The organism is Mesorhizobium sp. WSM4871 (genome assembly GCF_055811295.1).
The window spans coordinates 1-56716 of sequence record NZ_JBVVPU010000013.1 but is presented as its reverse complement, the minus strand read 5'-3'; the positions used below and the strand labels follow the sequence as shown (position 1 = coordinate 56716).

The window sequence follows — 56716 nt, the reverse complement described above, 5'->3', positions numbered from 1 at the left end:
CGCGTCTCAGGTCGCGCCACCGCCAAACCCGGCGACCAGTTGCGCGTCGTGGCCAAGTCCGAAAAGCTGCACTGGTTCGATCGGGCTGGTAAACGGGTCGATTGAAGCCAGCCTATCGTCCTGACCAGCGAGCTGCGAGAGACGCAAGAGCGTTCAGGCGAATACATGCGCCTTGCCGGACACGGTCAGCCGCACGATCTCGCCGACGACAGGCGTGTCCATGCCTGGCTTGCGCAGGATCAACGGCGTGTTGCCGATCGCGGCGGCGTCGGGCGGATCGGGACTGTTCAGCAGCCGCACAGCGATAGTGCACATGGAGCCGGCGAATTCGGATTCCGTCACCTCGCCGAACAGCATCTCCGGCGTGCCCGACATGCCTTCGCGCGACGTTCGTTTCAACAGCACCTGTTCCGGCCGCAGCATGATGCGGGCGACGTCGCGCCGTTCCCTGGTGTCGACGGCGATGCGGCCGAGCGGCGAGCTGGCGAAGCCATCGGCGATCTTCGCCGGCAAGATGATGGCGTCGCCAAGGAATTCGGCAATCATGCGGTCTTTCGGCTGGAGATAGAGCTCGCGTGGTGTGCCGACCTGCGAGAACAGGCCGTCGCGCATCACAGCGACCTGGCTGGCGAAGGACAGCGCTTCGGCCTGGTCGTGGGTGACCAGGATGGTGGTGATGCCGGCCGCCTCCAGAAGCTCGGCGACCGCCTTGCGCATCGAGGCGCGCAGGCCGGTGTCAAGCGCCGAGAACGGCTCGTCGAGCAGCATCAGCCGTGGCTTCATCGCCATGGCGCGGGCCAGCGCCACGCGCTGCTGCTGACCGCCGGAGAGCTCGTGCGGCCGTCGCTTCAGGATCGCCTTGTCCAGGCCGACGATATAGGCGAGTTCGACGATGCGTTCGCTGCGCTTGTCCTCGCCGCGCGCCATGCCGAAGCCGATATTGTCGGCGATGCTCAGATGCGGAAACAGGGCGCCGTCCTGCGCCACCACGCCGATGCCGCGGCGATATGCCGGCACGGCAGCGCCGCCATTGGCCAGCACCTCGCCGTCGAGCACGATGCGGCCTTGGTCTGGCGCCTCGAAACCGGCGATCAGACGGAGCAAGGTCGTCTTGCCGCAGCCGGACGGCCCGACGATCGCCGTGCGGCTGCCGCTGGCCACGCTGAGGTCGACGCCGGCCAGTGCCGCTACCGAACCGTAGCGCTTGTGCACGTCGGTGAGTTCGAGAAAGCTCATCGTCCGGCCATTCGCTTCGACTGGACATAGAGCAGCCAGGTCAGCGGCAGCGACATCGCCACCATGATGAAGGCATAGGGTGCGGCCGCCGCATAGTCGATCTCGCCGCTGTAGGACCAGAACGCCATCGCCAGCGTGCGGGTGCCGTTCGGCGCCAGCATCTGCGTGGCGGTCAGTTCGTTCATGATGCCGAGCGCCACCAGCGCCATGCCCGCCGCCGCGCCCGGCGCCGACAGGCGGATCGTCGTCGACCACAGCGCCTTGAGCGGCGGCCGGCCGAGGCTGGAGGCGGCGCGTTCGAGCTCGACCGGCGCCTGCGCGATCGACGCCCTGAGGCTGATCAGGGCGCGCGGCAGGAACATCAGCGCATAGGCGACAAGGATGGTGAACAAGGTCTGGTAGAGCGGCAGGGCGATGCGCACGGTGATGGTGACCAGCGCCAGCGCCACGACCACGCCGGGTAGCGAACCGACGATGTAGTTGCAGCCCTCCAATAGACGCTGCAGCGGTCCCGGCGCGCGGATCGAGATCCAGGCCATCGGCATGGCGGCGAGGGTGGCAAGCAAGGCGCCGGCGAGCGCCAGGAACAGGGTCTGGCCGAGCGCCAGGCCGATCTCGTCGAGGCGCCAGACATCGGCGCCGCCGGCGATCAGCCAGCGACCGATGGTGATAAACGGCACGCCAAGCGCCAGCAGCGCGGTGACGGCAGGCAGAGCCAGGCAAGGGAGCGTGGCACGGCCGAGCCCGGTGCGCTGCTGCTGGCGTGCGGCGCCGGAGCCGACGCGGGCGTAGCGCTCCTCGCCGCGCACCAGCACTTCCAGCCCAAGCAGGACGAAGCAGCAGGTCACCAGCACGGCGGCCAGCATGTTGGCGGCGGGACCGTTGAAGGTCGACTGGAACTGGTCGACGATCGCCGTGGTGAAGGTGTCGAAGCGGATGAAGACGTAGAGGCCGTATTCGGCAAGCAGATGCAGGCCGACCAGCAGCGAACCGCCGCAGATGGCAAGCCTGAGCTGCGGCAGCACCACGCGGGCGAACACGCGCCACGGACCGAGACCGAGCGCCGCGGCGGCGTCTTCGAGGGCGGGGTCGAGCCGGCGCAGCGCCGCCGCCACCGGCAGATAGAGGAACGGGAAATAGGCGATGACCGAAACCAGAACGCCGGCCCACAGGCCGTGCAGTCCAGGCACCAGGGTGATCCAGGCATAGGAGTGGACGAAGGCTGGAATGGCCAGCGGCGCCACCGATAGCCAGGCCCAGAGGCGGGCGCCGGGCAGGTCCGAGCGTTCGGTCAGCCAGGCCAGCGCCACCGAAAGCACGATCGAGATCGGAATGGCCAGCACCACCAAAAGCACGGTGTTGACCAGAAGCTCGCCAACACGCGGCCGGAAGACCAGCGTCGATACGGTTTCCCAGCCGGTCTGCACCGCGACCCATAAGATGAAGGCAAGCGGCAGCAGCGCAAACAGCGAGACGAGGATTGCGGCGAGCAAGATCCAGGATGGGGACCGAAGCCGGGCCGACCGGCCGGCAGCCAGGCCTGGGCGGGCAAGATCGGCCGCTGACTGCATCAGGCCGGACGCCATGCCGCCGCCCGCCGGCGGCAACGGTTGAAGGAACCGCGAACGCGGCCGGAAATGCAGTCTGCCGTCATGCTGGTCGTCATGGGGACGAATGCCATCTCGAAAACAGAGCGCTCCCGCGGAAAGCGAATTCCCGCAGGAGCGCAGTCGGTTGCTCTTTTAGGACGAATGCGGGCTAAAGCAAGCCGGCTGCCGTCATCAGATCGGTCACCTTCCTGGAATTCAGCGTCGCCGGATCGACCTTCGGCGCTTGCAGATCGGCCAGCGGCACCAGCTTGGGGTTGGACTCCGCGCCCTTGCCGACAGCGTACTCATAGGAAGTGCCGGTCTTCAGCACCTCCTGGCCGCCCTTGCCGGTCACCCATTTCAGGAACGCCTGGGCTTCCTTCGGGTGCTTGCTGGAGGCCAGCACGCCACCCCCCGAAATCGAGACGAAAGCGCCGGGGTCCTGGCTCTTGAAATAGTGCAGCGCGACGTTCTTGCTGTTCTCGCCGGTCTTGGCCTGATCGCCGAAATAGTAATAGTGGTAGATCACGCCGCCTTCGATCTCGCCGGCATTGACCGCCTTCATCACCGTGCCATTGCCCTTGTAGGCGGTGAAATTCTCTTTCATCGCCTTCAGCCAGTCGGTCGTGGCGGCCTCGCCCTTGAGCTGCAAGAGCGCGCTGACGATCGCCTGGAAGTCGGCGCCGGAGGGGGATGCGGCCCAACGGCCCTTCCAGCTCGGATCGGCAAGATCGAGCAGCGACTTGGGCAACTGGTCGGCGCTGAGCTTGGTCTTGTTGTAGGCAAAGACGGTGCTGCGCGCGGCAACGCCGACCCATTTGCCGGTGGTCGGCTGGTATTCCTTGGGAACCTGCGCCAGCGTGTCGGCATCGACGGGCGCGAACAGGCCCGATGCCTCGACCAGAGCCATGGCCGGGGAATTTTCGGTCAGGAACACATCGGCCGGCGAGGCGGCGCCTTCGGCAACGATCTGGTTGGAGAAATCGCTGTCGCCGCCATTGCGTAGCGTGACCTTGATGCCGGTTTCCTTGGTGAAGCCCTCGGCCCATTCCTTGGCCAGGCTTTCATGCTGGGCGTTGTAGACGACGATGCCGTCTTCCTCGGCCACTGCCGCGCCTATGATCAGGCCGATTGCCAGCGCGGCGCCGGCAAGGGTGGAAAGGGCAGATTTCATGGGCGTCGTCCTCGCTCTCGATGGTCTCTGAATTGGCACAGCTGCACCTAGCAATACCTGAATACAATAGTCAACATTGAGAGGCTGCTTCAATCGGTCGCCGGCTGCAAAGGCCCCGCCTTCGAAGGACAACTCTGTGTGAAAGGAATGAGCGGCTAAAGGTGCGCTGGCAGCTGGGGCGCTTATGCGGTGTTAGGCAAAATCACAGGAGCCGTTTGCAGGCCGTAGAGCAGCACCGATTGCCGCCTTCCAACCCTTGGAAGATCAAGGCGCCAGCCCTCGGCATGGGTGAACAAGGCTTCCAGCAGGGCGGCAAGTTCCAGCCGGGCGAGATGCTGACCGAGGCAGACATGCAGGCCGGTGCCGAAAGTAAGAGTGGAAGGAACGCTGGACTGCAAATCCAATCGGTCGCCGGCAACGAAAACCGAAGCGTCGCGATTGGCGCTGGCAAGCACCGGGACGATAGCCTGTCCGGCCTGAATGACGATGCCCCCAAACTCCAGGTCCTCCGCGGCGATGCGCGCGCCGGCGTAGTGAACCGGGGCGCAATAGCGCAGCAGTTCTTCCGCGGCGGACAACCAGCTGACGCGTCCGTCGTCAAGCAGTCTTCGCTGTTCGGGGAAACGCTCCAGCGCCATCAGCGCATTGCCGAACGTATCGACGACCGTCGCCTGCCCCGCAAAAAGGAGAAACACGACGTTGGCAACGGCGTCTTCACGCCGCCAGCGACCGGCGTCGACTTCCGCCAGCATCTGCGCCGTCATGCCATTCGGCACCACTGACCCATTGTCTATCGCCGAGGACACCCAATCCTGCAGCCGCCGGCAGGCATCATTGGCCTGCGGATCGATGCCACCAAGCCTCATTTCCAATGCGGTGGCCATGCGTTGCGCATCGCCACCGATCAACCATGGGTCCTCGATGTTCAGCCCGAGGATCTGTTCCAGCCCGGAGAACGACAGCGGGACAGCCAGATCGCCAATCGCGTCGAATTCCGGCTTGCTTGCGGATCTCCGCGTCAACTCCGATGCAGTTGCCAGGAGCCTATCGAACAGGCCGGCAATAGAGGACGACGCCAGCAACCCGCCGAGCGGACGGCGCAGCCGCATATGTTCCGGCGGGTCGGAAAGCAGCATGGATTTGGTCAAGAGATCGAGCGCGAAATCAAGGGTGATCTTTTGCCGAACCGATTCATAAGCACCGGGAGGCGCCTGCAAAAGCGACGGATGTTTCAGTGCCTTCGAAACCAGTGCATGGCTGAAGACATAGTAGGCTTGGCCAGCCTCGGGATAGGGCGGTTTGCCCCGGGCGGCTGCGCCATTCGCCCGGCGGCGAGCGAACTCCGGGAACGGATCGTCGCCAAGAACGAAAGGATCGAAAAGCTCAACGTCGCCGATCATCGGGTGACATCCACCGCGAAGATGACCCGGTAGCCTCCAGAGCTTGCATCCTCCGGCAGGAAATCGGGGGCCAGATGCAGAAATTTGCAATTTAGGGTTCTGTGGTAGAACCGCAGCAATGGGTCCCTGACTATGGAATCTACCGAAGGCATCACACCGGTCCGGTGCCATTCACCGATGGTTTCGCGGAACCCTGGATCCATAACGACCTTGTCTGGACTATCTTCCTGCGCGCCCGCATAGGATGGGCATCGCCCATCGCCCACGGCCCAGCGGGCTCCTACCCGGCGACCATGCTCAAGCATCTCCGAAAGCAGCCGACGCACCAGATCGGTCCCGCGAAACTCCGGTCGCAGGCCGAGATTGTAAACGTATAGCGAAAGCGGTGGCTGGCTTCTTTCCATCGAAGAGTAGTCTGCAAAGGTCTTGGGAAAAGTTGCCGTATCGTGAGGGTCCTGGTTCGTTTCGACGAAACAAATAGCGCCGGCGACGAGAGAGCCTGCAGAGCCGGCGATCATCGTGTGCCCAAGCGACAGGCGGCGACGAATGACGTCCGGGCCGGCCCCGAGCGGGCCCCAGGCTGCGGTTTCCAGCTCAGCCATCAGCGGTACCGCATCTTCGGAAACCAGTTGAAGCTGGATCTTCTTCGTCATCGCAAGTCTCCGCCCTACAGTCCGGTATGGAACAAGCCGCCTTTATTTGCTAGTCGTGCTCTTTCGCACGGGGTGGGCAGCTAATCCTTATGATTTTTTATGTCTGCCATAGCCGGCACGCCTATACCCAGGCAACTATGCTTCTCTATTTTCGCACAGATCTCCAAGCAGTTTTTCGGCTGGTTCCCTACGAAAACAAGGCTCTTTTAAGCGCCCTTTCCAAGGGGACGGTGATCTGGAGCGATATGGATCGGCTGACTGTCGCCGAAATTGAAACGGCGTCCGCTCTCAGCCACAAGATGCGGCTGGAGCAGCCGGACGTCGCTCAACTCAATCATCCCCGTGAAAGCCTCCAACGTTTCGACCTGCTGCGCGAATTGTTCGCGAACGGTATCAATGATTTCCGAGTTTATCGGCCGGAGGCATTGCCGGACGACACGCGCTTTCCCGTCTTCCTCCGCGATGAGACGGGTGCGGCCTACGAAAGGCCGCGACTGCTGCAGAACTATAGAGAACTGGACAACGCCCTTGCAGGCTTGCCTGGCATGGGATTTGTCCGGCCGATGATCGTCGAGTTCGGCTCGAAGCCTGGATTCGATGGCTACTATCGAAAATACTCCGCCTACCGGATCGGCGGCCGCATCTATGCCCAACATTGTTTTGCCAAGCAGAACTGGTTCATCAAGGATCCGGGACGAGGTGTTCCGGAGCAGCATGTCGAGGAGCATCGCGCTTATGTCCGCGACAATCCGCACAGATTGAGCCTGATGCCGATTTTCGACAAAGCATCGATCACATATGGCCGAATTGACTACACGGTCGTGGATGGCCGTATCCAGGTCTTCGAGATCAATACAAATCCGACTGTGCTGAGCTATCCGCCGACACCTTTCGATTCATATGATTCAACGCCTTATGCCAGCATGCACGCCGATGCCCTTTTGGCCCTGCGGTATGCATATGACCTTTCGTGCCCTGCCGGGATCAATGAGAAGCATTCCGAGATTTTAGCGGGTCTGCGGCGAGAGTATGGGAAGAGACGTAGGAAGCTCATCGTTAAGAAGGGCCTGAGATTTGTCAGGAATGCCGTGCTTGGTGAGAAAGTCTGATCCGTTGACTGTCGAACACTGAGCAGGCTGCAAACTTTCGTGACGCTCCCTACTTTGGCTTGGACATTATTTCGCCGGCCACGTAACAAATCAGCGCCGAGGCGCGAACATCGGGGAGTGAACTCTTGTGACCGGCAAGGACGAAGCCGAACTCTCCCGGCTATTGCGAGCTGCGATAGGAGGAGATGAAAGGGCCTATGCCGACTTTCTGCACCGGACGGCCGCTCTCGTTCGCGGCTTTGTCAGGCGCAAGATCGTAAAGGGCGGGGTCGACCCCGAGGATGTCGTGCAGGAAACCTTGCTGGCCATTCATGTGAAACGGCACACCTGGCGTCAGGATGCGCCTGTCTTGCCATGGATCTATGCAATCGCGCGTTTCAAGCTGATCGACGCTTTCCGGCGGCGCGGGCGGCGCATCGAGATCGAAATCGACGAGATCGCAGAGACATTCGCCGAACCGGAGGCCGAGACGGTCAGCGAGCGCGACATCAACCGGGCCCTGGACGGCCTGCCGCCGGCGCAGCGTTCAGTGGTTTCGTCGGTGTCGGTCGAAGGCCGCTCCATCGGCGAGACGGCAGCGAAGTTCGGTATCAGCGAGACGGCCGTGCGGGTGTCGCTGCACCGCGGGCTTGCCGCAATAGCCAAGCGGTTCGGAGCCGGGTGACATGAGGACCGAGGATCTCATCAAGGCATTGGACGCTGACGCCGGCAGCAAGGCGATGCCGCTGCGCTCGGCCTGGTGGCTGGCCACGGCTGCCGCAGCGGCGATCGCCGCGGCGGTTTTCTGGCTCTCCATCGGTCCACGTCTCGACATCATGATAGCCATGCACACGATGCGCTTCCTTTCGAAATTCGTCTTTACCATCGTGCTTGCCGTCACCGCTTTTGGCCTGATCCGGGCGCTGTCGACGCCCGGCGCGTCGACCGGCAAGGCGGCGGCATGGATGATCGCTGCGCCGCTGCTTGTGCTGGTTGCGGTGGTTCTGGAGCTTTTCGCCGTGCCCGAGGCCGATTGGGGCACGCGGCTGGTCGGCACCAACATGATGGTCTGCATGACGTTCATCCCGCTGATCGGCATCGGCCCGCTCGCCATCTTTCTATGGATGCTGCGTTACGGCGCGCCGACGCGGCCGGTGCTTGCCGGCGCGGTCGCGGGCCTGCTCGCCGGCGGGCTGGCCGCGACTTTCTACGCGGCGCATTGCTTCGACGATTCGCCGCTTTTCGTCGCCACCTGGTACTCGATCGCGATCACCGCCCTTGCCGCGCTCGGCGCGCTCGGCGGACGGCTTTTCGTGCGCTGGTAGCGACAGTCGCGCAATCGGAACAAGAAAACGCGCGGTAAGTGCTTCGACGAGAAATCGAATTCGACTTCTGGAAAGCACGACGCTTGGATACTCGTATACACAGAAGCGCGTGCTTGTGCGCCCAAATGGACGCTCTAGCGGGTCGGAACGGGGTGCTCGCCGCGATAGTCGTAGAAGCCGCGCCCGGTCTTGCGGCCGAGCCAGCCGGCCTCGACATATTTCACCAGCAGCGGGCAGGGGCGGTATTTCGAATCCGACAAGCCGTCATGCAGCACCTGCATGATCGACAGGCAGGTGTCCAGCCCGATGAAATCGGCAAGCTGCAGCGGCCCCATCGGATGGTTGGCGCCGAGTTTCATGGCGGTGTCGATGGCGTCGACCGAGCCGACACCTTCATAAAGCGTGTAGATCGCCTCGTTGATCATCGGCAGTAGGATGCGGTTGACGATGAAGGCCGGAAAATCCTCGGAGACGGTGATGGTCTTGTCGAGCTGCTTCACATAGGCCTTGGCCGCCTCGAAGGTCTGGTCCTCGGTGGCGATGCCGCGCACCAGCTCGACCAGCTTCATCACCGGAACCGGATTCATGAAATGGATGCCGATGAAACGCTCAGGCCTGTCGGTCTGCGCGGCGAGACGCGTGATGGAGATCGACGAGGTGTTCGTCGCCAGGATGGCTTCGGGATTGAGCTGCGGACAGAGCTGGGCATAGATCTTGCGCTTGACCGTCTCGTCCTCGGTCGCTGCTTCGATCACCAGATCGGCGCCGGCAAGGTCGGCCATGGTGGGCGCTGCCGAAATGCGCGCCATGGCGTCGTTGCGCAGCTTCTCTTCCAGTTTGCCGGAACCGACCTGGCGGGCCATGTTGCCGCTGACGGTGGCGATGCCTTTTTCGATGCGGTCGGGCGAAATATCGTAGATCAGCACCTTGTAGCCAGAAAGCGCGGACACATGCGCTATGCCGCCGCCCATCTGGCCCGCCCCGATGACGCCGATCGTCTCGATCTTGCTCATTACACCGATCCCGTCGAAAAGGCCTTTGCGGCCTGCTTTTTGTGCGGTGCAAACTAAAAGGGTGGGGCAGCTTCGTCTACCCCACCCTTCACAATTTAATACGCTTTGGCAGAATGCGTCAAAGCGCCTTTTGCAGTTCCGGCAGGATGACGAAGAGATCGCCGACGAGGCCGTAGTCGGCAACCTGGAAGATCGGAGCTTCCTCGTCCTTGTTGATGGCGACGATGACCTTGGAATCCTTCATGCCGGCAAGGTGCTGGATGGCGCCGGAGATGCCGACGGCGATGTAGAGATCGGGAGCGACGACCTTGCCTGTCTGGCCGACCTGCCAGTCGTTGGGCGCATAGCCGGCGTCAACCGCCGCGCGGGAAGCGCCGACGGCGGCGCCGAGCTTGTCGGCCACCGGCAGGATGACCTCCTGGAATTTTTCCGAGGAACCCAGCGCGCGGCCGCCCGAGATGATGATCTTGGCCGAGGTCAGTTCCGGACGGTCGGTCTCCGACAGCTTGTTCTCGACAAAGGAAGACAGGCCGGGATTGCTTGCCGCCTTGACGGTCTCGACCGCGGCCGAGCCGCCTTCGGGCGCTGCCTGGAAGGAGGCGGTACGCACGGTGATCACCTTCTTGGCGTCGCTCGTCTGCACCGTCTGGATGGCGTTGCCGGCATAGATCGGCCGCTTGAAGGTGTCGGGCGAGACCACTTCGATGATCTCGGACACTTGCGCGACGTCGAGCAGTGCGGCCACGCGCGGCGCGACATTCTTGCCCGACGAGGTCGCCGGCGCGATGATGGTGTCATAGGAACCAGCGAGAGAAACAACCAGCGCCGCCATCGGCTCGGCGAGGCGCTCGCTCAACTCGTCAGCCTCGGCGAGCAGCACCTTGCTGACGCCCTTGAGCTTGGCGGCGGCATCGGCGGCACCCTTGGCGCCCTTGCCGGCCACCAGCACATGCACGTCCGAACCGATCTGAAGCGCCGCCGACAGCGCCTTGGCCGTCTGGTCGGAAAGCGTCGCATTGTCGTGCTCGGCGATGAGGAGAATTGTCATTTTATCTGTTCCTTCCGATCTCAGAGCACGCCGGCTTCGTTCTTCAGCTTGTCGACCAGTTCGGCGACGCTCTTGACCTTGACGCCGGCCTTGCGGCCACTCGGCTCCTCGGTCTTGATCACCTTCAGGCGCGGCTTGACGTCGGCGCCGTAATCGGCGGGCGATTTCTCGTCGAGCGGCTTTTTCTTGGCCTTCATGATGTTGGGCAGCGAGGCATAGCGCGGCTGGTTGAGGCGCAGGTCGGCGGTGACGATCGCGGGCATCTTCAATTCCACCGTCTGCAGTCCGCCATCGACCTCGCGCGTAACCTTGGCCTTGTCGCCATCGAGCACGACCTTGGAGGCGAATGTCCCTTGAGCCCAGCCGAGCAGTGCGGCCAGCATCTGGCCGGTCTGGTTCGAGTCATCGTCGATCGCCTGCTTGCCAAGAATGACGAGGCCGGGCTGTTCCGCTTCGACGACGCCCTTCAGCACCTTGGCGACGCCGAGCGGCTCGGTCTGCTCGTCGGTCTTGACCAGGATGGCGCGGTCGGCGCCCATGGCGAGTGCGGTGCGTAGTGTCTCCTGCGCCTGCTGCGGTCCGATCGAGACGACGATGATCTCTTCGGCCTTGCCGGCTTCCTTCAGCCGGATCGCTTCCTCGACCGCGATCTCGTCGAACGGGTTCATCGCCATCTTGACGTTGGCGAGCTCCACCGCCGAACCGTCAGCCTTGACGCGAACCTTCACATTCGCATCCACAACCCGCTTCACGGGCACAAGGATCTTCATTTGCCTGTCACCTCTCTAGAGATAATTGCGCGCTATAACAGCCTGCGCCTGCGCAGAGTTGTCGAAAGCCGACATTCGGGACGGAATTCTGCTCTCCAAACGCCTGACAATGGCGCTTCCGTAGTTGCGGCAAACCTGCACGTCAATATGCGCTAGAGCAGGATGAGTTGAAGTCGGACCAGTCATCCTGCTCTAGGTCTTTGTTTTTTCGCATGATCTTGTCCGAAAAGCCTGCAACTTTTCGGGATCATGCTCTAGCCACTCAAATCGGTTCAGTCCGGAGCCGACGCACGGCCCCAGCGAACCGCTGGCGGCTCGCTGGCGGCAGGCTCTGGAGCAATGATCGCCGGATCGGTCGCCGCCGCAGGCGCTTCATCCGCCGCGGCAAGCAGCGGCACGCCGCGTCTGCGCAAGATCAGCACCAGCACGGCCCCAGTGATGATGCCGCCGACATGGCAGGCCCAGGAAATCTGGTCCTCGCCACCGGCGGCGAACATCACGATCTGGAAGAGGATCCACAAGATGAGCGGGATGAAGGCCGGGATCCGCAATGGAATACGGGCAAAGGCCAGCACCCAGACTTTCACCCTGGGATAGAGGATCAGGTAGGCGGCGACCACGCCGGCGATGGCGCCCGAGGCGCCGATCAGCGGCACCTGCGAGTCCCACGCGACCAGGCCCTGGAAGAAGGCGCCGCCGACGGCGCAAAGGAGGTAGAAGATGAGGTACCTGACATGGCCGAGCGCGTCCTCGACATTGTCGCCGAACACCCACAGGAACAGCATGTTGCCACCGAGGTGGAAAATATCGGCATGCAGGAAGGAATAGGTCAGGTAGCTCAGGCTCTCGGGGATGACGACAAACTGCGGCGCCAGTTCCACCTTGTCGTGAACGACGGAAGGAATGAAGCCCAGGCCCAGCACCGCGGCATTGGCGAAATTCTCGCCCGCAAGCGCGGTGGCAAGGTAGATGAGCGTGTTGAGCGCGATCAGGCCGATCGTCACGTATTGCAGCTTGATGTGCCGCAGCTTGTTGGTGTCATAGAGCGGGATAAACATCGAGCCCCTCCCGCCTCAGGCGAAATTCAGCGGTTCTTGCCGGGAACCCATAACACGTCGGCATTTCCGTTGTCATTCACCGCCCTCGCGGCGACGAACAGAAAGTCCGAGACACGGTTGATGTACTTGATGGCCTCGCGGTTGACGTGCTCACGCGGATTCTGGGCCAACGCCACCATGCTGCGCTCGGCACGCCGCGCCACCGTGCGGGCGAGATGAAGGGCGGCTGCGGCCGGCGTGCCGCCGTTGAGCACGAAGGATTTGAGCGGCTCAAGATCCTTGTTGAGAAGATCGATGTCCTTTTCGACACGGTCGGTCTGCGCGGCCGTGATGCGCAGCGGCTCATAATCGAGCGGCTTGCCGCTGTCAGGCACCGCCAGATCGGCGCCGAGGTCGAAAAGGTCGTTCTGGATGCGGGAAAGCATCGCATCGATCGACGGATGCGTCGTTGCGGTATGGAGGCGGGCCATGCCGATGCAGGCATTGGCCTCGTCGACGGTACCATAGGCATCGACACGCAGATCGGATTTCAGCCGCCGTTCGCCGGTGCCGAGGCCGGTGGTGCCGTCGTCGCCGGTACGGGTGTAGATCTTGTTGAGCTTGACCACGCTCTGCCTCCCGAACTCGCTGGTCGCCTTATTTGCGGGTGAACCAGACGGCCAGCATGATCAGCACCAATGCCACGAACTGCAACAGAACGCGCGCCTGCATCAGCTTGTTGGAGGTCACGCCGTCGCCGCCGCGCATCATATTGATGAGGCCGCGAACCAGCACGATCACCACGGCGACCATGACGAGAACGGCGAGGACATTGAAGACGGTTGCCATGTGGAGTTCCAGTTCGATTGCGTTCAGGCGCGTTTGGCAAGCAGGCGGTAGAGCATCGATGCCGGCAGGATGCGTTTGAGGATGACGCCGATTCTGGCCGGCACTGTTACCACATAGTGCGGGCGGGGGCGCCGCGACAGAAGCGCATGGCGCAAGGCCACATAAACCACTTCCGGACCGGGCTTCAGGCGCGACGTGCTGCCGCCGGCCCGCAGCCGCTCCAGTTGCGCCTTGTAGGCGAGGCGGTGGACGGAATTCTCATAGTCGATATTCCTGAGGAACCACACGAGCCCATTGCTGGCGATCTTCGATGTCACGGGCCCCGGCTCGATCAGCGAGACATGAATGCCGCTGCCCTGCAACTCCTGATGCATGCACAACATCAATCCTTCGATCGCGTGCTTGGATGCCGCATAGGCGCCCCGGAAGGGAACCGGCGTCAGGCCGAGGATCGAGGAGCAATGAACGAGACGGCCATGTCCCTGACGGCGCATTGCCGGCATGACACGGCGGGTGAGGTCATGCCAGCCGAAGACATTGGCCTCGAATTGCTCCCTGAGCGCTGCAACCGGCAGGTCCTCGACGGCGCCAGGCTGTCCATAGGCGCCATTGTTGAACAGGGCATCGAGCTGTCCGCCGGTGCGCTCCAGCACCGACGCCACCAGGGCCTCGATGGACCCGGCTTCGCGGTAGTCGAGGTAGAAGGCCTCGATGCCGTCGGTCTCGAGGGCGGCGATGTCTTCAGGCTTGCGCGCCGTCGCGAACACCCGCCAGCCGTCCGCCTTCAGCGCCCGGGCGCAATAAGCGCCTATCCCGGAAGAGGCGCCGGTGACGATGATGGTGCGCAACGCTTCCGCTGTGGAGTTCGTGGTTCGACCAAGGGTTGCCATTTGCCGCAATCCCTTCCCATATTCGCGGCGTCGAGACAATCGAGGGGGTGTGGTTCTTGTTGCGGAAGATTGTCGCCCTGCGCCGCGTGCTCTATGACGCGCTTGGCCATTTCAACACCGACGACGGCTGGGCGATGGCCAGCCATCTGGCGATCACGGCGCTTATGGCGCTGTTTCCGTTCCTGATCTTCGCCACGACGCTGGCCAGTTTTTTCGGGGCGCAGGCTTTCGCCGACACGGCCGTGCATATCGTCTTCGACACCTGGCCGGAGCAGATCGCCAAGCCGATCGCGCGCGAGGTGCTCAACGTGCTTACCGTCCGGCGCACCGATCTGTTGACCTATGGCGTCGTGCTCGCCGCTTTCTTCGCCTCCAACGGCATCGAGGCGCTGCGCACCTCACTCAACCGCGCCTACCGCGTCTCCGAAACGCGCGGCATCATCTACCGCCGGGTGCAGAGCATCGCCTTCGTGCTGATCGCCACGGCAGGGTTCCTGGCGATCAGCGTGCTCCTGGTCTTCGCGCCCTTGCTGGCGCGGCTGGCCGAGGCCAATTTCGAATGGATAAAGCCCTATATGGGGACGATCACGCTGTGGCGTTACGTCATCGCTTCCGCCGTCATCGTCGGTGGGCTGTTCGCGGTGCATTTCTGGCTACCGGCGGGCAAGCGCCGCTTCGTCTCGATCGTGCCGGGCATCCTCTTCACACTGGCCGCATGGCTGGTCGGCTCAACCATCTTCGCCACTTATCTCGACCATTTCTCGTCCTATGTGACGACCTATGCCGGCCTTGCCTCGATCATGATCGCTGTCGTCTTTCTCTACATCGTCTCGGCGATCTTCATCCTGGGTGGCGAACTCAACGCCGCGATCAGCCGCTATCTCGAGGCGCGCGCGCGGGTCGGCTGAGCGGTTGGCCTGGCGGTGGCTAGGCCGACGCCGAAGGTCGTGATCGCCATGCCGACGATCTGGACAAGGTTCAGATGCTCGCCGAACAGCGCCCAGGCCATGAGCGCGGTGACGGCCGGCACCAGGTAGAACAGCGAGGCGACTTTCGACATCTCGCCGTCGCGGATCATCAGCATCAAAAGGAAGATGGCGCCGATCGACAGCACCAGCACCAGCCATGCCATGGCAAAGATCAGCTCGCCATTGACGGTGACCGTGCGCGTCTCGAAGGCCAGCGAGGCCAGGACCATCAGCGAGGCGCCGCCGACATATTGCCACATGGTGGCCGCCACGAGATCGCCGCCGGAGGCAAAGCGCTTCTGCCAGATCGTGCCGGCGCTCATGCCAAGCACCGAGACCAGCGAGGCAGCCAATGTTTCAGGCGTTACTCCGCCGCCAATCGCGCCAAGCTTCGGCCACAACACAATGATCACCCCGACCAGGCCGATGCCGAGACCGAGCCAATGGCGCGGCAAGATGGCCTCGCCAAGGAACTTGCCGGCGAGCACGGCGGTGATCAGCGGCTGCAGGCCGACGATCAAGGCCGACAGCCCGGCGGGCATGCCCCTGTGGATCGCCCAGAAAACGCCGCCGAGATAGACGCCATGCATCAGGATGCCGGCGCCGGTGGCGTGCAGTGCCTCCGTACGGCTGGCGCGCTTCGAACCAAGTGCCGCCATCAAGGCTACCAGCAGGATGGCTGCCAGGACGAAGCGCGCGGCGAGAAAGGTGAAGGGTTCCGCCCATGGCATGGCGTAGCGCGCACCGATGAAGCCTGTCGCCCACAGGACGACAAAAGAGGCGGGGATGAACCGCTTGATACTGTGCATTGTCCGGAGGCTGCCGCGTGGTGAGGTTTGACCGTGGCGATGCTGTAATGCGGTTCGACCCAACGCGCAAAATGAAACGATTGATCCATACGTCATTCGAATTGAGCTCAGGGCGAACTCACACGTCCCTTCGGAGATCAGAGCCCGACCAATCTTCTGATATCGTCCGGCGATGCGCCGGCCTCCCGCAGGGCGGCAAGGCCGTTGTCGCCAAGGCTCTTCGACAGTTTTCGTCCATCCGGACCAAGGACGAGACGATGGTGGAAATAGGCCGGCGGCGGCAGGCCGAGCACTTCCTGAAGCAGGCGCTGCATGCTGGTCGCGGCATAAAGGTCCTGGCCGCGCACGACATGGCTGACGTCTTGCAGCGCGTCGTCGACGACGACGGCGAGATGATAGCTGGTCGGGATGTCGCGGCGCGCCACGATCACGTCACCCCAATCCCGCGGCCTGGCCTCGATTTGTCGCTTCGCGGAAAGCGTCTCGTCGACAAATTCGGCCCATGACAGGTCCTTGCCGACATGCGCCATTGCGGCATCGACGTCCAGCCGCCAGGCGAAAGGTGCATTCTCGGCAATTCGCCGCTTACGCTCCTTCATAGACAGCGCCTTGTCGGCGGCGGGGTAGAGCGGCACGCCATCCGGGTCGCGCGGCCAGTTGCGGCCGCGCTTTTCACTATCGGCAATAAAAGCCCTGATCTCGCCTCTGCTCATGAAGGCGGGATAGACGAGCTCTTGCCCGATCAGCCGGTCCAGTACCGCCCGATAGTCCGCGAAATGCCCGGATTGGCGGCGCGCCGGCTCTTCCCAGCCAAGCCCGAGCCATTTCAGGTCGCGGTAGATGCCGGCCTCGAATTCAGGGGTGCAGCGTGTCGTGTCGATGTCCTCGATGCGCAGCAACAGGCGCCCGCCGGCCGCTTTTGCCATTTGCTGGTTGAGCAGCGCCGTATAGGCGTGGCCGAGATGCAGTTCGCCATTCGGGCTCGGCGCGAAGCGGAATGTCAGGAGTGTCATCTCTCAAGGCGGCTTGTCGGTTGTCAGGCACTTTCGCCGGTTGCTAGCGTGTGCCTGGCTACATCAACCACTTTGCCCCGGGAACAAGCATTGATGCAACGCATCGCCAATCTTGACGACATTGCGCGAGGACTCGATGCGCTTTGCCTGATCGATCCGCGCCTGCAAAGAGTGCGCGGCATGGCCGGCGAGGTGCCGCTTCGGCTGTCGCAGCCCGGATTTCGAAGCCTAGCCTCGATCATCGTCTCGCAGCAGGTGTCGCGCGCCAGCGCCGACGCCATTTTCGGGCGGCTGACAAAGCTCGTCGATCCGCTGACGCCGCAGGCCATACTCGCCGCCGGCGAGGACGTCTTTCGCGAGGCCGGGCTGTCGCGACCGAAGCAGCGTGGCCTGCTCGCGGTTGCCCAGGCCGTGGCCGACGGGCTCGACCTCAACCATCTCTGTTCGCTCGACGTCCCCGAAGCGATCGCGGCGATGACGGCCGTGCCGGGAATCGGGCCATGGACGGCGGAGGTCTATCTGCTGTTCGCCGCCGGCCATCCCGATGTTTTCCCCGCGCGTGACGTCGCGCTGCAAACGGCAGTCGGCCACGCGCTCGGCATCGACCCGCGTCCGCCGGAGAAAACGCTGATCCAGATCGCCGAATCATGGAGCCCGTGGCGAGGTGTCGCATCACGGCTTTTCTGGGCTTACTATCGCGAAACCAGGGGCAGGGAGGCCGCGCCTCCGGCCTGAAATCGCAAAAAAGCATTGAAATCATGCATTTTTGACGCTTTGGGCGAGCGACAATCCGCTTCACATCCCTGTCATGTCGGGCTTACAGTATCCGCGCCGTTCGGCTACAGCGCCGCGCATCCGATTGGATGCGCAAAGGACGCTGTAGGGCTTTTGAAGTTGCGCATGATCCTTTCCGAAAATCGTTCGATTTTCGGGGTCATGCGCGGAACCAAGGAGGATCAACACGTGACGGTTGCCGTATCTCCGGATGGGCTTCCAGCACTGGTGCTGAATGCGGATTACCGTCCGCTCAGCTATTACCCCCTGTCGCTCTGGTCGTGGCAGGACGCCATCAAGGCGGTGTTCCTCGACCGGGTGAACATCGTCGCCGAATACGAGCATGCCGTGTCGTCGCCGACCTTCTCGATGAAGCTGCCGAGCGTCGTCAGCCTGAAGGCCTATGTGAAGCCTTCGCGGCATCCCGCCTTCACCCGCTTCAACGTCTTCCTGCGCGACCGTTTCCAGTGCCAGTATTGCGGCACGCCGGAGGACCTGACCTTCGATCATGTCATTCCCCGCCATCGCGGCGGTGCGACGACGTGGGAGAATGTCGTCGCCGCCTGCTCGCCCTGCAACCTCAGGAAGGGCGGCATGATGCCGGCGCATGCCAAGATGTGGCCGCTGCAGAAGCCCTTCCAGCCGACGGTGCACGATTTGCACAATAACGGCCGCCTGTTCCCGCCCAACCATCTGCATGAGAGCTGGATGGATTATCTATACTGGGATGTCGAACTGGAACCTTAGAGTTCGGCAGAAATCCGCCATGCTGGCCGGCTGACGCAGCTTTCTGCGCTTCCGGCCTTCGCCGGCCGAAGCATTCATGAGTGGTCGTGGTGTGGTAGTTAAGGCTACGGCCGGCGTAGGCCGGTGCTCACGTACTTAAGTACGCTCCGCTCCGGTTCTCGAAAGCCGCGCCATCCGACTCAGCCTGCCGAATTTCTGGACGAACTCTGCGTCGGCTCTGCAGCTTAGTCGCGGGCAAGCGCACTGCGGAAAGCGACCACTGCAAGGACAAAACTGGCGATGGCGTTCCAGCCGGCCAATGACAGGCCGAGGATGCGAAGTGCTGCCTTGTCGCAGGAGGGCGGGACAAATTTGTCGAGCGCGTCGAGCACGCCCTTGCCGCCGGTGTCGACAGGGCCGGCGCCCGCGGTGCAGTCGGCCGGTCCCTGCCACCATGCCCATTCGACGCCCGAGTGGTAGACGCCGAGATAAATGCCGTAGACCATCAGCAGGCCGCCGACGGCCAGCAGGCCGCGCGTCAACCACGCCGGGGCGCTGAGCACCGAGGCCAGCACCGCCAGCAGCATCAGCGGCACGCCGACATAGTAGGGCGTGCGCTGCTCCAGGCAGAGATGGCAGGGGATGTAGCCGCCTATGTACTGGAAGGCCAACGCCGAGCCGACCGTGGCGGCCATGGCGACGGCGAGAAACAAGGCCGCTCGCATACGTTGACGTCCGGTATCGGGATTGACGGTCGCTGTCATCGATCTTGTGTCCTGGTTCGCGCCCGCGCCGCCGCCTGCCTATGCATGTCGTTGTCCAGGCCGCTGCTCAATTTGGGCGACATGCATCAGAATGCGTATTTGACCACGATATAGAGCAAAATCAGGGCGGCGGCGCCGGCGCCCGCGATCATGCCAAGTCGCTTTTCGATGAACTCGCGGATCGGCTCGCCATAACGGCGCAACAGCCAGGCAAGAAATAGAAAACGGGCGCCGCGGGCGACGATCGCGAGGGCGATGAACAGCAGCAGATTGACGCCGATGACGCCGGACAGGATGGTCACAACCTTGATCGGCGGCAGATGGGCAAGGCCGGAGGTAACCAGCATCAGGATGATGAAGCCGATGCCCGACGAGACGCGTAATTGCTCGAACTCGTCATATTTGCCGTAGAATTCGAGGATCGGTTTTGCCACGGCGTCGTAGGCGTAATGGCCGATGAACCAGCCGGCGATGCCGCCCAGCACCGATGCCACTGTCGCGACCAGCGCGTAGCGATAGGCGCGATCCGGCCGCGACAGCGCCATCGGCAGATACAGCACGTCGGCCGGCACCAGGAACACCGAGCTTTCGACGAAAGCGATGAAGGCCAGCCACCATTCGGCGGATTTCCTTGCCGCCAGCGACAAGGTCCAGTCGTAAAGTCCGCGAAGCATCGGCACTCCTAATGCCCAAGGTGCACAAAACCCAAAGGTGCATAGAACAAAACCCAAAGCGCGCCGCATCATCTCTTCGGACGCGGCGCGCTCCAATGCGCCGTCTGTCTAGAAAGATTTTCCGCGCCGCACAATGGCTGGAGCTTCACGAAGTCGAAAGATGGTATCGGGCCCGCCGCCCAAACGCGAAAGCGGCATCGCCATCCGGCGATACCGCTCGCAACCTTCGTCTGGCGCGCGCTTTGCCTATTCTACTGGGCCTATTCCGCTGGGGCCTACTCGGCCGGAACCGGGCTGAGGCCGACGTCGCCCAGCGGACGCGGCTTGTCTTCCTTGCGTGCCGACGCACGGGCGACCACGCTTGCGCGGTTGACGGACCTGCGCTCGGCGTCGATGCGGCGGATCAGGATTTCCGCTCGCTCGATCGAACCGAGCAGGGCCAGGATCGTACCGCGTTCACCCGCACCTGCATTCGGTCCCAGCGCCAGCGTGCGGGCGCGCAGCTCCTCGACCTCGGGGAAGCTGACATGGCCGGCCGGCATTTTCGGGTTGGCAATGCCGTAGTCGGGCAATATCTCACGCAGCGAGGCGTCGAGCTTGTTCAGCGCGACTTCGACGATGGCTTGCGCCGGATTGCTGAACTTCTCGCGTTTGACGCGCCGGGCCACCTGGTGCATCGATTCCGTCAAGGCAGCCGTGAAGTCGGCTTCCTCGATCAGGCTGGCAATCAGGTCGAGTTGTTCGTAAGGCAGGTCCTCCTTCATCAGCGCGGCGGTGTAGGCACGGATGTCGCGGCTGAGGATGTCGGTTGCAAGATAGTGCTCGCCCGGGTCGGCCGGTGCTTTCTTCGACCCGCGTGCGATGTCGAGGAACATCGCGCCGGCTTCGAGGTGACGGGCCGTCTCCTGCTGCACGGCGGGAACGGCCTTGGCAAAGTCGCTGGCCAGCTTGCGGTCGAGGAATTTCGGCGTCGAGAAATCCTCCGCGTCCTCGGCGTCGGTGTGGCCGACACGCGACAGGACCCGCTCGAACACACCAATGAAGGGAAACAGCAACAGCGTGTTGAAGACGTTGAAGAAGGTCGAGTAGAGGCCGACCGCGACCGGCACCAGAGGAAAGGTCTCCTTGCCGTCGACGATCACCGGAACGGCCGGATCGCCGCCGAAGAACTGCATGGCCCATTCCAGGACCTGGATGGAGACGAAGAACAGCGGAATGGTGATGCACACGCCTATGATGTTGAACGATATGTGCGCGTACGCGGTCCGCTTGGCGTTCTTCGAAAGATTGAGGGAGGCCATCCACGACGTGATCGTGGTGCCGAGATCGGCGCCGAGCGAGAAGGCGACGGCGGTCGTCCAGTCGAGAATGCCGGCGGCGCCAAGGCCCATGACAATGCCGATCGTCGCCGAAGACGAGTGGATCATGGCGGTGACGCCGGCGGCAATGAACACGCATTTGAGAAGGTTGAGGAAGGAATCAGCCTTGAGGGTTTGCAGCAGCGACATGACTTCGGGCAGGTTGCGCAGCGGGCGCAGGCCACCGGTCATCAGGTTCAGGCCGTAGAAGATCAGCGCGAAACCCATGCAGGCGAGCGCTATGTTCTTGACCTTTTCGCTCTTGGCGAAGCAATAGACCAGCGAGAACACGCCGGCCAGGATCAATCCAAGCGGGCCGAGCGGCAGGGCGATCAGTCCGTTGCCAAGCGTGGTGCCGATGTTGGCGCCCATGATGACGCTGATCGCCGGCCGCAGCGCGATGACGCCGGCATTGACCAGCCCGACGACCATGACGCTCATCGCGGTCGACGACTGGATGACGCCAGTGATCAGCGTTCCCGCCAGCACGCCCTTGATCGGCGTTCCCGCCGCCTTGGCGAGAAAAGCGCGCATCCGGTTGACCGAGAGCGCCTGGATGCCATTTGCCATGAAGTCCAGACCGAGCATGAAAATGCCCAATCCGCCGATCACCGGCACGAGGATGTCCTTGAAGATATCTATGTCCATTTCACGCTATCCCCAACAAGTCGCCATTGCGACACCGACACGAAGTTTTCCGTTGCTGTCCGAAGTGGTCGGGCGCCGAGCTTCGGCCCTCGTTTCCCCTCAGTTCGCGAGAGGGGCCTGTCCCGACCAGTACTGCTCGATCTGGCCGACGAGCGCGCTCGGCAACGGCACGTAGCCGAGTGCAGCGGCGTCGCCCGCGCCTTGCGTGAAGGCCAGCCTGAAAAGGTCATGCACGCGGCGATAGCGATGCTCTGAACGCCCCGAAACCTGGACCACCGCAAACACCGCCGTGGAGATCGGATAGGCGGCATCGCCGCTGCGATCGGTCAGGGAAGCGAAGAAATCGGTCGTTTCCCCCCAAGCGATGGAGGTGGCTGCCGCTTGCACGCCTGCGGGATCGGGCTTGACGAAATTGCCGGCCTTGTTGCGGACCGCGGCAAAGGGCAGGCCCGCGCGAAGCACCTGGCCGTATTCGGCATAGGCGATCGCCCCCTTGGTCGCGGCCACGGCGCGGATAAGGGCCTGCGTACCTTCGGCGCCGGTTCCAAGCGGCCATTCGATCAGTGTGTCGGCGCCGAGCCTGGTCTTCCACTCCTCGCTGCTCACCGACAGGAACTCGGTGAAGATATGGGTCGAGCCCGAACCGTCCTGGCGATGGAAAACGCTGATGACGAGATCGGCAAGGGCAACGCCGGGATTGAGCGCCTGAATGGCGGGATCGGACCAGGACTTGATCTTTCCCAGATAGATGTCGGCCAGAACCGGACCGGAAAGGCGCAAGCCGCCCTCCGGCAGGCCCTCCAGATTGGTGACCACCGCGATACCGCCCATGACGATCGGGAATTGTTTCTGGCCGTTGCCGGCAAGATTGGCCGGCGGCACCGGAACGTCGGTGGCGGCGAAATCCAGTTCGGGCTGCTTGAGCCGCATCAGGCCCGCGAGCGAACCGACCGGCTCATAGTCGACGGTCCAGTCCAGCGTGAAGAAGTCGCCGCCATCGGCGCGCGCATTCTTGTAGGCGGTTGCCCATTTGGCGATGACCGGCGCGGCCAAAGTCGATCCGGCGCCGCGGATGGGCTCGGCCCGGGCAGAGGGGCCGGTCAAGGCAGCGGCCAAAGCGACGGCAAGGGCGATGACGCCACCAACGAGTTTCGGCCATATGCCGTGCGACGGTGCAATACTTGTCGGGCTTCCGGAAAACATCGTTTCGACCCCGCTTATACTACCGAAAATACGTGAATAACTGAGGCTTTCAGTCAAAAATCAGTAGATCATATCCCTGGCGGCAAGCCTCAGCCAAAGAGGACAAGATCGCTCCTATTTCCTATTAACTTTTCTTAACGATTGGATGACAGGGATCGCTGCCGCCGGACATTTCGGCGCCAGGGTCTTTCAGTCGGAGGCGCTTGGCCGCCCATTGCGCCCAGTGCTGCCGCGAAATCTTTCAGATCGAATGAAACAGCAGCGTTGCAAAAGCCGGGCCTGACCTGGAGATCGTACGCCAGCTTCGCGGCGGTCGCGAATTGGCCAGTTGACGAACAGGCCTCCAACCGTATAGTCCGCGCCCATCCAGGCCGCCCGGCCTGAGCCCCTATGGCGGAATTGGTAGACGCGCTCGACTCAAAATCGAGTTCCGCAAGGAGTGCTGGTTCGATCCCGGCTAGGGGCACCACCCTTCGCTCTTCGAGCTTCGGGTGGCAGGCCACCCAGGCTCATCAGTTTCGGGTGGCAGGCCACCCAGGCTCATCAGTTTCGAGTGGCAGGCTACCCGGGCTCATCAGCCTCGGGATGCAGGCCACCGGGCTCATTGGCCGAAGGAAGTGTCCTCCGAAGCCTTGGCGAAGGAGGATCGGATGATCAGCCGGGTTCAGCCCATAGTGCGGTCAATAGCCAGAAAACGCCCATCAACATCGCGCCAACAGCCGGCACGACCAGAGTGTATCCCAGCAGGGCGAAACCCGCCTTCGGGCTGCGGGCGAGGAACGCGCCCGCCAGCCAGCCAATCGCCGCCAGGGCGAATATGCCGTAGATGAAGGCTGTCCAGATTTCGTTGCTCATGGCTTATCTTTGCCTGAGATCGTCATCCGGGTCTAGCGCCGTCCCAGCAAGCTCTTCATCCGGTTGCGCAGGATGCGCGCCATGTTGCGGGTCTCGCGGTAGAGATGCAGCTGCGAGGCCGCCTGGCGGGCGAGGCGGTCGGCGTCGGGCGAAAGCCCGATGACCAGCGTGCCCATCGGCTTACGCTCCGTCCACAACCGGCTCATGACGGGGTGGTCGGGCACGGCGCAGGAATCGGTCATCATGATGTTGGGGTCGTCGAGATGCTGCCTGGTCACCTCGATCATCAGCAGCGTGCCCGGCGAATAGGTGGCAAGGGTCTCGTCATAGGCCGTCTTCCAGGTGTAGGCGACGCCGGCCTCGACGAAGACGATCAGGCTGGCGATGGTGCGTTCGTCCAGCGTCAGCGAATGGATGCGGCACAAATCCTGTTCGGCCAGCCGGTGCACGGCCTCGCGGGCGAAGGCGGCGCGGTAGCGGTCGATGGCCATGGCGGTGCGTTCGCGGCCTTTCCAGCCCGCCACCTCCAGCGTCAGGAAGCTTTCGATGGCATGGCGGATGTTTTCCGGTCCGCGCGCCACCTGGTGCTCCAGCCTGCCGAGGTCGCCGAGGCGACGCTTCAGGCGGCGGAATTCGCGATAGTGATGCGAGCGCAAGGAGGCCTTTAGGTAGGCTTCGGCGTCGAACTTGCTTTCAAGCACCGGGCGCTCGGCCTTGCCGGTGATGACCAGCGTCAGGCCATGCGTTTCGGCGACGGTGGCAAAGAGGCTCGCAACCGGGCCGTCGAGCCGGATGTCGGGCAGGACGAAGACTTTCGGCAATTTGAGATGCGGCCGCGACAGCATCGCGAAGAAATCCTCGATGACGCCGACCGGGTCGTCGCGGTCGACCAGCGGCGTGCCGATCGGGCCGAACGGGCTCGACCAGGTGCGCATGACCGGGACGCCGAGCGGCACGCCCGGCCGCTCCACCGAGAACGGCACCAGCAGGCGCAGCCGGTTGCGGTATTCGTCGCCGTCGCGGATCACCGCCAGCCGCACCTCGCGGTCTTCCAGCCTCGGCATGGCCGGCGCCAGGAAGCGCGGGTTGAAGAAGATGTTGGGCTCGATCGTGCGGGCGCAGAGATAATCCAGTTCCTCGACCAGGTCGAAGCCGGCGGAGGCCGGATAGATCGCCAGCTTGCGCTCGGGACGGTTGTTGGCGAGGATCTCGACATGGGCGGGGTCGGCTTCGCGGGCGAGCCCGGCGAGGCCGGACACCATGGCGCCGGCCGGGCCGCCGCTGGTTTCCTCGAGCAAGGGGATGGCAGCCATTACGCGGCTCCTTTTGCGGGCATGAAAATGGCCATGACGATGCCGAGCTTGCGCCAGACCGTGAAGGACAATGCGGCCGCCTCGAAGATCATGGCGAAGGCGGTGGCCATGGCGGCGCCCCACAGGCCGAAAAGCGGGATCAGCACCACATTGAGGCCGATGTTGAAGGCCAGCGTCATGGCGTAGACGGCGGCGCAGATGTTCTGGTTGCCGCTCATGGTGAGCAGGCTTTCGCAGGGGCCGACGGCGGCGCGCGCGACGACGCCGAAGACCAGCAGGAACAGCAGCGGATAGCCCGATGTGAATTCAGGGCCGAACAGCATCAGCATCGGCTCGCCCAGCACCAGCACCACCAGCGCCATGATGAGCGACGGCCAGAAGGTCCACGACACCGTCTCGCGGGCGAAGGCGGCGAGCTTTTCCGGTTCGCCATGGGTGAACTGCGCATAGCGCTGGGCAACGCCGGCCTTGACCGCGAAATAGACGAAATGCACCAGCGCCAGCGTCTTGACCGTCGCGAAATAGACGGCGACGTCGTCGGGATCCATATAGGCGCCGACCATCAGCACATCGGCATTGGTGAGCAGGAAAAAGAAGCTTTCGACCAGGAAGATCGGCAGCGACACGATGAACCATTGCGCGAAATGCACCTTCACCGGGCCGGCTGGGATCTTCTTGTCGATGCGCGACGTCACGCTAAGCAGCTGGCCGATCGTGGTGGCGTAGGTGGCGGCGATGGCGGCGAAGATCGCGGTCCTGGCGTCGGGCGCGTAGCCCAGCAAAAGCATCAGCGCCATGAAGGCCAGGATCAGCACCGGCCGGATCAGGAAGGTCGGCGACAGCGCGAACAGCGCCCAGGAATTCGCCCGCGCCAGCCCCTGCACCAGGTCGGACATGGCGATCATCGGCAGCAGGATGAGGCCGAGGATGAAGGGCGCGACATAGTAGTTTTCGATAAAGGGCGAGAGCAGCCAGACGCCGAGCGCGCCGAGGGCGGCGATCGCGGTGGAGGCAATCAGCACGAACAGGCGGCTGGTCATGACGATGCCGCGCAACTCGGCCAGCATGCCGCGCTCGCTGTATTCGGGAATGAAGCGGATGACAGAGGTGTGGAAACCGAGGCAGGCGAGGTTGCCGACGATGACCATCGTCACCCAGACGAGGACGAAGATGCCGTATTCGAACGAGCCCATCCAGCGCGCCATCAGCACCTGGCTGACGAAGGCGATGACGGCGCTGACGATGCGCACGGAGAAGGCAATCAGCGACATGCGCCCGGCCTCGCCGCGCTCGTCGGCGGTGAACAGCACGGCGTCGATGCGGCCAAGCAACGGCTTTACGCGCAGCGCAAGGCGCTGCGGCAGGAACCGCCCGGCTGTCGTCGCCGCGGAAAAGCGCACCCAATACTCTCCGTTTTCCGCCTCTTTTTCAGGCTTTGGGTGTAGCGAAGACAGATTAAGAAACGGTTGGGTGGCGGTGGAGGGATTGCTCCCTTCTCCCCGTTCACGGGGAGAAGGTGCCGGCAGGCGGATGAGGGGCGGCGCCGGCTTTTTTAGGTTACGCCACGCCCGGCGAACTTAAAACCTCGGCAGCAGCTTTTGCTGTGCGTTTCTTTGTTACCTTTGCTTTCGCGGCGGCCTCCATAGGAGCAACCATCTTCTCGTACAGGCCAAAGAGATGCTCGACCCGTTCACGCTCAGAAGTGAAAGCCATACGGCGGTAGAGGCGGTCAACAGCGAGATCGAGCGCCTGATGCGCCTTCCGAAGCTTTGGTGGCATGAAGTCCGGATCGTACATGTCCGCTAGCGTGGAGTTTGGAAAATTTGCGCGGGCATCTATCACATTCTGTGCCAAGGCGGCGATCATTTTCTTCTGTGTCTCATTCATCTCCGGCCAAGGGAAGGTATTGTAAACTACGTCAATTGAATAGCGCGGATCATTTTTCATACGCCCGCCGATTTGACGCAACCAAGCCATATGAATTGCGGATTGGAGAATGCCAAAATGTACATGACTGGCGTTCTCAAGTATAAATATAAGATCACTCGGGACGTACGGAGGGTCCAAAAAACCCAAAGGGTAATACTCCCGCCTCTCCGATCCGTATTTAGGAATAACCAAGAAAGAGCTATCTGGAAATATCTCTACGTTGAAACGCCGCGGGTTTTCTGCAATTGCAAGTGTTCCCTTTCTGGTGCTTTTCTTCCGAAAAGCGCGGACATTGCGCATCAGTGAAACTACGTTCGGTAGTGCTCTTAGTTCGTTCGGCGATACATTTTGCAAACACAGAATCCAGCGGCAATATCCGGAAAGGAACTCGGTGGTTCCAACATACGGGCGAAGATATTGCAATGCGTTTGGTTCGTCGTCTTCTAGCTGCTCTCTACGCGCTTGATCGAAAATGTATTCGCTGTTGTCGATCGGCTGTGTTCCACTCTTTAGTAACGGAGCGCCGTTGATTGCGTGCCGAGACCCCTTCACAAGCAAATGCCTATTTGTCACTACACCGGCATCGAAGAGATAAGGCGACAGCACCTTATGCCGGCTCTCAACCGGATCAGCCTTGATATCGGCGTACGAAAACAAGCGCTTCGTCTCCGGCTCCATGTCTGCGCGCGTCAGGCCTATAATGACCACGTGGACATGCGCAGCGCCGCGGGCTTCCGAACCCCACACGAAGGTTCTATGAGCGAACGCAATCTCGAGTTTGTGGCGATCGAATATCAGCGGCCAAAATTGTGCTACCTGCTCGCCCTGAGTGATGGAATTGGTGGAGACGAAAGCTATTTTGCCTTTACCGTCTTGGACGTAAGCGCCGGCCTTCAGGAACCACGAGGCGACATAGTCCAGTGTGCCACCAGCGCCCCCGAGCTTTGCTATTTTACGGACCTGCGAGCGTTGCAAGATTGACTGATATTTTGCGCCGATAAACGGCGGATTGCCTAAGACATAAGAGCAGAGATGCGCAGGTAGAAGATCATTCCAGTCGAATTCAAGTGCGTCTGCATGGCGAATATGGGGGGATTTCCTCAGTGGAATGCGAGCATACGGCGTATTGAACGCAAGCCCGAAACGATTATTCATAATGTGGTCCATCATCCACATAGCGACTTCGGCTATGCGTGCTGGAAATTCTTCAAACTCGATTCCGTAGAACTGATCAACGTCAAGAACGGACACGCCGGACGCACCACTTTTGAGCAGCTGCTCAATTCTACTGTCCCCGGTTAGCTTTATTGTGCCTTGCAAAAAAGCTTCGATTACTTCCATCTCTAATTGCCGCAACTCCCGATATGCAATAATTAGGAAATTGCCGCAGCCGCATGCGGGATCTAGAAAAGTCAGACTGCCGAGACGGCGACGGAAAGCTTCAAGTTCACCTTTGCGCCGGTTGTCCTTGCGGGCGTTGATGCGCTTGAATTCGGCCCTCAAGTCGTCAAGAAAGAGGGGCCCGATTACTTTCATGATGTTCTTTTCGGTGGTGTAGTGGGCGCCCTTCTTCCGGCGCTCCGTCTTGTTCATGACTGATTGGAACAATGAGCCAAAGATCGCCGGCGAAACAGAAGACCAGTTGAAGCGGCAGGCCTCTATGAATGTGTCACGCATGGCTGAGTTGAAATCGGCGATCGGCAAATGCGTGGCGAAAAGGTCGCCGTTGACATAAGGGAATTTCTTCAAATCTTCGTCGAGATTCTTCTGACGTGCATCCTCGGGTGTGTTCAACACCTCGAATAGCCGATGGAGCCACAGCCCAATGTCTGATCCGTCGTCGCTTGTACGCGACTCCATCAGGTCGAGCAGGATATCGCGCGGCTCGAAGATACCAGTGTCGTCGGCAAACAGTATGAAAACGAGGCGGACCAAATACCGCTCAAGGTTGTGGCCCGCATAGCCAGACTCCTCCAGCGAGTCATGGATGGCTCCCATAAGTTCCGACGCCTTGATGTTGACCGGGTCTTGGTCCTTAAAGGTGCGCTTCTCGATACCGAGGATGAAGCCGAAATGCTCGACGTTCTGATGCAGGTCGGCGAGCTTGAACACCGCTTGCTCGCGCGAATCTCGGTCGAGAAGTTCGAAATTCTGGAAATCGCACAGAAGCTGATGGCGCGGTTTTTCTGAATCTTTGATGGCGTCGAAATATTCTCCGGCCTGCGTTGCCGCCTTCAAAAGATCGCGACCGGCACTCTTCTGCTCGACGAGCAGCACCTTGGGCCAAAACAGATCAATGAAGCCGTGGCGGTTATCGAGCTTCTTGATCAGTTCCTCGTAACGCGCGACCCGGCGACGCTCGACGCCGAATATCTCGAAGAACTCGTTGTAGAAGGTCTGGGTCTCACCCTTCTCGTAGTGAGCGTCTTGCCATTTCTTGGCGAATTTCTTCGCTCGCACCCGTATTTCATTCCATGAAAGGCGCATCCATCCCCCCCCGCGAATCTTTCGGGCAATGGACACTGTTCAAAAGACGATGGCAAGGGTTCGCGCGGGCGCCTCCCTCTGGCCTACTCGGCTAATCCCACCGGCAATAAAAAACCCGCCTCGGGGGGGCGGGTCGCTGGCGCAAATCAGCACCGTATTGAAATCAATAGCATAACTGCCGTCACAAAGCAAGCCTGGCGCGTTAACCAAGGCAATCACTTGAGGTTCGCGCCGCCTCTCATCCGCCCTTCGCTATCGCTCCGGGCGTTCGTTGTTCGAAAAGCCAAGCAATTGGCTTTTCGTCCGCTGCGCGGACCACGCCTCACCCCCGTGAACGGGGAGAAGGAAAGGCGCGCCTTACGCGAACGCCCCGTGGCAGTGCTTGTACTTCTTGCCCGAGCCGCAGGGGCAGGCTTCGTTGCGGCCGACCTTGCCCCAGGTCGCAGGGTTGTTGGGGTCGCGGTTTTCGGGGGCTACGACGGCGCTGGTTTCCTGGCGCACCAGAAGTGCCGTCTCGCCGCCGTCGAAATCGTCTTCGCCGGTGGAGCCGTCGATGTGGCTGCCGAACATTTCGGGCGTCTCGGGCGGCGGGGCTTCGGCGGCCTGGCGGACCAGTTCGACCCGCATCAGTTGCGCGGTGACGGCCTGGCGCAGATTGCCCAGCATCGCCTGGAACAGTTCGAACGCCTCGCCCTTGTACTCCTGCAGCGGGTCGCGCTGGGCGTAGCCGCGGAAGCCGACGACCGAGCGCAGATGGTCGAGGTTGACGATGTGCTCGCGCCACAGATGGTCGAGCGTCTGCAGCACCACCGAGCGCTCGACATAGGTCATCACGTCGGGGCCGAAACGCTCGGCGCGCTCCCTGGCGGCGGTATCGGCGGCCTGGGCGATGCGCTCGCGGATGTCGTCCTCGGCAATGCCCTCTTCCTTGACCCATTCCTCGATCGGCAGGTCGAGGTTGAGGAATTCGGCGACCTCGGCCTTGAGGCCGTCGACGTTCCATTGCTCGGCATAGGCGTTTTCGGGAATGGCCTTGGCGACGATCTCGTCGATGACGCCCTCGCGCATCTCGGCGATGGTTTCGCTGAGGCCTTCGCCGTCCATCAATTCGATGCGCTGCTCGAACACCACCTTGCGCTGGTCGTTGGAGACGTCGTCATATTTCAGCAGGTTCTTGCGGATGTCGAAGTTGCGCGCCTCGACCTTCTTCTGCGCCTTTTCCAGCGCCTTGTTGATCCAGGGATGGATGATCGCCTCGTCTTCCTTGAGGCCGAGCTTCTGCAGCATGCCGTCCATGCGCTCGGAGCCGAAGATACGCATCAGGTCGTCCTGCAGCGACAGGAAGAATTTCGAACGGCCCGGATCGCCCTGGCGACCGGAGCGGCCGCGCAACTGGTTGTCGATGCGGCGCGATTCATGGCGTTCGGTGGCGAGCACATAGAGGCCGCCGGCGGCGAGCGCCTTTTCCTTCAGGCGGGCGATGTCGTCGCGGATGGCTTTTTCCTTCGCTTCGCGCTCGGGGCCTTCCGGCATGTCGCCAAGCTCGTCGGCAATGCGCATCTCGGCATTGCCGCCGAGCTGGATGTCGGTGCCGCGGCCGGCCATGTTGGTGGCGATGGTGATGACGCCGGGCTTGCCGGCCTGGGCGACGATGGCGGCCTCGCGCTCGTGGTGGCGGGCGTTCAGCACTTCGAAGTCCTTGAAACCTTCCTTGCGCAGGCGTTCGGCGAGCTGCTCGGATTTTTCGATGGACGTCGTGCCGACCAGCGTCGGCTGGCCCCTGGCGCTGGCTTCCCGGATCTCCTTGACGATCGCCTTGTATTTCTCCTCGACCGTCCGGTAGACCTCGTCGTCCTCGTCAATGCGGATGACCGGCAGGTTGGTCGGGATCTCGGTGACTTCGAGGCCGTAGATGTTGCCGAACTCCTCGGCCTCGGTCAGCGCGGTACCGGTCATGCCGGAAAGCTTCTTGTAGAGGCGGAAATAGTTCTGGAAGGTGACGGAGGCGAGCGTCTGGTTCTCCGGCTGGATCGCCACATGCTCCTTGGCCTCGAGCGCCTGGTGCAGGCCCTCGGAATAGCGGCGGCCCGGCATCATGCGGCCGGTGAATTCGTCGATGATGACGATCTCGCCATTGCGCACGATGTAGTCCTTGTCGCGCTGGAACAGCCGGTGCGCCTTCAAGGCATTGTTGACATGGTGGACGATGGCGACGTTCTCGACGTCGTAGAGCGACTCGCCCTTGAGCAGGCCGGCGTCGCGCAAAAGGTTCTCCAGCTTCTCGGTGCCGTCCTCGGTGAAGATCGAGGTCTTCTGCTTCTCGTCGATCTCGTAGTCTTCCGGGCCGAGCTTCAGCATGAAGGCATCGATGGTGTTGTACATGTCCGAGCGGTCCTCGAGCGGACCGGAAATGATCAGCGGCGTGCGCGCCTCGTCGACCAGGATGGAATCGACCTCGTCGACGATGGCGTAGCTGTGGCCGCGCTGCACCATCTGGTCGCGCTCATACTTCATGTTGTCGCGCAGATAGTCGAAGCCGAGCTCGTTGTTGGTGGCGTAGGTGACGTCGGCGGCGTAGGCGGCCTTGCGCTCCTCGTCGGACAGGCCGTGGACGATGACGCCGACGCTCAGGCCGAGGAATTTATAGACGCGGCCCATCCATTCGGAGTCGCGCGTGGCGAGGTAGTCGTTGACGGTGACGACATGGACGCCCTTGCCGGCAAGTGCGTTGAGATAGACCGGCAGCGTGGCGACCAGGGTCTTGCCCTCGCCGGTGCGCATCTCGGCGATGCCGCCATTGTGCAGCACCATGCCGCCGATCAGCTGCACGTCGAACGGGCGCATGCCGAGCACGCGGCGCGCCGCCTCGCGCACGGTGGCGAAGGCGGGGATCAGCAGATCGTCGAGGGAGGCGCCGTTGGCGATGTCCTGGCGGAATTTTTCGGTGCGGGCCGCCAGGTCGGCATCGGAGAGCGCCCGCATCTCGTTTTCCATGGCGTTGATCGCCTCGACGCGTGGCCGCGTCGACTTGACCCGACGATCGTTGGAGGAGCCGAAAACCTTACGGGCGAGACCGCCGAGACTGACCATCCAATGGCCCTTTCGATAGCATTCCTAGTCGTTGCGACGGGCGCCGGACGGCCCCATCAATTCCGCGTGAAACGCGGACAAACGCAAAAAGCGCCCGGAAAACGGTTCTGGACGCAAAGTCGTTGGACAGATAAGAGGGGGCTCAATCGATGTCAACGCCGCGCTCGCCCTGTCGACCGCGCCAAATTCCGCCACAATCCGGCTGATCTGAACAGCCGCCAATCCCCATCGGAGTTATCTTATGTCCTTATTGTTCCGCCGTGCGTCGTTCGCCAGCCTTGGTCTGGCCGTCGGGTTGTCGGCTCTGTCGCTGTCGCCGCTGATGGCGCAGGACACCGCTCCCGCCCAGCCGGCGGCGCCCGCCCAACCGGCCCCCGCGCCGGCGGCGCCGGTCGATCCGAACGCCGTGGTCGCGACCGTCAACGGCCAGAAGCTGACCGAGGCGGACCTTGGGCTTGCCGAAGGCGAGCTGTCGCAGCAATTCGCGCAGCTGCCGCCCGAACAGCGCCGCGCGGCGGCACTTTCGGCGGCAATCGAAATCAGGATCATGGCCGCCCAGGCGGTCGCCACCGGGCTTGACAAGGATCCCGATTTCGAGCGCCGCATGGCGTTCCTGCAGCAGCGCGCCCTGCATGGCGAAATGGTTGAAAAGGGCGTCGTCGACAAGGTCACGGATGCCGAGGTTCGCGCCCGCTACGACCAGGAAATCGCCAACACCCCGCCGACCAACGAGGTGCATGCCCGTCACATCCTCGTGAAGACGAAGGAAGAGGCCGACGCGATCATCAAGCAGCTCGACGGCGGCGCCGACTTCCAGAAGCTCGCCAACGAGCACACCAGCGATCCCTCGGGCAAGACCAGCGGCGGCGATCTCGGCTGGTTCGGGCCGGGCCAGATGGTGCCGGAATTCGACAAGGCGGCGTTCGCGCTGGCGGTCGGCAAATACACCGAGCAGCCGGTGCAGTCGCAGTTCGGCTGGCACGTCATCAAGCTCGAGGACAAGCGCACCAAGCAGCCGCCGGCTTTCGAAGAGGTCAAGGACCAGGCCAAGCAGGCGGTCATCCGCGACAAATATTTCGCCCTGGTCAAGCAGCTGCGTGCCGCCGCCAAGGTCGAAATCCCCGACGCCAATCTGAAGAAGACGGTCGACACGCTGGAAAGCGCGAAGTAGGCGCGAGGCGATTAACAGGGGCGACGTCAGCGCCGCCCGTCATCTGCCTGCCGGCATCTTCTCCCCGTATAGTGACGGGGAGAAGGGGCTGGCCACAACCTCGGCACTATTTCCGCGACGTTGTTGATTGGCGAAATCGTCGGTGAAGGCGTCCTTCTCCCCGTTACTATACGGGGAGAAGTGCCCGGTAGGGCGATGAGGGGCAGCGCTGAACTCCGACAATTATCGGCTAATCGTCCGACAGAGCGTGGGTTTCGCCGCGCCCCGCCACCCCTACCGATAATGCGTCGACGCCTTGAATGCCGCCGGGTCATCGGCGGCGAGCGCGCCGGTGAATTCGGGGACCCGCACCAGAAGCATCATCGCCCAGAACAGCGGCCAGTCCGTCCAGCGGCAGAACTGACTGCCCACGGCCTGCGCGGTCTGGCGGTTTTCCTTGAACGAGGTCGCCACGGCGCGACAGGCGAGGCCGAGCTTCGAGCGATGCGGCTTCCGGCGCTGCTCCATCCGCGCGAACTGGTAGCCCTTGTTGCGCCTGACGTCCCAGATGAAACCCAATCCCTCGTAGGCGTGGATCGAGACGGCCCTGGGCGCCACCTCCATGGCGACGCCGTCCTTCAGCATGGCGTGCTGGCGCAGATGCGAGCTGACGAAGGGGCCGTGATAGGCCTCGAAGCGATAGCGTTCGAGCACCTGGCGCCGGTAGAGCGCGCCATTGTTGCTGGCATGAATGACCTGGCCATGGCGGTTGCGGCGCTCGATGAAGCCGCGGTCGAGCAGCGACATCACCCTTTTCATCATGCTGTCTTCGCCGTAGCTGGTCCGTCCGGAAACGGCGCCGAGCCGCGGATCCGTCTCGACGGTTTCGTAGAGGGCCGCCAGCCAGCCCGGCCGCGGCAGGCAGTCTGCCTCGACCACCGCAACCAGGTCATGACGGCAATATGCGAGTGCGGCGTCCTTCAGTTGCGAGGATTCGTCGCTGTCATGCGTCGCCACGATCACCGACGGGCAGAGCCAGGCAGGTTTGCCGGCGAATTCGGCTTCGATTTTCGAATGATGGCTGCCTGAAGTCCGGTCACCTGGCAGCATGATGACGATTTCGCCGGGAATGCCCTGGTGGTCCTGCGCATAGGCCTGCAGCGAGCGACGCAGTTCCGCGTCGCCATCCGCCGTCAGATAGTCGGAAACGATGATCAGGCTGACCGGCAGCACCGGAGATATTCTGTCGAGCAAGCCGCCGATCCCCCTAACGACTTCGTGAGAGTATGCCTTGTACCACATAGCGGACCGCGCTGCGTAGTGTCGCTTCGTCCTCGTCGAGACGATTGGTGAGAAGATGCTTCCAGGCGAAGGAGCCGATCAGGTCGGCGACGAGGGCGGCATCGACATCGACTGCCACCTCGCCGCGCGCCTTGGCGCGTTCGATCATCTGGCCGGTATGGGAGTGGCGTCCTTTCGAATATTCGGCAAGAGCCGCTGCCGCTGCCGGGTCCGACTGCGCCTCGGCGATCAGCGATCTGAACACGCTGCCCGACGAGGTCTCGCGCCAGTGCGAGAACAGGCTTTTGAGGAAGCCGACGAGATCGTCCTCGATATTGCCGGTGTCGGGACTGTCGACACGTTTGCCGCGCTGATAGATTTCGAGCAGCAGGGCCGCCTTGCTCGGCCACCAGCGATAGATCGTTGGCTTGCCGGCGCGCGCCCGCCTGGCCACGGCTTCGATCGAAAAGCCGGCATAGCCCGCCTCGACCAGCACCGCTTCGGCCGCTTCGAGAATGGCCTCGGCGCTATCGGGATTGCGTCGCGCACCGATCGACTTGCGCGCGGGGTCAGCGTCTTCGGCCATTCCAGTCATCCTCGCCAACAATTTTGCCGGCGATCATATGCGAGCCGGCGATGAAACGAAACGGGCCGTTCTGCACAGCCAATGCCGGCAAATCGCCCGATGCGGGATTGGCGGAAACCGGAAGCCCCGCGCCCCGGCCGGCCGTGAAAACGCCCTTGCACCGACGCTTCGTATCGGGCAAACCGGCCTTCCCCCCGCGTTTTCCCGCCCGAGGCCCCCATGTCCACGACGATTTCGCCGCTCGCGCCGAAGAAATATCCCAAAATGCCCGCTATCGAGGGCGTGCGCATCGCGACCGCCGAGGCCGGGATAAAATACAAGAACCGCACCGACCTCTTGGCCATGGTCTTCGACGCCGGGACCACCGTTGCCGGCGTGTTCACCAAGTCGAAATGCCCGTCGGCGCCGGTCGATTTCTGCCGGCAGAATCTGGGGCAGGGCAAGGCGCGCGTGCTCGTCGTCAATTCCGGCAATGCCAATGCCTTCACCGGCAAGAAGGGCCGGACCTCCACGGCCATGACCGGCGAGGCGGCGGCCAAGGCGGCGGGCTGCACGCCAGGCGAGGTGTTCCTGGCCTCCACCGGCGTCATCGGCGAGCCGCTCGACACGGGCAAGTTCAGCCATCTGCTCGCCGGGCTGGTCAAGGACGGCAAGCCGGAGCTGTGGACGGAAGCCGCCAAGGCGATCATGACCACCGATACCTATGCCAAGGTGGCGACCGCGACCATCAAGCTCGGCGATGCCGACGTCACCATCAACGGCATCGCCAAGGGCGCCGGCATGATCGCGCCCGACATGGCGACCATGCTCTCCTTCATCGCCACCGACGCGCCGATCGCAGCACCCGTGCTGCAGGATCTGTTGTCGCGCGGCACGGCCAAGACCTTCAACGCGGTCACCGTCGACAGCGACACCTCGACCAGCGACACGCTGCTGATCTTCGCCACGGGTGCCGCCGCCAGGCGCGGTGCGCCCGTGATCAGCGATCCAAAGGACGCGCGCCTCGCTGCGTTCCGCCGCGCGCTCGGCAAGGTGCTGAAATCGCTGGCGTTGCAAGTGGTGCGCGACGGCGAGGGCGCGCGCAAGCAGGTCGAAGTCACCGTCACCGGGGCGAAATCGGCGCGCTCGGCCAAGCGCATCGCGCTGTCCATCGCCAATTCGCCGCTGGTCAAGACGGCGGTCGCCGGCGAGGACGCCAATTGGGGCCGCGTCGTCATGGCCGTCGGCAAGGCGGGCGAGCCGGCCGACCGCGACCTTCTGTCGATCTGGTTCGGCGACAACCGGCTGGCGCATGAGGGCGAGCGCGACCCTGGCTATTCGGAAGAGGCGACATCTGCCTATATGAAGCGCGACGAAATTCGCATCCGCGCCGATATCGGCATCGGCCGCGGCAAGGCAACGGTGTGGACCTGCGACCTCACCAAGGAATATGTCGCCATCAATGGCGACTATCGTAGCTGAGGAATTTGGCGCAGCTGAGGAATTTGGCGGAGCTGATGACATTGGTTTCCAGACATCCGGCAAGCATGCTCGCCATCGTCCGCCGCTACGAGGCGGCCGGCTTTCGTGCCTGGCCGGCGGCGGCCGTCCATTATGACGGCACCTGGGTGGTGCGGCTGACAGCCGGCCATCCGGCCAAGCGGCTGAATTCGGTCAACCCCCTCGATCCGGGCGACATCCAGCACATTGCCGAGCGCATCGGCCGCGCCAGCCGGCGTTTCGACGCCTATGGCAGGCCGCTGACCTTCCGCATCTCGCCACTGTCGGGGCCTGACCTGTCCAGTCACCTCGACAAGGAAGGCTGGAGCATATTCGACGAATCGCTGGTGATGCGCCTGCCGTTGGCGGATGCGCAACTCGACCCGGCCATGGACCAGATCCCGCTGAAGGACATCAGCCGCTTCATCGGCGCGTCGCTCAAGGTCAGCGGCTCCGACGTGGCGCTGCGCCCTGGCCTGTCCGAGATCATCGGCGCGATCCAGCCCGAGGCCGGGCTATTCGCGCTCGAAGAGGGCAGCGAGCCGCTGGCGACGCTGATCTGTGTCCATGATGGCGATCTTGCCGGATTGTTCGAGGTCGCCACCGACAAATCGGTGCGCAACCAGGGCCATGGCCGCAATCTTATCCTGTCGGCGCTGAAATGGGCGCGGCTGCGCGGCGCCCGCGAAGCCTGGCTGCAGGTCGAGGCCAGCAATGCGCCGGCGCTGGCGCTCTACCGTTCGCTGGGCTTCGAGGAAGTCTATCGCTATCACTATCGCCGGCCGCCCGGCGCATGACCGGCGCGAGCCCCGCCGGCAAGCGCCTGCTCCTGGTCGCGGCCTGCGCGCTGGTCGACGCCGACGGCCGCGTGCTGCTGGCGCAGCGGCCGCAAGGCAAGCAACTCGCCGGCCTGTGGGAATTTCCCGGCGGCAAGGTCGAGCCCGGCGAGACGCCGGAACAATGCCTCATCCGCGAGCTCTACGAGGAAATCGGCATCGAGACCGAAATCCCGTGTCTGGCGCCACTGACCTTCGCCAGCCATTCCTACGATGATTTTCACTTGCTGATGCCGCTGTTCGTCTGCCGCCGCTTCCGTGGCATCGCCCAGCCGAAGGAGGGCCAGGGGCTGAAATGGGTGCGGCCGCGCCAGATGCGCGACTTTCCGATGCCGCCGGCCGACGCGCCGCTGATCCAGTTCCTCATCGACCTGCTGTAAGCCGGACTGTTGCCGGCCCCTGCTTCTTCACCCAGCGTTAATGAAAGATTTATCTTGCCGTGAAAAGTTGAGGCAAAGCGCTGACTTCACCGGGGGAGCGACTGCATGAGCCTCGACAGGGACTGGGACTCGATCCGGCCCGACCGTTTGCGTGGCGCCAGCCAAGCGGGCATGGGCCTGTTGCGCCTCACGTTGCTGTTCGGTTCGGCCGCGGTGGCCCTGGCCTTGTTCGCGACGCCTTACCTCGATAGCCGGATGCGATTGCAAGCCACCGGCGACGATCTTGCCGGCGTCGACAGGATGAGCACGGCTTCGATCGGTCATCGCGACACCTACACGCTGCGCAGGAGCGTGCTGCAGCCGTTGCCCAGTTCAGTCTGCGTCATCAGCAATGGCAGGCACAGCGGCGACTGCTGATCGAAAAGCGCGTCATGCATCCGGTGCTCCTTATGCGATGCGCATAGGACGCTGCCGTTTCATCGCCTGTTAAGCCTGTACCGTTAACCTTTCTTAACAGGTCGGCGCTAGGGTCGTGGCAAGCGGGATCGACAGTCATGAAAACAGTGCTGCAACGGTTTTTGGAAGACGAGACAGGCGCGACAGCCATCGAATATGGGCTGATCGCGGCCGTGTTGTCGCTTGCCATCGTTGGCGGCGTCGGCCAGGCCGCCAACGCGATCTCCTGGTTGTTCAGCGACAACAACAGCAGGCTGGCCAATGCTTTCGCCAAGTAACCGCAGCCGGGTTATCGGTTGTCGGAACCCGGTCGGCGCCCTTCGGGATTTTCCAATATCGTCTTAAGCGAGACCTTGGCCGAGCCCGGCTTCAGCGGTTTTTGCTGCGAGGCGTCGGGCGCCCAGCCTGACATCCAGACGATCGGGAAACTCGCCCTGATACGACCATCGGGATCAGCAAACCGCTCGGCGTAGATTTCGGCTGCCCGGGCAAACAGCCTTCGCGTCCCCGGTCGCCTGCTACGGTCGATGAGCGCGCTGGTCTCGCCCATGGCCCGCAGGTCCGCCATCACGCCGAACAGGGAATCGTAGCGCACCGTCACCGTCTCGACATCGGCGACCGGCAAGGCGAAGCCGGCACGCTGCAAGAGCGCGCCGGCGTCGCGCACATCGGTGAACGGAATGACGCGGGGGCTGGCGCCGCCATAAAGCTCGGTTTCGGCGGCCAGCAGGCTTTCGCGCAGCTCGGAAAGCGAGCCGGCGCCGGCAAAGGCGCCGAGGAAAAGGCCGTCCGGCTTCAGCGCGCGGCGGGTCTGCACCAGCATGCCGGGAATGTCGTTCATCGCCTGCAGCGACAGAAGCGACACAACGAGGTCGAGGCTTTCCGGCTCGAACGGCACGGTTTCCAACGATGAGACCAGTCCCGCCTCGCCCTTGAGGAAAGTCGCGTCCGCCTCGACGCGCACGATGTCCGCCACCTTGCCGCTTGCCGCGAGCACGCCGGTGGCGGCCGGTGTCTGGCAAAACAGGACGGCCGCCCTGTTAAACTCGCGCTCGACGGCGCCCAGCCGGTCGGCAAGGTCCTCGGCTGCCCGGCGCATCAGGAAATCCGCTCCGCTGACGGGGTGGGCCAATGCCCGGCGCTTGTGCGCCAGCCACAGCGGGATGTCGATTATAGGTTGCAACGGGCAGGTTCCTGTTTTCCCGCGCTTGGATATAGTGGCGCGCAGGACCAACCACGTGGCCGATCCTATGCCAGAGATCAAGCATATTGCGATCAAGGGTATCGCTCGAAAGGCTTTGGGCTGGCCGGCGCGCATGCTGTTTCCGCCGGTCTGCGCCGGCTGCCGCCGCCATGTCTCGCAACCCGGCGTGCTGTGCGGCGCCTGCTGGCCGAAACTCAGGCTTCTGGAGCGGCCCTGGTGCCCGGTGATGGGTACGCCCTTCACCCATCACATGGGCGATGGGTTCTTGTCCGCCGAAGCAATCGCCGACCCGCCGCCGTTCGAGCGGGCGCGGGCGGCAGTGGCCTATTCGGGTGTCGCCCGCCAGATGGTGCAAGGGTTGAAATACCAGGATCGCACCGATCTGGCGCCATGGATGGCGCGCTGGATGCTGCGCGCCGGCGCCGAATTGATCGCGGAGGCCGATGTGGTCGTACCGGTGCCGCTGCACTGGCGGCGGTTTTTCAGGCGCCAGTTCAACCAGTCGGCGGAGCTCGCAAGGGCGGTGTCGCAGCTTGGCGGCCTGCCTTTCGCGCCCTCGGCGATCCGCCGTGTCAAGCTCACCCGCCAGCAGGTCGGGCTGGAGCGGCACGAGCGCGAAGAGAATGTGCGTGCCGCGTTCAGAGTGCCCGGCGAGGCCGAGATCGAGATCGCCGGCCGCCGGGTGCTTTTGATCGACGACGTCTATACCACCGGCGCCACCGTGCGCGCGGTCGCCAAGGCGTTGAAGAAGAGTGGGGCCGGGGCGGTCGACGTGCTGACCTTCGCGCGCGTGCTGCCAGGGGACTTTCGGGCGGACGAGTCCGTGACTATATAGGTTTGAGGGAAAGGCAGGATTGCTGACAGATGGTCGATGTGACGATCTACACTCGGATGATGTGCGGCTATTGCACCGCGGCCAAGCGGCTGCTCGAGCACAAGGGCGTTGCCTATACCGAACATGACGCATCCTTCTCGCCGGAGCTGCGCCAGGAAATGATTTCGCGCGCGCGCGGCCGCTCGACCTTTCCGCAGATTTTCATCGGCGACACGCATGTCGGCGGCTGTGACGACCTTCACGAGCTGGAGGCGCAGGGCCGGCTGGACAAACTTCTCGCCAACGGTTCGGCGAATTTGAGGACATGACCATGGGTGCTTTCAAGGCCGCGGCGATCCAGATGCGTTCGGGAACCAGTCCCGAGCGCAATGCGGTCGATCTGGAGCGGCTGGTGCGCGAGGCGGCAAGCCAGGGTGCGGCCTATGTCCAGACCCCGGAAATGACCGGTGCGCTTGTCCGCGACAAAGAGGCAAGAGCCACCTCCTTCACCTCCGAGGACAAGGACATCATCGTCGCGACCGCACGAAAGCTGGCGAAGGAACTCGGCATTTTCCTGCATATCGGCTCGACCGCCATCCTGCGCGCCGACGGCAAGCTCGCCAACCGCGCGCTTTTGTTCGCTCCCGATGGCGCCACGCTTGCCACCTATGACAAGATTCACATGTTCGACGTCGATCTCGATAATGGCGAGAGCTGGCGCGAATCCGCCGCCTATGAGCCTGGCACTGAGGCCGTCGTCACCGGGATCAGCGGCGCTGGGATCGACGGTGCGAGGCTGGGCTTCGCCGTCTGCTACGATTTGCGCTTTCCGCAACTTTTCCGCGCCGAGGCGCTGGCCGGCGCAGATATGCTTTCCGTACCCGCTGCCTTTACCCGGCAAACCGGCGAGGCGCACTGGCACGTGTTGCTCAGGGCACGCGCCATCGAAAACGGCGCCTATGTCGTGGCCGCCGCGCAGGGCGGACTGCACGAGGACGGCCGCGAGACCTATGGCCACTCGCTGATCGTCGATCCCTGGGGCCGCATCGTCGCTGAAGCCGCGCATGACGAGCCGGCGGTGATCGTCGCCGAGATCGATCCGGCGCAGTCGCTTGCGGCGCGCAAGAAGATACCGAACCTCAGGAATGCGCGCGATTTTGCCGTGAACGGCGGATCGGCCGAGGCCGTGCCTCTCAGGGGTGCGGCGTCTTGATCCGCTTTTCCCTGATCTGCGAGCACGAGCATGAATTCGAGGGCTGGTTTCGCAGCAACGACGATTTCGACACCCAGAAGAAGCGGGGCTTCGTCGATTGCCCCACCTGCGGCTCGCATAAGATTGAAAAGGCGTTGATGGCGCCGGCCGTCTCCACCGGGCGCAAACAGGAAAAGATCGCGCTTGCCATGGGCGAGGCGCAGAAGCAGGCGCTGGCGCAGTTGAAGGCGATGGCCGAGAAAGTGCGCGAGAATGCCGACTATGTCGGCGACAAGTTCGCCGAGGAAGCGCGCAAGATCCATTTCGGCGAGAGCGACCCGCGCGGCATCTATGGCGAGGCGACGCTCGAGGAGGCCAAGAGCCTGGCCGAGGACGGCGTGGAGTTCATGCCGATCCCAAGCTTCCCAGACGACCGCAACTGAGTCAGCCAATTTTCCCGAACTGGTTCATTCGCCCGGCTGCTTTTGCTGGTCACCTCGCCGCGATCGAGGAAACATAATGAAATTTCTCTGGGATTCAGCGCTCGGCCTTCTGGTCGTCACCGGCGGGCTGCTCGGCCTGACGCTGCCGTTCGGCAAGCTGGCGACGGCGGCGGGCGTTCCGGCGGTGGTCTGGGCCTTCGTCATCTCGTTCGGCGCCGGCGGCGTGCTGCTAGGCGCCTTGCTGTTGAACGGAGAGCGCATCCGGCTCAGCCCGCACAGGCTGCGCTATTTCTTCGTCACCGCGGCGGTGTCCTACGCTATCCCCAATCTCCTGATGTTTTCCGCCATTCCGCACCTTGGCGCCGGCTACACCGGCATCATGTTCACGCTGTCGCCTGTCATCACGCTGGTGTTCTCGATCCTGCTCGGCGTCAGGCGCCCCAATCTGCTTGGTGTGACCGGCATCGCCGTCGGCTTCGTCGGCGCGGTGATGGTGGCGACGACGCGTGGCGAGGCTGGCCGTCCGGCCGAGTTCTTCTGGGTGGCGGTGGGACTGCTCATTCCGGTCAGCCTGGCCGTCGGCAACATCTACCGCACGGTCGACTGGCCCGAAGGCACCGGCCCGATCGCACTCGCCGCCGGCAGCCATCTGGCGTCGGCGGTGATGTTGCTTGCCGGCATCCTGGCCTCGCTGGGCGCCGGTGCATTCGGCTCGCTCGGCGGGGTGCCGCTGGCGACCGTCGCGCAGATGGCTTCGGCGGCGACGATGTTCGCGGTGTTCTTTCGGCTGCAGGCAGTCGGAGGCCCGGTCTATCTCAGCCAGATCGGTTATGTCGCGGCGGCGGTCGGTTTGCTTGCCGGCACGATCTTTTTCGGCGAGCACTACCAATTGCTGACCTGGGTGGGCGCGGCCATCATCGTTGCCGGCGTGTTCATCACCACGAAAGCACAAAGCCAGATCACCACGAAGGCGCAAAGCCAGGCGGCGTGAGAAGGTTCAGACCGGTGCCTTCTCCGCCAGCACCATGTAGTTGACGTCCATGTCCTTCGACCGCTGCCAGCGGTCGGCGAGCGGATGGTAGACGACGCCGGTGCGGTCGATGATGGCAAGCCCGGCGCCGGCGAGCGCCTTTTCGAGCTCTTCGGGACGCACCAGCTTGCCGAACTGGTGCGTGCCGCGCGGCAGCCAGCGCAGCACATATTCGGCGCCGATGATGGCCAGGCCCAGGGCCTTCAGCGTGCGGTTGATGGTGGCGACGAACATGATGCCGCCCGGCTTGACCATCTCGCCGCATTTGGCCACGAACAGGTCGATGTCGGCGACATGCTCGACGACTTCCATGTTGAGGATGACGTCGAATTTCTCGCCGGAATCGGCCAGGTCCTCCGCCGTCGTGGCGCGATAATCCACCGTCACGCCGACCTCCGCCGCATGCAGCCTGGCCACTTCGATGTTGGTGGCGGATGCGTCGGCGCCGACCACTTCGGCGCCAAGCCGCGCCATCGGCTCGCACAAAAGCCCGCCGCCGCAGCCGATGTCGAGGAAGCGCAGGCCTTCGAACGGCCTCGCCGCGCGCGGGTCGCGGCCGAAGCGCGCCGCCACCTGGTCGCGGATATAGGCAAGCCGGATCGGATTGAACTTGTGCAGCGGGCGGAACTTGCCGTTCGGGTTCCACCATTCGGCGGCAAGAGCGGAAAAGCGTTCCACTTCTCCGGCATCGATCGTCGATCGTCGCGGCTCTGGCATGGCTTCGTCTCCCGCAGACTCAAAAGTTCAGAGCGCGATCGGACGCAAAACCACTTTTGCTGATCGCGCTCTGGTGCGCTAGGAAGTCGGGTGTGGGGGCGGGAAAGTCAAGGCAGCAATTTTCGCCGGCCGGCCCCTGCTGACCAAAGGTGCCACTGTCCCGGCGCATCAAAATGCTGTTATCCACAAGCCGAGCCAAGCGGCGAGATTTCCGGCGCTTGCCCACGGTCCTTGCGGATAGTCCCTGTTTTGGCTAAGGAGGCCGCGCATTCAACGGCCGGCCTCAACCGGGCACATTCTTTCCGCTTTCGGCCTTCGGTCCGGCATCCAGTCAAAGGCATTTCGCTTCCATGGCGCGCATCGTGATGAAATTCGGCGGAACCTCCGTCGCCGACATCGCCCGCATCCGCAATGTAGCGCGCCATGTAAAACGCGAGGTCGATGCCGGCCATGAGGTCGCGGTGGTCGTCTCGGCAATGGCCGGCAAGACCAACGAGCTCGTGCAATGGACGCGCGAGGCGTCGCCCATGCACGATGCTCGTGAATATGATGCCGTCGTCGCCTCCGGCGAGCAGGTCACGGCCGGTCTTTTGGCGATCGCGCTGCAGAATATGGGGGTGCATGCGCGGTCTTGGCAGGGCTGGCAGATCCCGATCAAGACCGACAACGCGCATGGCGCGGCGCGCATCCTCGACATCGACGGCGCATTTTTGATCAAGCGCTTCGGCGAGGGCCAGGTGGCGGTGGTCGCAGGATTCCAGGGCATCGGGCCGGACAATCGCATCGCCACGCTCGGCCGCGGCGGTTCCGACACCAGTGCCGTCGCCATCGCCGCGGCGGTCAAGGCCGACCGCTGCGACATCTACACCGACGTCGACGGGGTCTACACCACCGATCCGCGCATCGAGCCGAAGGCGCGGCGGCTGGCCAAGATTTCCTTCGAGGAAATGCTTGAAATGGCGTCGCTCGGCGCCAAGGTCCTGCAGGTCCGCTCGGTCGAGCTTGCCATGGTGCACAGGGTGCGTACTTTCGTGCGGTCGTCCTTCGACGATCCCGACGCACCCGGAATGGGGGATTTGCTCAATCCGCCCGGAACGCTCATTTGCGACGAGGAAGAAATCGTGGAACAGCAGGTCGTCACCGGAATCGCCTACGCCAAGGACGAAGCGCAGATTTCGTTGCGCCGTGTCGGAGACCGGCCCGGCGTCGCCGCCGGCATCTTCGGGCCGCTGGCCGAGGCCAACATCAATGTCGACATGATCGTCCAGAATATCTCCGAGGACGGCAAGTTCACCGACATGACCTTCACCGTGCCGTCCGGCGACGTCGACAAGGCGCTGGCCGTGCTCGAGCGCCTGAAGGCCACGATCGGCTATGACGTCGTGCAATCGGAAGCCGGCATGTCAAAGGTCTCGGTCATCGGCATCGGCATGAGGAGCCATGCCGGCGTCGCCGCCACAGCCTTCAAGGCGCTGGCCGATCGTGCCATCAATATCCGCGCCATCACCACTTCCGAGATCAAGATTTCGATATTGATCGACGGTCCCTATACGGAACTTGCGGTTCGCACTTTGCATTCCGTCTACGGTCTGGATAAGCAGTAGCAAGACTTTGAGTCAGTTGTTGCGTGAGCGCCGGCCGCAGGGGAAACTGCGCCGGCTGACATGCCATTGGAGAAGAAGCCGCGATGCGTGATACGGCCAGTGGCCCGCGCGTTTTGCTGAAACGGCTCCGCGAGCTCATGCAAGAGCCGCTGGAGCCACAGGAGCGGCTCGACCGCATCGTGCGCGACATCGCCTCCAACATGGTCGCCGAAGTGTGCTCGCTCTATGTGCTGCGCGCCGATTCGGTGCTCGAACTCTATGCCACCGAGGGTCTGAACCCCAACGCCGTCCACCTGGCTCAGCTGAAACTCGGCCAAGGCCTGGTCGGCACCATCGCGGCCTCGGCGCGGCCGCTCAACCTGTCCAACGCGCAGGAGCATCCGGCCTTCGCCTATCTGCCGGAGACGGGGGAAGAGATCTACAATTCCTTCCTCGGCGTGCCGGTGCTGAGGGCAGGGCGCACACTCGGCGTGCTGGTGGTCCAGAACAAGACCATGCGCCACTACCGCGACGACGAGGTCGAAGCGCTGGAAACCACGGCGATGGTGATCGCCGAGATGATCGCCACCGGCGATCTGGCGCGGTTGACCCGGCCCGGGCTCGAACTCGACCTGCGCCGCCCGGTGAGCTTCAACGGCCTGTCCTTCAACGAGGGCGTCGGGCTTGGCCATGTCGTGCTGCACGAGCCGCGCATCGTCGTCACCAATCTGTTCAACGAGGACAGCGAGGAAGAGGTCAGGCGGCTCGACGCATCGCTTGGTTCGCTCAGGCTCTCCATCGACGACATGCTGGAACGCCGCGATGTCGCCTTCGAGGGCGAGCATCGCCAGGTGCTCGAAGCCTATCGCATGTTCGCCAACGACAGCGGCTGGGTGCGGCGGCTCGAAGAGGCGATCCGCAACGGCCTGACCGCGGAAGCGGCGGTCGAAAAGGTGCAGAGCGACATGCGCGCCCGCATGATGCACATGACCGATCCGTATCTGCGCGAGCGGATGAGCGATTTCGACGATCTCGCCAACCGGCTGCTGCGCCAGCTGATGGGGCGCGGACCGGAGGATGTCGCGGCCTCGCTGCCGAAGGACGCCATCATCGTTGCCCGTTCGATGGGGGCCGCCGAACTGCTCGACTACCCCAGGGACAAGCTGCGCGGCGTGGTGCTGGAGGATGGGGCCGCAACCAGCCACGTCGTCATCGTGGCGCGCGCCATGGGCATACCGGTCGCCGGCCAGATGAAGGGCGCCGTTTCCATGGCGGAAAACGGCGACGCCATCATCGTCGACGGCGAGGAGGGCATCATCCATCTGCGCCCGCAGCCCGATCTCGAAGCCGCCTATGCCGAAAAGGTCCGCTTCAGGGCGCGGCGGCAGGAGGTTTACCGCGAGCTGCGCAAGAAGCCGTCGGTGACCAGGGATGGTGTCCAGGTCGATCTCCTGATGAATGCGGGCCTTGCCGTCGACCTGCCGCAGCTCGCCGAGGCGGGCGCGGCCGGGATCGGCCTGTTCCGCACCGAGCTGCAATTCATGGTTGCCTCGACCTTTCCCCGCGCCGAGGCGCAGGAAAAGCTCTATCGCGACGTGCTCGATGCGGCGCGCGGCAAGCCGGTCACCTTCCGCACCATCGATATTGGCGGCGACAAGGTGCTGCCCTACTTCAAGGGCGCGATCCAGGAAGAGAACCCGGCGCTCGGCTGGCGCGCCATCCGGCTGACGCTCGACCGGCCGGGCCTGCTCAGGACGCAGATCCGTGCGCTTCTGAAGGCCAGCGGCGGGCGTGAACTGAAGCTGATGCTGCCGATGGTGACCGAGCTTGGCGAGATCGCACAGGCGCGTGAGATCATCGATCGCGAGGTGCGGCATCTGTCGCGTTTTGCCCATCATCTGCCGACCAGCCTGAAGCTCGGGGCCATGCTCGAAGTACCGTCGCTGCTGTTCCAGCTCGACGAGCTGATGAAGGCGGTCGATTTCGTCTCGGTCGGCTCGAACGATTTGTTCCAGTTCGTGATGGCGGTCGATCGCGGCAACACGCAGCTCTCCGATCGCTTCGATACGCTGTCGACGCCGTTCCTGCGCGTCTTGAAGACGATCGCCGATGCCGGGCTACGCAATCACACTCCGGTGACGCTGTGCGGCGAACTCGCCGGAAAACCCATATCCGCGATGGCGCTGATCGGCCTGGGCTACCGCTCGATCTCCATGTCGCCGGCCTCGATCGGTCCGGTCAAGGCGATGCTGACGGAGCTGCCGCTGGACGAGTTGCAGGCATTCTTCGACGACAATCTGATGGCGCCGGCTCAAGGGCTGCCGATGCGGGCATTGCTGCAAGCCTTTGCCGACGACCGTTCGATCCCGCTATAGACCTTTGTCATGATCAACCTGCCCCGCGACCGTATGGATCAAGTCGTCAAGCGTTTCGACATGCTCGAAGCGCAGATGTCGGCCGGGCCGGCGGCGGACGCCTATGTCCGGATGGCCTCGGAATATGCCGACATCCAGGAGATGGTGGCCAAGATCAGGGCGCTGCGCGCCGCCGAGCAGGAGCAGGCCGACCTGGAGGCAATGCTTGCCGACAAGGGTACCGATGCCGAGATGCGGGCCTTGGCGGAGGCCGACCTGCCGGGGGTCGAGGAACGCATCGAGGCGCTGCAGAAGGATATCCAGATCCTGCTTCTGCCCAAGGATGCCGCCGACGACAAGAACGCCATCCTCGAAATCCGCGCCGGCACCGGCGGCGACGAGGCGGCGCTGTTCGCCGGCGACCTGTTTCGCATGTATGAGCGCTACGCAGCGTCCCGCGGCTGGCGTTTCGAGACGGCTTCGGCCAGCGAGGGCGAGGTTGGCGGCTACAAGGAAATCATCGCCACCGTGTCGGGCAAGGGGGTCTTTGCCCATCTGAAGTTCGAATCCGGCGTGCATCGCGTGCAGCGCGTGCCGGAGACCGAGGCCGGCGGACGCATCCATACCTCGGCGGCGACGGTCGCGGTGCTGCCGGAGGCGGAAGAGGTCGACATCGAGATCCGGGCGGAAGACATCCGCATCGATACGATGCGTGCGTCGGGCTCCGGCGGCCAGCACGTCAACACCACCGATTCGGCGGTCCGCATTACCCATCTGCCGACCGGCATCATGGTGGTGCAGGCGGAGAAGTCGCAGCATCAGAACCGGGCGAAGGCGATGCAAATCCTGCGGGCCAGGCTCTACGACCTGGAGCGCGGCAAGGCGGACGAGGAGCGCTCGGAATCGCGCAAGTCGCAGGTCGGGTCGGGCGACCGCTCGGAGCGCATCCGCACTTACAATTTCCCGCAAGGCCGGGTCACCGACCATCGCATCAACCTGACGCTCTACAAGCTCGACCGGGTGATGATGGGCGAACTCGACGAGATCGTCGACGCGCTGATCGCCGATCACCAGTCGAAACTGCTCGCCGACATGGGCGTCGATGGCTGACACTTTACCCGGCACGCTCGGGCCACTGCTGCGGGCGGCGCGGCAACGCCTGACAGAAGCCGGCGTGAGCGATCCAGCGCTGGACGCCAGGCTGATCGTCGAACATTTTTCCGCCACGACCCGCACGCAGGCCATCGCCGATCCCGAGCGCAAGGTCGGCCCCGACGCGGTCGCCGCCATCGATGCGGCCTTGGGGCGGCGCATCTCCGGCGAGCCGGTGCATCGCATCCTTGGTTATCGCGAATTCCACGGCTTGCGCCTGTCGCTGTCGCCGGAAACGCTGGAGCCGCGGCCCGACACCGAAACGCTGGTCGAAGCGGTACTGCCCTTCGTGAAAGCGACAGCGGAGCGGCAAGGCGAATGCCGCATCCTCGATCTTGGAACCGGCACCGGCGCCATCGCTCTGGCGCTGCTCGATGCCGTACCTGGCGCGGTTGCCACCGGCGTCGATATTTCCCAGGACGCGTTGACGACCGCCGTGCGCAATGCCAGGGAACTGGGGCTGGCCGGCAGGTTCAAATCGCTTCAGTCCGACTGGTTCGAAAAAGTTTCGGGCCGGTACCATGTAATTACCGCAAACCCTCCCTATATACCGACTCAAGACATTGAAAATCTGCAGGACGAAGTCCGCGATTTCGATCCGCGCCAAGCCTTGGATGGCGGCGCTGACGGTCTGAGCCCCTACAGGATCATCGCCGCCGAGGCGGCAGGTTTTTTGGACCTCAAGGGCATAATAGCGGTCGAGATCGGCCATACGCAGCGCGACGAGGTCACGGACATTTTTTCTGCAGCCGGCTATGGGCGGGCTGGGGTGTTTTGCGATCTGGGCGGAAATAACAGGGTTTTGGTCTTTGAACGCAGGTTCTGATCGAGTAACAGACAAAGCCGTGATGCAGTGCGAAAAAACCGCTTGGCAATGCCGGGGAATGCGGCTAGGGTCGCCTTAACCGGATGAGACGAAGCAGGCAGTGCTCTTAGCGATTCGGTTTTCCTTGGAAATAGCTGCCTTCTTGCGCAAACGACGCCCAAGCTTCGTGCGGGAATCGTCCGGCAAGTGATGTAACCGGAACAGGATGACACGTGGCGCCAACGCAATCGATGCGGGCGAACGCCGGTGAAGAAACGAAACGGCTGGCTGCATGAGCGCCTCCGTTCGTGAAGAGTTATTCAAAAATTTCAAAATGAAGAGAGTCGGATGAGGCCACAACAGCAGAACAGGCGCATGCGCGGTCGCAACAACAGCGGCGGCGGCGGCAACAACAATAACAACAACCGCAAGGGCCCAAATCCCCTGACGCGCAACTACGAGAGCAACGGCCCGGACGTGAAGATCCGCGGATCGGCTCAGCAGATCGCCGAAAAATACGCAACCCTTGCCCGTGATGCGCAAAGCTCCGGCGACCGGGTGATGGCGGAAAACTATCTCCAGCACGCCGAGCACTACAATCGCATCATTGCAGCCGCGCAGGCGCAGATGCCGATCCAGAACGCGCAGCAGAACCGCGACGATTTCGACGAAGACGGCGATGAAGACCGCGACGAGTTCGACAATGCCGGCAACAATGCCGGCGAGGCTTCGGCTCCAGCGGCCAGCCATGGCGCCGGCCCGCAGCCGGTCATCGAGGGCATGCCGGCCGAGTTGGCGTTCAACCAGGAAAACGGCCGCGACAATCGTGACAACGGCCGCGACAACGGGGGCCGCGACAACGGGGGCCGCGATAACGGGCGCGACAACAATGGCGGTCGCCATCGCGACCGTCGCCCCAATGGCGGTTACGGCCAGAACGGCCAGCGCGGCGAGTATGGTTCGCGCGGCGAGCAGGGCGGCCAGCGCGGCGATCAGAACCGGCGCAACGAGGCGCCGGTGCAGGCGGAAGCCGTTTCCCAGGCTGAAACCGCGCCCCAGGCCGAAACTGGTTTTGTGCCCCAGGCCGAGCCCGTTGTTGCCGCCGAACCCGCGCCGCAGTTTAGCAATTTTTCGCCGGCCGCTCTCGCCGCACAGGCCGAGATGAACGAGGCAGCGAGCGGAAATGGTGCTGCGCGCCGTCCCAGGCGCCCGCGGCGTCCGCGTGCCGATGCTGCCCAGGGGGTAGATCAGGAAAATGCAAACCAGACAGATAGCGTTAGCGACAATGCCGGTCCCGGCGAAGTGGCAGCGCCGGTTGAAGGTGGTGGCGAAGCTGTCGTTGCCGAAGTCGACAACCGATAGACAGACTTTCCAACCGGGCTTTCAAGCCGGGTTGGAGCCGAGCCAAGTTAGAGCATCCCTTACCCCAGACGGCGGAGAGCAATCTCCGCCGTTTTCGTTTTGCGCCTCCCGTGGAATATAATGCATTGACCGATATCAAGGCGTCTTGAGAGACCACGGCCTATGCACCATATCTCGCGTGAACAGGATCCGGCTCGAATGGGCGGGTCCGTCACCGCAATCTGATCCGGTGCCGCAAAGCGGGCCGGTGACGGAAGGAGACAGATATGAACCTTGAGAAATATTCCGAGCGCGTGCGCGGCTTTATCCAGTCCGCGCAGACCATGGCGCTCTCGCGCAGCCACCAGCAATTTACCCCCGAACATATCCTGAAAGTGCTCGTCGACGACGAGGAGGGCTTGGCCGCCTCGCTGATCGAGCGTGCCGGCGGCAGCGTTCGCGACGTCAAGCTCGGTGTCGAATCCGCCCTCGAAGCGATGCCCAAGGTGGAAGGTGGCAATGGCCAGCTTTATCTGGCGCAGCCGCTGGCCAAGGTGTTTTCGACGGCCGAGGAACTGGCCAAGAAGGCCGGCGACAGCTTCGTCACGGTCGAGCGGCTGCTGACGGCGCTGGCGGTCGAGAAATCCGCCAAGACCGCCGACATCTTGGCCAAGGCCGGGGTGACCGCGCAGGCGCTGAACCAGGTGATCAACGATGTCCGCAAGGGCCGCACCGCCGATTCGGCGAGCGCCGAACAGGGTTATGACGCGCTGAAGAAATACGCGCGCGACCTGACCGCGGATGCCCGGGCCGGCAAGCTCGATCCGGTCATCGGCCGCGACGATGAGATCCGCCGTACCATCCAGGTGCTGTCGCGCCGGACCAAGAACAATCCCGTGCTGATCGGTGAACCCGGCGTCGGCAAGACGGCGATCGCCGAAGGGCTGGCGCTGCGCATCGTCAATGGCGACGTGCCGGAATCGCTGAAGGACAAGCAGTTGATGGCGCTCGACATGGGCGCGCTGATTGCCGGCGCCAAATATCGCGGCGAGTTCGAGGAGCGGCTGAAGGCGGTGCTTTCGGAGGTTACCGGTGCCGCTGGCGGCATCATCCTGTTCATCGACGAGATGCACACGCTGGTCGGCGCCGGCAAGGCCGATGGCGCGATGGATGCCTCGAACCTGTTGAAGCCGGCACTGGCGCGCGGCGAGTTGCACTGCGTCGGCGCGACCACGCTCGACGAATACAGAAAGCATGTCGAGAAGGATCCGGCGCTGGCCCGCCGCTTCCAGCCGGTCTTCGTCGACGAGCCGACGGTGGAGGACACCGTCTCGATCCTGCGCGGCCTGAAGGAGAAATACGAGCAGCACCATAAGGTGCGCATCTCGGATTCGGCCTTGGTCGCCGCGGCGACGCTGTCCAACCGCTATATCGCCGACCGGTTCCTGCCGGACAAGGCGATCGACCTCGTCGACGAGGCCGCGTCGCGGCTCCGGATGCAGGTCGATTCGAAGCCGGAGGCACTGGACGAGATCGATCGCCGCATCATGCAGCTCAAGATCGAGCGCGAGGCGCTGAAGGTCGAGAAAGACGAGGCGTCGAAGGACCGGCTTGCCCGCCTCGAGAAGGAACTCTCCAATCTGGAAGAAGAGTCGACCGAGATCACCTCGAAGTGGCAGGCGGAGAAGCAGAAGCTCGGGCTTGCCGCCGACCTCAAGAAGCAACTCGACGAGGCGCGCAACGAGCTTGCCATTGCCCAGCGCAAGGGTGAATTCCAGCGCGCCGGCGAGCTCGCCTATGGCACGATCCCGGAACTGGAAAAGAAGCTGAAGGAAGCCGAAGCCCAGGACGGCAAGGTCGGCATGGTCGAGGAGGTGGTCACGCCCGACCATGTCGCCCATATCGTGTCGCGCTGGACCGGCATTCCGGTCGACAAGATGCTGCAAGGCGAGCGCGACAAGCTGTTGCGCATGGAAGACGAGGTCGGCAAGCGCGTCGTCGGCCAGGGCGAGGCGGTGCAGGCGGTGTCGAAAGCCGTCCGCCGCGCCCGTGCCGGCCTGCAGGATCCGAACCGGCCGATCGGCTCGTTCATGTTCCTCGGCCCGACCGGCGTCGGCAAGACCGAACTGACCAAGGCGCTGGCCAGCTTCCTGTTCGACGACGAAAGCGCGATGGTGCGCATCGACATGTCGGAGTTCATGGAGAAGCACTCGGTCGCCCGCCTGATCGGCGCGCCTCCCGGCTATGTCGGCTATGAGGAAGGCGGCGCGCTGACCGAAGCGGTGCGGCGCCGGCCCTATCAGGTCGTGCTGTTCGACGAGATCGAGAAGGCGCATCCGGACGTGTTCAACGTGCTGCTGCAGGTGCTCGACGACGGCCGCCTGACCGACGGGCAGGGCCGCACGGTCGACTTCCGCAACACGCTGATCATCATGACGTCGAATCTCGGCGCCGAATATTTGGTCAATCTCGGCGAGGACCAGGACGTCGATCAGGTGCGCGACGAGGTGATGAGCGTGGTGCGGGCATCGTTCCGGCCTGAATTCCTCAACCGCGTCGACGAGGTGATCCTGTTCCACCGGCTGCGCCGGCAGGATATGGGCCGCATCGTCGAGATCCAGCTCAAGCGGCTGGAAAGCCTGCTCGTCGACCGCAAGATCGCGCTGTCGCTGGATCAGGAGGCGATCGACTGGCTGGCGGCCAAGGGCTACGACCCGGCCTATGGCGCGCGGCCGCTGAAGCGGGTGATGCAGAAGGAACTGCAGGATCCGCTGGCGGAGAAGATCCTGCTCGGCGAGATCCTCGACGGCTCGACCGTCAAGGTCACAGCCGGTTCCGACCGGCTGAACTTCCGCTCGAAGCCGGCGGTCGTGGCGACCGAGGCGGCGCCCTTGTTTTATGCAAGTCGTTGTCGCAAAACCGCTGCGTCCCCCCGGTTCAAGCCCGAGGGCATGCTTTTGCGCGATATGTATTTGAAGGGCGCGGATGACGCTGGACGACTACAACGGCTTTTGCGCATCGCTGCCTGCGACGACCCATGTCGTCCAGTGGGGCGGCGCCCATGTCTGGAAGGTCGGCGCCAAGGTGTTTGCCATCGCCGGCTGGGGTGAGGGCAAGCAGCCCTTCGTCACCTTCAAATGCTCCGACATCGCCTATGACATACTGAAGGAACAGCCTGGCCTCAGGCCCGCGCCCTATCTTGCGTCGCGCGGCATGAAATGGATCCAGCGCCAGACGGGCGAGAGCATGGATGACGACGCGCTGAAGGACTATTTGCGCGAAAGCCACCGCCTGGTCGTGCTGAAATTGACGAAGCAGGCGCGCCGGGAATTGGGGCTCGCTGGAAGCTGACGCATGTTGCTCCAGCCTGCCAGAAATCCGCCATCTTCATGCCCGGTTCATGTTGGATCCTTATCGTGGCGACTGATTTGCTGGCGAAGGGGTTCGCCTGCCGCGTCGGCCCGAAATCGAATTCGATTTTCGGAAAGCACGATGCGGAGATCTGAAGCGTCAGAGCGTCCGTTGCGCGTCCGAAAAAACGCGCGGCGCTCTAAAAAGGCAATGCAAGGCGGCGGCATTTGGGACCGGAGAGTTTGACAATCATGTTTCGCGGGATATTCACCCTTTCGGCGCTTGCCATCGGGCTGCTGGTGTCGAATGCGATGGGCTCGCCAATGGCGGATACCGCGCCGCGACCTGTTCGCGCGAGCGATTCCGGCGGCATTCTTGTGGCCCAGAACGGCAATGTCGACGTCTATTACGACGCCAGGGGAAACCGCGTCCTCGTCGATGCGGAGACCGGCAAGGTCATTGCCATCCAGCCGCCGCAGGCCAGGTATGACCGCGCCGCGCCGCGCCGCGAGCGCTGGCGCAATCTCGGGCCGGTCGAGGATGACGACTATTACCTCGACGACCCGCAGGACACGGCGCGCATCCGCCGCAGGCGGCTGGACGAGCAGGGCCGCATCATCGAGCCACCGGCCGACGGATACGATCCCTATGGCGACAGTTCGGTGGAGGCCTTTCCGGAAGCGCCGCAGGACGACGGCGGCTACGGCAACACTTACCCGGAAGCGCCGCAGCCGGCAAAGCCGCGCACCATCAAGCGCCAGCCGCTCGACGAAGCTTCGATCGAACCGGTCGAGCCGACCGCGCCGGCCGAGCAGGCGGCGTTGCCGCCGAAGACCGGTGGCAAAACGACGGTCGATCCGTCGCTCTCGCTCGGCGCACGCCAGGATATCGCCGGGCTGCAGGTGCTGCTCGACCGCGCCGGCGCTTCGCCCGGCGTCATCGACGGGCGCTTCGGCTCGAATGTCGACAAGGCGCTCGCCGCCTACAATGAGATCACTGGCGGCAATCTTCGTTCAACCGATGCGGTCGGCATCCAGGCAGCCCTTGCGCAATCGGGCGGCGATGCCTTCGCTTCCTACACGATCACACCGGAGGATGCGGCCGGCCCCTATGTCGCATCGATACCGGAGGACTACAGCCAGAAAGCGCAGCTCGACCGCATGGGCTATACCTCCGTCACCGAGGCGATCGCCGAGCGGTTTCACATGGACGAGAACTATCTGAAAGCGCTCAATCCGGACGCCAATTTCAACCGGCCCGGCACGATCATCAAGGTCGCGAATTTCGGCAAGCTGGTGACAAAGCCGGTGGCGCGCATCATCGCCGACAAGGGCAAGAAAGAGGTCTTCGCCTATGACGCGTCTGGCAAGCTGGTAGCTGCCTATCCGGCCACCATCGGTTCGTCGGACACGCCGTCGCCCTCCGGCACGCATGCGGTGTCGCGTGTCGCGCTCGATCCCAACTACACCTACAATCCCAACATCAATTTCAAGCAGGGCGAAAACGACAAGGTGCTGACCATTCCGCCGGGGCCGAACGGACCGGTCGGCTCGGTCTGGATCGCGCTGGACAAGCCGACCTACGGCATCCACGGCACGCCCGATCCGTCCAAGATCGGCAAGACCGAAAGCCATGGCTGCGTGCGGCTGACCAATTGGGACGCACGCGAACTGGCCAGGATCGTCTCGCCCGGCGTCACGGTCGAATTCGTCGACTAAGCGCAATCGTTGCGACCGCAGCGTGAGACCTGCCAATGTCGGTGCCGCCCCTCATTGCCCTGCCGGGCATTTCTCCCCGTAAACGGCAGGGGAATCGCATATGGCGATTTTGGGGTTGAGTTTAGACAGAGAAAGGATTCTTTGGAGAGGCAGTTGAGCGA

Annotated in this window: 52 protein-coding genes, 1 tRNA gene and 1 pseudogene (1 of these 54 cut by a window edge); 27 read left to right on the top strand and 27 right to left on the bottom strand. The window is 63.2% G+C overall.

Features of this window, described 5'->3' with window-relative positions:
* Positions 1-105, top strand: partial view of a sn-glycerol-3-phosphate import ATP-binding protein UgpC gene (locus AC0L2H_RS24860; protein ID WP_473592734.1) — the 3' portion only. Its footprint begins 963 nt before the window's first position; the window shows 105 of its 1068 coding nt (coding positions 964-1068); its start codon lies off the left edge, out of view; it ends in the stop codon at positions 103-105.
* A 48-nt stretch (positions 106-153) separates the two neighbouring features.
* Here the strand turns inward: AC0L2H_RS24860 and AC0L2H_RS24855 are convergent, their stop codons facing one another.
* The 5 genes from AC0L2H_RS24855 to AC0L2H_RS24835 all read right to left on the bottom strand — a co-directional run bounded on the left by AC0L2H_RS24855 (position 154) and on the right by AC0L2H_RS24835 (position 6052).
* Positions 154-1236 carry an ABC transporter ATP-binding protein gene (locus AC0L2H_RS24855; RefSeq protein WP_473592732.1) on the bottom strand — a complete coding sequence of 361 codons (1083 nt, stop codon included), beginning with the start codon at positions 1234-1236 and terminating at the stop codon, positions 154-156.
* Entirely contained in the window at positions 1233-2807 is a 1575-nt protein-coding gene (locus tag AC0L2H_RS24850; RefSeq protein ID WP_473592783.1) for an ABC transporter permease, read from the bottom strand. Before AC0L2H_RS24850 ends, AC0L2H_RS24855 begins: the two co-directional genes overlap by 4 nt.
* A 187-nt stretch (positions 2808-2994) precedes the next feature.
* Entirely contained in the window at positions 2995-3999 is a 1005-nt protein-coding gene (locus tag AC0L2H_RS24845) for an iron ABC transporter substrate-binding protein (protein ID WP_473592731.1), read from the bottom strand.
* 182 nt (positions 4000-4181) lie between these two features.
* Entirely contained in the window at positions 4182-5399 is a 1218-nt protein-coding gene (locus tag AC0L2H_RS24840; RefSeq protein WP_473592730.1) for a cytochrome P450, read from the bottom strand.
* Positions 5396-6052: an N-acetyltransferase gene (locus AC0L2H_RS24835; protein ID WP_473592728.1), complete on the bottom strand. Its 657-nt coding sequence runs from the start codon at positions 6050-6052 to the stop codon at positions 5396-5398. The genes AC0L2H_RS24840 and AC0L2H_RS24835 overlap by 4 nt, the downstream gene beginning before the upstream one ends.
* A gap of 89 nt (positions 6053-6141) precedes the next feature.
* Here AC0L2H_RS24835 and AC0L2H_RS24830 point away from each other — a divergent pair, with 89 nt between their 5' ends.
* The 3 genes from AC0L2H_RS24830 to AC0L2H_RS24820 all read left to right on the top strand — a co-directional run bounded on the left by AC0L2H_RS24830 (position 6142) and on the right by AC0L2H_RS24820 (position 8465).
* Positions 6142-7161 (top strand): hypothetical protein, encoded by a 1020-nt coding sequence (locus AC0L2H_RS24830; RefSeq protein WP_473592726.1) that lies wholly within the window; start codon positions 6142-6144, stop codon positions 7159-7161.
* Positions 7162-7288: 127 nt separating this feature from the next.
* Entirely contained in the window at positions 7289-7825 is a 537-nt protein-coding gene (locus AC0L2H_RS24825) for a sigma-70 family RNA polymerase sigma factor (RefSeq protein WP_473592725.1), read from the top strand.
* Between the two features lies 1 nt (position 7826).
* Positions 7827-8465, top strand: a complete 639-nt coding sequence (locus AC0L2H_RS24820; RefSeq protein WP_473592723.1) for an NrsF family protein — start codon at positions 7827-7829, stop codon at positions 8463-8465.
* Positions 8466-8599: 134 nt separating this feature from the next.
* Here the strand turns inward: AC0L2H_RS24820 and AC0L2H_RS24815 are convergent, their stop codons facing one another.
* The 7 genes from AC0L2H_RS24815 to AC0L2H_RS24785 all read right to left on the bottom strand — a co-directional run bounded on the left by AC0L2H_RS24815 (position 8600) and on the right by AC0L2H_RS24785 (position 14072).
* Positions 8600-9478 carry a 3-hydroxybutyryl-CoA dehydrogenase gene (locus AC0L2H_RS24815; RefSeq protein ID WP_473592722.1) on the bottom strand — a complete coding sequence of 293 codons (879 nt, stop codon included), beginning with the start codon at positions 9476-9478 and terminating at the stop codon, positions 8600-8602.
* A 118-nt stretch (positions 9479-9596) separates the two neighbouring features.
* Positions 9597-10526: an electron transfer flavoprotein subunit alpha/FixB family protein gene (locus AC0L2H_RS24810; RefSeq protein ID WP_473592720.1), complete on the bottom strand. Its 930-nt coding sequence runs from the start codon at positions 10524-10526 to the stop codon at positions 9597-9599.
* Positions 10527-10546: 20 nt separating this feature from the next.
* A complete protein-coding gene (locus tag AC0L2H_RS24805) occupies positions 10547-11296 on the bottom strand; it encodes an electron transfer flavoprotein subunit beta/FixA family protein (RefSeq protein WP_013892836.1) in 750 nt (249 codons plus the stop codon).
* Positions 11297-11568: 272 nt separating this feature from the next.
* A complete protein-coding gene (locus AC0L2H_RS24800) occupies positions 11569-12354 on the bottom strand; it encodes a rhomboid family intramembrane serine protease (protein ID WP_473592718.1) in 786 nt (261 codons plus the stop codon).
* A 26-nt stretch (positions 12355-12380) separates the two neighbouring features.
* The gene (locus AC0L2H_RS24795; protein WP_473592717.1) at positions 12381-12962 is read right to left on the bottom strand and encodes a cob(I)yrinic acid a,c-diamide adenosyltransferase; all 582 of its coding nucleotides are present in this window, start codon (positions 12960-12962) and stop codon (positions 12381-12383) included.
* A 28-nt stretch (positions 12963-12990) separates the two neighbouring features.
* Positions 12991-13182 (bottom strand): twin transmembrane helix small protein, encoded by a 192-nt coding sequence (locus tag AC0L2H_RS24790; RefSeq protein WP_097573703.1) that lies wholly within the window; start codon positions 13180-13182, stop codon positions 12991-12993.
* A 23-nt stretch (positions 13183-13205) separates the two neighbouring features.
* The gene (locus AC0L2H_RS24785; protein WP_473592715.1) at positions 13206-14072 is read right to left on the bottom strand and encodes an SDR family oxidoreductase; all 867 of its coding nucleotides are present in this window, start codon (positions 14070-14072) and stop codon (positions 13206-13208) included.
* A 56-nt stretch (positions 14073-14128) separates the two neighbouring features.
* Here AC0L2H_RS24785 and AC0L2H_RS24780 point away from each other — a divergent pair, with 56 nt between their 5' ends.
* Entirely contained in the window at positions 14129-14980 is an 852-nt protein-coding gene (locus tag AC0L2H_RS24780; protein WP_473592714.1) for a YihY/virulence factor BrkB family protein, read from the top strand.
* Here AC0L2H_RS24780 and AC0L2H_RS24775 read toward each other — a convergent pair.
* Together AC0L2H_RS24775 and gluQRS are read right to left on the bottom strand one after the other, a co-directional pair.
* Positions 14950-15849 carry a DMT family transporter gene (locus AC0L2H_RS24775; protein WP_473592713.1) on the bottom strand — a complete coding sequence of 300 codons (900 nt, stop codon included), beginning with the start codon at positions 15847-15849 and terminating at the stop codon, positions 14950-14952. The two genes, AC0L2H_RS24780 and AC0L2H_RS24775, sit on opposite strands and share 31 nt — an antisense overlap.
* Before the next feature lie 137 nt (positions 15850-15986).
* Complete coding sequence (gene gluQRS, locus AC0L2H_RS24770; protein WP_473592711.1) at positions 15987-16862, bottom strand: tRNA glutamyl-Q(34) synthetase GluQRS; 876 nt, start codon at positions 16860-16862, stop codon at positions 15987-15989.
* A gap of 93 nt (positions 16863-16955) precedes the next feature.
* On the opposite strand from gluQRS, the gene AC0L2H_RS24765 reads away from it, so the two are divergent.
* Positions 16956-17597: a DNA-3-methyladenine glycosylase family protein gene (locus tag AC0L2H_RS24765; protein ID WP_473592782.1), complete on the top strand. Its 642-nt coding sequence runs from the start codon at positions 16956-16958 to the stop codon at positions 17595-17597.
* Positions 17598-17825: 228 nt separating this feature from the next.
* Positions 17826-18383 carry an HNH endonuclease gene (locus AC0L2H_RS24760; RefSeq protein ID WP_006328497.1) on the top strand — a complete coding sequence of 186 codons (558 nt, stop codon included), beginning with the start codon at positions 17826-17828 and terminating at the stop codon, positions 18381-18383.
* A 224-nt stretch (positions 18384-18607) separates the two neighbouring features.
* Here AC0L2H_RS24760 and AC0L2H_RS24755 read toward each other — a convergent pair whose 3' ends face one another.
* The 4 genes from AC0L2H_RS24755 to pstS form a co-directional block, all read right to left on the bottom strand.
* Positions 18608-19126 (bottom strand): disulfide bond formation protein B, encoded by a 519-nt coding sequence (locus AC0L2H_RS24755; RefSeq protein ID WP_473592709.1) that lies wholly within the window; start codon positions 19124-19126, stop codon positions 18608-18610.
* An 86-nt stretch (positions 19127-19212) separates the two neighbouring features.
* Complete coding sequence (locus AC0L2H_RS24750; RefSeq protein ID WP_473592708.1) at positions 19213-19800, bottom strand: YqaA family protein; 588 nt, start codon at positions 19798-19800, stop codon at positions 19213-19215.
* A 275-nt stretch (positions 19801-20075) separates the two neighbouring features.
* The gene (locus tag AC0L2H_RS24745; RefSeq protein WP_473592707.1) at positions 20076-21806 is read right to left on the bottom strand and encodes a Na/Pi cotransporter family protein; all 1731 of its coding nucleotides are present in this window, start codon (positions 21804-21806) and stop codon (positions 20076-20078) included.
* Between the two features lie 99 nt (positions 21807-21905).
* The gene (pstS, locus tag AC0L2H_RS24740) at positions 21906-23009 is read right to left on the bottom strand and encodes a phosphate ABC transporter substrate-binding protein PstS (RefSeq protein ID WP_473592705.1); all 1104 of its coding nucleotides are present in this window, start codon (positions 23007-23009) and stop codon (positions 21906-21908) included.
* A gap of 384 nt (positions 23010-23393) precedes the next feature.
* Here pstS and AC0L2H_RS24735 point away from each other — a divergent pair.
* A tRNA-Leu gene (locus AC0L2H_RS24735) sits at positions 23394-23478 on the top strand.
* Positions 23479-23663: 185 nt separating this feature from the next.
* Here AC0L2H_RS24735 and AC0L2H_RS24730 read toward each other — a convergent pair.
* From AC0L2H_RS24730 to secA, 5 genes are all read right to left on the bottom strand, one after another.
* Positions 23664-23864: a hypothetical protein gene (locus AC0L2H_RS24730; protein WP_473592703.1), complete on the bottom strand. Its 201-nt coding sequence runs from the start codon at positions 23862-23864 to the stop codon at positions 23664-23666.
* Between the two features lie 32 nt (positions 23865-23896).
* The gene (locus AC0L2H_RS24725) at positions 23897-25177 is read right to left on the bottom strand and encodes a GNAT family N-acetyltransferase (protein ID WP_473592702.1); all 1281 of its coding nucleotides are present in this window, start codon (positions 25175-25177) and stop codon (positions 23897-23899) included.
* Positions 25177-26577, bottom strand: coding sequence for a lipopolysaccharide biosynthesis protein (locus AC0L2H_RS24720; RefSeq protein WP_473592701.1), 1401 nt, complete (start codon positions 26575-26577; stop codon positions 25177-25179). Before AC0L2H_RS24720 ends, AC0L2H_RS24725 begins: the two co-directional genes overlap by 1 nt.
* Positions 26578-26734: 157 nt before the next feature.
* Positions 26735-29593, bottom strand: a complete 2859-nt coding sequence (locus AC0L2H_RS24715; protein WP_473592700.1) for a class I SAM-dependent DNA methyltransferase — start codon at positions 29591-29593, stop codon at positions 26735-26737.
* A gap of 357 nt (positions 29594-29950) precedes the next feature.
* The gene (gene secA, locus AC0L2H_RS24710; protein ID WP_473592698.1) at positions 29951-32683 is read right to left on the bottom strand and encodes a preprotein translocase subunit SecA; all 2733 of its coding nucleotides are present in this window, start codon (positions 32681-32683) and stop codon (positions 29951-29953) included.
* Between the two features lie 241 nt (positions 32684-32924).
* On the opposite strand from secA, the gene AC0L2H_RS24705 reads away from it, so the two are divergent.
* Complete coding sequence (locus tag AC0L2H_RS24705; protein WP_473592696.1) at positions 32925-33854, top strand: peptidylprolyl isomerase; 930 nt, start codon at positions 32925-32927, stop codon at positions 33852-33854.
* A 273-nt stretch (positions 33855-34127) separates the two neighbouring features.
* On the opposite strand, the gene AC0L2H_RS24700 is transcribed toward AC0L2H_RS24705, so the two are convergent.
* The gene (locus tag AC0L2H_RS24700; RefSeq protein WP_473592695.1) at positions 34128-35087 is read right to left on the bottom strand and encodes a glycosyltransferase; all 960 of its coding nucleotides are present in this window, start codon (positions 35085-35087) and stop codon (positions 34128-34130) included.
* Between the two features lie 13 nt (positions 35088-35100).
* On the bottom strand, positions 35101-35700 hold the full coding sequence (locus AC0L2H_RS24695; RefSeq protein WP_473592694.1) for a TetR/AcrR family transcriptional regulator: 600 nt from the start codon (positions 35698-35700) through the stop codon (positions 35101-35103).
* Positions 35701-35919: 219 nt separating this feature from the next.
* On the opposite strand from AC0L2H_RS24695, the gene argJ reads away from it, so the two are divergent.
* The 5 genes from argJ (at position 35920) to AC0L2H_RS24670 (ending at position 39129) form a co-directional block, all read left to right on the top strand.
* On the top strand, positions 35920-37161 hold the full coding sequence (gene argJ / locus AC0L2H_RS24690; RefSeq protein ID WP_473592693.1) for a bifunctional glutamate N-acetyltransferase/amino-acid acetyltransferase ArgJ: 1242 nt from the start codon (positions 35920-35922) through the stop codon (positions 37159-37161).
* Between the two features lie 65 nt (positions 37162-37226).
* Positions 37227-37976 (top strand): GNAT family N-acetyltransferase, encoded by a 750-nt coding sequence (locus tag AC0L2H_RS24685; RefSeq protein WP_107651329.1) that lies wholly within the window; start codon positions 37227-37229, stop codon positions 37974-37976.
* Positions 37973-38395, top strand: a complete 423-nt coding sequence (locus AC0L2H_RS24680; RefSeq protein WP_473592691.1) for a (deoxy)nucleoside triphosphate pyrophosphohydrolase — start codon at positions 37973-37975, stop codon at positions 38393-38395. Before AC0L2H_RS24685 ends, AC0L2H_RS24680 begins: the two co-directional genes overlap by 4 nt.
* Positions 38396-38500: 105 nt before the next feature.
* Positions 38501-38812, top strand: coding sequence for a hypothetical protein (locus AC0L2H_RS24675; RefSeq protein ID WP_473592690.1), 312 nt, complete (start codon positions 38501-38503; stop codon positions 38810-38812).
* A gap of 137 nt (positions 38813-38949) precedes the next feature.
* Entirely contained in the window at positions 38950-39129 is a 180-nt protein-coding gene (locus tag AC0L2H_RS24670) for a Flp family type IVb pilin (RefSeq protein ID WP_473592689.1), read from the top strand.
* Between the two features lie 11 nt (positions 39130-39140).
* Here the strand turns inward: AC0L2H_RS24670 and AC0L2H_RS24665 are convergent, their stop codons facing one another.
* Positions 39141-40034, bottom strand: a complete 894-nt coding sequence (locus AC0L2H_RS24665; RefSeq protein ID WP_473592688.1) for a methyltransferase domain-containing protein — start codon at positions 40032-40034, stop codon at positions 39141-39143.
* Between the two features lie 55 nt (positions 40035-40089).
* Between AC0L2H_RS24665 and AC0L2H_RS24660 the strand changes: the two genes are divergently transcribed.
* The 5 genes from AC0L2H_RS24660 to AC0L2H_RS24640 all read left to right on the top strand — a co-directional run bounded on the left by AC0L2H_RS24660 (position 40090) and on the right by AC0L2H_RS24640 (position 43495).
* Positions 40090-40890, top strand: coding sequence for a ComF family protein (locus tag AC0L2H_RS24660; protein ID WP_473592686.1), 801 nt, complete (start codon positions 40090-40092; stop codon positions 40888-40890).
* 29 nt (positions 40891-40919) lie between these two features.
* Entirely contained in the window at positions 40920-41198 is a 279-nt protein-coding gene (gene grxC, locus AC0L2H_RS24655) for a glutaredoxin 3 (protein WP_473592685.1), read from the top strand.
* 2 nt (positions 41199-41200) lie between these two features.
* Positions 41201-42082: a carbon-nitrogen hydrolase family protein gene (locus AC0L2H_RS24650; protein ID WP_473592683.1), complete on the top strand. Its 882-nt coding sequence runs from the start codon at positions 41201-41203 to the stop codon at positions 42080-42082.
* Positions 42079-42504 (top strand): DUF1178 family protein, encoded by a 426-nt coding sequence (locus AC0L2H_RS24645; RefSeq protein WP_473592682.1) that lies wholly within the window; start codon positions 42079-42081, stop codon positions 42502-42504. Before AC0L2H_RS24650 ends, AC0L2H_RS24645 begins: the two co-directional genes overlap by 4 nt.
* A 76-nt stretch (positions 42505-42580) precedes the next feature.
* Positions 42581-43495, top strand: coding sequence for a DMT family transporter (locus AC0L2H_RS24640; RefSeq protein ID WP_473592681.1), 915 nt, complete (start codon positions 42581-42583; stop codon positions 43493-43495).
* A 6-nt stretch (positions 43496-43501) separates the two neighbouring features.
* Here the strand turns inward: AC0L2H_RS24640 and ubiG are convergent, their stop codons facing one another.
* Positions 43502-44251 (bottom strand): bifunctional 2-polyprenyl-6-hydroxyphenol methylase/3-demethylubiquinol 3-O-methyltransferase UbiG, encoded by a 750-nt coding sequence (gene ubiG, locus AC0L2H_RS24635; RefSeq protein WP_473592680.1) that lies wholly within the window; start codon positions 44249-44251, stop codon positions 43502-43504.
* A gap of 350 nt (positions 44252-44601) precedes the next feature.
* Here ubiG and AC0L2H_RS24630 point away from each other — a divergent pair, with 350 nt between their 5' ends.
* From AC0L2H_RS24630 to AC0L2H_RS24595, 8 genes and pseudogenes are all read left to right on the top strand, one after another.
* Positions 44602-45855, top strand: coding sequence for an aspartate kinase (locus tag AC0L2H_RS24630; protein WP_473592679.1), 1254 nt, complete (start codon positions 44602-44604; stop codon positions 45853-45855).
* Between the two features lie 83 nt (positions 45856-45938).
* Entirely contained in the window at positions 45939-48209 is a 2271-nt protein-coding gene (ptsP, locus tag AC0L2H_RS24625; protein WP_473592678.1) for a phosphoenolpyruvate--protein phosphotransferase, read from the top strand.
* 9 nt (positions 48210-48218) lie between these two features.
* The gene (prfA, locus tag AC0L2H_RS24620; protein ID WP_473592677.1) at positions 48219-49298 is read left to right on the top strand and encodes a peptide chain release factor 1; all 1080 of its coding nucleotides are present in this window, start codon (positions 48219-48221) and stop codon (positions 49296-49298) included.
* The gene (prmC, locus tag AC0L2H_RS24615; RefSeq protein WP_473592676.1) at positions 49291-50166 is read left to right on the top strand and encodes a peptide chain release factor N(5)-glutamine methyltransferase; all 876 of its coding nucleotides are present in this window, start codon (positions 49291-49293) and stop codon (positions 50164-50166) included. The genes prfA and prmC overlap by 8 nt, the downstream gene beginning before the upstream one ends.
* A gap of 354 nt (positions 50167-50520) precedes the next feature.
* Positions 50521-51507 (top strand): DUF4167 domain-containing protein, encoded by a 987-nt coding sequence (locus AC0L2H_RS24610; RefSeq protein WP_473592675.1) that lies wholly within the window; start codon positions 50521-50523, stop codon positions 51505-51507.
* Positions 51508-51773: 266 nt separating this feature from the next.
* Positions 51774-54374, top strand: a pseudogene (gene clpB / locus AC0L2H_RS24605) (ATP-dependent chaperone ClpB); the annotation flags it as partial.
* A gap of 97 nt (positions 54375-54471) precedes the next feature.
* Positions 54472-54837: an MmcQ/YjbR family DNA-binding protein gene (locus AC0L2H_RS24600; RefSeq protein ID WP_473592674.1), complete on the top strand. Its 366-nt coding sequence runs from the start codon at positions 54472-54474 to the stop codon at positions 54835-54837.
* 251 nt (positions 54838-55088) lie between these two features.
* The gene (locus AC0L2H_RS24595; RefSeq protein ID WP_473592673.1) at positions 55089-56555 is read left to right on the top strand and encodes a L,D-transpeptidase family protein; all 1467 of its coding nucleotides are present in this window, start codon (positions 55089-55091) and stop codon (positions 56553-56555) included.
* Positions 56556-56716 lie beyond the last annotated feature (161 nt).

Coding starts and splice junctions, on each gene's coding strand:
- AC0L2H_RS24855 (WP_473592732.1), bottom strand. CDS start 1,236: ATGAGCTTTCTCGAACTCACCGACGTGCACAAGCGCTACGGTTCGGTA.
- AC0L2H_RS24850 (WP_473592783.1), bottom strand. CDS start 2,807: ATGCAGTCAGCGGCCGATCTTGCCCGCCCAGGCCTGGCTGCCGGCCGG.
- AC0L2H_RS24845 (WP_473592731.1), bottom strand. CDS start 3,999: ATGAAATCTGCCCTTTCCACCCTTGCCGGCGCCGCGCTGGCAATCGGC.
- AC0L2H_RS24840 (WP_473592730.1), bottom strand. CDS start 5,399: ATGATCGGCGACGTTGAGCTTTTCGATCCTTTCGTTCTTGGCGACGAT.
- AC0L2H_RS24835 (WP_473592728.1), bottom strand. CDS start 6,052: ATGACGAAGAAGATCCAGCTTCAACTGGTTTCCGAAGATGCGGTACCG.
- AC0L2H_RS24830 (WP_473592726.1), top strand. CDS start 6,142: ATGATTTTTTATGTCTGCCATAGCCGGCACGCCTATACCCAGGCAACT.
- AC0L2H_RS24820 (WP_473592723.1), top strand. CDS start 7,827: ATGAGGACCGAGGATCTCATCAAGGCATTGGACGCTGACGCCGGCAGC.
- AC0L2H_RS24815 (WP_473592722.1), bottom strand. CDS start 9,478: ATGAGCAAGATCGAGACGATCGGCGTCATCGGGGCGGGCCAGATGGGC.
- AC0L2H_RS24810 (WP_473592720.1), bottom strand. CDS start 10,526: ATGACAATTCTCCTCATCGCCGAGCACGACAATGCGACGCTTTCCGAC.
- AC0L2H_RS24805 (WP_013892836.1), bottom strand. CDS start 11,296: ATGAAGATCCTTGTGCCCGTGAAGCGGGTTGTGGATGCGAATGTGAAG.
- AC0L2H_RS24800 (WP_473592718.1), bottom strand. CDS start 12,354: ATGTTTATCCCGCTCTATGACACCAACAAGCTGCGGCACATCAAGCTG.
- AC0L2H_RS24790 (WP_097573703.1), bottom strand. CDS start 13,182: ATGGCAACCGTCTTCAATGTCCTCGCCGTTCTCGTCATGGTCGCCGTG.
- AC0L2H_RS24785 (WP_473592715.1), bottom strand. CDS start 14,072: ATGGCAACCCTTGGTCGAACCACGAACTCCACAGCGGAAGCGTTGCGC.
- AC0L2H_RS24775 (WP_473592713.1), bottom strand. CDS start 15,849: ATGCACAGTATCAAGCGGTTCATCCCCGCCTCTTTTGTCGTCCTGTGG.
- gluQRS (WP_473592711.1), bottom strand. CDS start 16,862: ATGACACTCCTGACATTCCGCTTCGCGCCGAGCCCGAATGGCGAACTG.
- AC0L2H_RS24765 (WP_473592782.1), top strand. CDS start 16,956: ATGCAACGCATCGCCAATCTTGACGACATTGCGCGAGGACTCGATGCG.
- AC0L2H_RS24755 (WP_473592709.1), bottom strand. CDS start 19,126: ATGACAGCGACCGTCAATCCCGATACCGGACGTCAACGTATGCGAGCG.
- AC0L2H_RS24750 (WP_473592708.1), bottom strand. CDS start 19,800: ATGCTTCGCGGACTTTACGACTGGACCTTGTCGCTGGCGGCAAGGAAA.
- AC0L2H_RS24745 (WP_473592707.1), bottom strand. CDS start 21,806: ATGGACATAGATATCTTCAAGGACATCCTCGTGCCGGTGATCGGCGGA.
- pstS (WP_473592705.1), bottom strand. CDS start 23,009: ATGTTTTCCGGAAGCCCGACAAGTATTGCACCGTCGCACGGCATATGG.
- AC0L2H_RS24730 (WP_473592703.1), bottom strand. CDS start 23,864: ATGAGCAACGAAATCTGGACAGCCTTCATCTACGGCATATTCGCCCTG.
- AC0L2H_RS24725 (WP_473592702.1), bottom strand. CDS start 25,177: ATGGCTGCCATCCCCTTGCTCGAGGAAACCAGCGGCGGCCCGGCCGGC.
- AC0L2H_RS24715 (WP_473592700.1), bottom strand. CDS start 29,593: ATGCGCCTTTCATGGAATGAAATACGGGTGCGAGCGAAGAAATTCGCC.
- secA (WP_473592698.1), bottom strand. CDS start 32,683: ATGGTCAGTCTCGGCGGTCTCGCCCGTAAGGTTTTCGGCTCCTCCAAC.
- AC0L2H_RS24705 (WP_473592696.1), top strand. CDS start 32,925: ATGTCCTTATTGTTCCGCCGTGCGTCGTTCGCCAGCCTTGGTCTGGCC.
- AC0L2H_RS24695 (WP_473592694.1), bottom strand. CDS start 35,700: ATGGCCGAAGACGCTGACCCCGCGCGCAAGTCGATCGGTGCGCGACGC.
- argJ (WP_473592693.1), top strand. CDS start 35,920: ATGTCCACGACGATTTCGCCGCTCGCGCCGAAGAAATATCCCAAAATG.
- AC0L2H_RS24685 (WP_107651329.1), top strand. CDS start 37,227: ATGCTCGCCATCGTCCGCCGCTACGAGGCGGCCGGCTTTCGTGCCTGG.
- AC0L2H_RS24680 (WP_473592691.1), top strand. CDS start 37,973: ATGACCGGCGCGAGCCCCGCCGGCAAGCGCCTGCTCCTGGTCGCGGCC.
- AC0L2H_RS24675 (WP_473592690.1), top strand. CDS start 38,501: ATGAGCCTCGACAGGGACTGGGACTCGATCCGGCCCGACCGTTTGCGT.
- AC0L2H_RS24670 (WP_473592689.1), top strand. CDS start 38,950: ATGAAAACAGTGCTGCAACGGTTTTTGGAAGACGAGACAGGCGCGACA.
- grxC (WP_473592685.1), top strand. CDS start 40,920: ATGGTCGATGTGACGATCTACACTCGGATGATGTGCGGCTATTGCACC.
- AC0L2H_RS24650 (WP_473592683.1), top strand. CDS start 41,201: ATGGGTGCTTTCAAGGCCGCGGCGATCCAGATGCGTTCGGGAACCAGT.
- AC0L2H_RS24640 (WP_473592681.1), top strand. CDS start 42,581: ATGAAATTTCTCTGGGATTCAGCGCTCGGCCTTCTGGTCGTCACCGGC.
- ubiG (WP_473592680.1), bottom strand. CDS start 44,251: ATGCCAGAGCCGCGACGATCGACGATCGATGCCGGAGAAGTGGAACGC.
- AC0L2H_RS24630 (WP_473592679.1), top strand. CDS start 44,602: ATGGCGCGCATCGTGATGAAATTCGGCGGAACCTCCGTCGCCGACATC.
- ptsP (WP_473592678.1), top strand. CDS start 45,939: ATGCGTGATACGGCCAGTGGCCCGCGCGTTTTGCTGAAACGGCTCCGC.
- prfA (WP_473592677.1), top strand. CDS start 48,219: ATGATCAACCTGCCCCGCGACCGTATGGATCAAGTCGTCAAGCGTTTC.
- prmC (WP_473592676.1), top strand. CDS start 49,291: ATGGCTGACACTTTACCCGGCACGCTCGGGCCACTGCTGCGGGCGGCG.
- AC0L2H_RS24610 (WP_473592675.1), top strand. CDS start 50,521: ATGCGCGGTCGCAACAACAGCGGCGGCGGCGGCAACAACAATAACAAC.
- AC0L2H_RS24600 (WP_473592674.1), top strand. CDS start 54,472: ATGACGCTGGACGACTACAACGGCTTTTGCGCATCGCTGCCTGCGACG.
- AC0L2H_RS24595 (WP_473592673.1), top strand. CDS start 55,089: ATGTTTCGCGGGATATTCACCCTTTCGGCGCTTGCCATCGGGCTGCTG.